The 56,195-nt window shown below is 69.1% G+C and carries 53 protein-coding genes (1 of these 53 only partly in view); 25 read left to right on the forward strand and 28 right to left on the reverse strand.

Annotated elements, in window-relative coordinates; genetic code table 11:
• Window positions 1-248 precede the first annotated feature (248 nt).
• From ACIGO6_RS20935 to ACIGO6_RS20965, 7 genes are all read left to right on the forward strand, one after another.
• On the forward strand, window positions 249-722 hold the full coding sequence (locus ACIGO6_RS20935; RefSeq protein WP_399878361.1) for a hypothetical protein: 474 nt from the start codon (window positions 249-251) through the stop codon (window positions 720-722).
• Window positions 723-922: 200 nt separating this feature from the next.
• On the forward strand, window positions 923-1,012 hold the full coding sequence (gene kdpF, locus ACIGO6_RS20940; RefSeq protein WP_037922167.1) for a K(+)-transporting ATPase subunit F: 90 nt from the start codon (window positions 923-925) through the stop codon (window positions 1,010-1,012).
• Window positions 1,013-1,019: 7 nt separating this feature from the next.
• Complete coding sequence (gene kdpA / locus ACIGO6_RS20945) at window positions 1,020-2,684, forward strand: potassium-transporting ATPase subunit KdpA (protein ID WP_399878364.1); 1,665 nt, start codon at window positions 1,020-1,022, stop codon at window positions 2,682-2,684.
• An 89-nt stretch (window positions 2,685-2,773) separates the two neighbouring features.
• A complete protein-coding gene (gene kdpB, locus ACIGO6_RS20950) occupies window positions 2,774-4,870 on the forward strand; it encodes a potassium-transporting ATPase subunit KdpB (RefSeq protein WP_399878932.1) in 2,097 nt (698 codons plus the stop codon).
• Window positions 4,871-4,875: 5 nt separating this feature from the next.
• Entirely contained in the window at window positions 4,876-5,544 is a 669-nt protein-coding gene (locus tag ACIGO6_RS20955) for a potassium-transporting ATPase subunit C (protein ID WP_399878365.1), read from the forward strand.
• Between the two features lie 124 nt (window positions 5,545-5,668).
• The gene (locus ACIGO6_RS20960) at window positions 5,669-5,959 is read left to right on the forward strand and encodes a heavy-metal-associated domain-containing protein (protein ID WP_399878366.1); all 291 of its coding nucleotides are present in this window, start codon (window positions 5,669-5,671) and stop codon (window positions 5,957-5,959) included.
• Between the two features lie 125 nt (window positions 5,960-6,084).
• Window positions 6,085-6,495 (forward strand): four-helix bundle copper-binding protein, encoded by a 411-nt coding sequence (locus ACIGO6_RS20965; protein ID WP_399878368.1) that lies wholly within the window; start codon window positions 6,085-6,087, stop codon window positions 6,493-6,495.
• 69 nt (window positions 6,496-6,564) lie between these two features.
• Here ACIGO6_RS20965 and ACIGO6_RS20970 read toward each other — a convergent pair whose 3' ends face one another.
• From ACIGO6_RS20970 to ACIGO6_RS20985, 4 genes are all read right to left on the reverse strand, one after another.
• The gene (locus tag ACIGO6_RS20970) at window positions 6,565-7,068 is read right to left on the reverse strand and encodes a DUF4396 domain-containing protein (RefSeq protein WP_399878370.1); all 504 of its coding nucleotides are present in this window, start codon (window positions 7,066-7,068) and stop codon (window positions 6,565-6,567) included.
• 116 nt (window positions 7,069-7,184) lie between these two features.
• On the reverse strand, window positions 7,185-7,859 hold the full coding sequence (locus tag ACIGO6_RS20975) for a DUF305 domain-containing protein (protein ID WP_399878371.1): 675 nt from the start codon (window positions 7,857-7,859) through the stop codon (window positions 7,185-7,187).
• A gap of 124 nt (window positions 7,860-7,983) precedes the next feature.
• Window positions 7,984-8,385 carry a DUF6153 family protein gene (locus ACIGO6_RS20980; RefSeq protein ID WP_399878373.1) on the reverse strand — a complete coding sequence of 134 codons (402 nt, stop codon included), beginning with the start codon at window positions 8,383-8,385 and terminating at the stop codon, window positions 7,984-7,986.
• A 227-nt stretch (window positions 8,386-8,612) separates the two neighbouring features.
• On the reverse strand, window positions 8,613-9,212 hold the full coding sequence (locus ACIGO6_RS20985) for a TetR/AcrR family transcriptional regulator (protein WP_399878375.1): 600 nt from the start codon (window positions 9,210-9,212) through the stop codon (window positions 8,613-8,615).
• 116 nt (window positions 9,213-9,328) lie between these two features.
• On the opposite strand from ACIGO6_RS20985, the gene ACIGO6_RS20990 reads away from it, so the two are divergent.
• A complete protein-coding gene (locus tag ACIGO6_RS20990; protein WP_399878377.1) occupies window positions 9,329-10,150 on the forward strand; it encodes an SDR family NAD(P)-dependent oxidoreductase in 822 nt (273 codons plus the stop codon).
• A 285-nt stretch (window positions 10,151-10,435) separates the two neighbouring features.
• On the opposite strand, the gene ACIGO6_RS20995 is transcribed toward ACIGO6_RS20990, so the two are convergent.
• The 3 genes from ACIGO6_RS20995 to ACIGO6_RS21005 all read right to left on the reverse strand — a co-directional run bounded on the left by ACIGO6_RS20995 (window position 10,436) and on the right by ACIGO6_RS21005 (window position 13,218).
• Window positions 10,436-11,050, reverse strand: a complete 615-nt coding sequence (locus ACIGO6_RS20995; protein WP_399878379.1) for an FMN reductase — start codon at window positions 11,048-11,050, stop codon at window positions 10,436-10,438.
• Window positions 11,047-12,147 (reverse strand): LLM class flavin-dependent oxidoreductase, encoded by a 1,101-nt coding sequence (locus tag ACIGO6_RS21000; protein ID WP_399878380.1) that lies wholly within the window; start codon window positions 12,145-12,147, stop codon window positions 11,047-11,049. Before ACIGO6_RS21000 ends, ACIGO6_RS20995 begins: the two co-directional genes overlap by 4 nt.
• Before the next feature lie 492 nt (window positions 12,148-12,639).
• Window positions 12,640-13,218: a Dps family protein gene (locus ACIGO6_RS21005; protein ID WP_399878382.1), complete on the reverse strand. Its 579-nt coding sequence runs from the start codon at window positions 13,216-13,218 to the stop codon at window positions 12,640-12,642.
• A gap of 287 nt (window positions 13,219-13,505) precedes the next feature.
• On the opposite strand from ACIGO6_RS21005, the gene ACIGO6_RS21010 reads away from it, so the two are divergent.
• Window positions 13,506-14,873, forward strand: coding sequence for a dihydrolipoyl dehydrogenase family protein (locus ACIGO6_RS21010; RefSeq protein WP_399878383.1), 1,368 nt, complete (start codon window positions 13,506-13,508; stop codon window positions 14,871-14,873).
• A 50-nt stretch (window positions 14,874-14,923) separates the two neighbouring features.
• Window positions 14,924-16,051 (forward strand): low temperature requirement protein A, encoded by a 1,128-nt coding sequence (locus tag ACIGO6_RS21015; protein ID WP_399878385.1) that lies wholly within the window; start codon window positions 14,924-14,926, stop codon window positions 16,049-16,051.
• A gap of 212 nt (window positions 16,052-16,263) precedes the next feature.
• Here ACIGO6_RS21015 and ACIGO6_RS21020 read toward each other — a convergent pair whose 3' ends face one another.
• Window positions 16,264-16,668 carry a RidA family protein gene (locus ACIGO6_RS21020; protein ID WP_399878387.1) on the reverse strand — a complete coding sequence of 135 codons (405 nt, stop codon included), beginning with the start codon at window positions 16,666-16,668 and terminating at the stop codon, window positions 16,264-16,266.
• A 465-nt stretch (window positions 16,669-17,133) separates the two neighbouring features.
• On the opposite strand from ACIGO6_RS21020, the gene ACIGO6_RS21025 reads away from it, so the two are divergent.
• The 5 genes from ACIGO6_RS21025 to ACIGO6_RS21045 all read left to right on the forward strand — a co-directional run bounded on the left by ACIGO6_RS21025 (window position 17,134) and on the right by ACIGO6_RS21045 (window position 22,915).
• Window positions 17,134-19,011, forward strand: coding sequence for an amidohydrolase (locus tag ACIGO6_RS21025; protein WP_399878934.1), 1,878 nt, complete (start codon window positions 17,134-17,136; stop codon window positions 19,009-19,011).
• Window positions 19,012-19,142: 131 nt separating this feature from the next.
• Entirely contained in the window at window positions 19,143-19,805 is a 663-nt protein-coding gene (locus ACIGO6_RS21030) for a hydrolase (RefSeq protein ID WP_399878389.1), read from the forward strand.
• Window positions 19,806-19,860: 55 nt separating this feature from the next.
• Window positions 19,861-20,385: a DoxX family protein gene (locus ACIGO6_RS21035; protein ID WP_399878391.1), complete on the forward strand. Its 525-nt coding sequence runs from the start codon at window positions 19,861-19,863 to the stop codon at window positions 20,383-20,385.
• Entirely contained in the window at window positions 20,366-21,103 is a 738-nt protein-coding gene (locus ACIGO6_RS21040) for a YoaK family protein (RefSeq protein WP_399878393.1), read from the forward strand. The genes ACIGO6_RS21035 and ACIGO6_RS21040 overlap by 20 nt, the downstream gene beginning before the upstream one ends.
• A 15-nt stretch (window positions 21,104-21,118) precedes the next feature.
• Window positions 21,119-22,915, forward strand: a complete 1,797-nt coding sequence (locus ACIGO6_RS21045) for an MFS transporter (RefSeq protein ID WP_399878395.1) — start codon at window positions 21,119-21,121, stop codon at window positions 22,913-22,915.
• Here ACIGO6_RS21045 and ACIGO6_RS21050 read toward each other — a convergent pair.
• From ACIGO6_RS21050 to ACIGO6_RS21080, 7 genes are all read right to left on the reverse strand, one after another.
• Complete coding sequence (locus ACIGO6_RS21050; RefSeq protein ID WP_399878936.1) at window positions 22,802-23,164, reverse strand: SsgA family sporulation/cell division regulator; 363 nt, start codon at window positions 23,162-23,164, stop codon at window positions 22,802-22,804. The genes ACIGO6_RS21045 and ACIGO6_RS21050 overlap by 114 nt on opposite strands.
• 96 nt (window positions 23,165-23,260) lie before the next feature.
• Window positions 23,261-24,277 (reverse strand): helix-turn-helix domain-containing protein, encoded by a 1,017-nt coding sequence (locus ACIGO6_RS21055; RefSeq protein ID WP_399878397.1) that lies wholly within the window; start codon window positions 24,275-24,277, stop codon window positions 23,261-23,263.
• A gap of 113 nt (window positions 24,278-24,390) precedes the next feature.
• Window positions 24,391-25,206: a carbohydrate ABC transporter permease gene (locus ACIGO6_RS21060; RefSeq protein WP_399878399.1), complete on the reverse strand. Its 816-nt coding sequence runs from the start codon at window positions 25,204-25,206 to the stop codon at window positions 24,391-24,393.
• A gap of 12 nt (window positions 25,207-25,218) precedes the next feature.
• Entirely contained in the window at window positions 25,219-26,073 is an 855-nt protein-coding gene (locus ACIGO6_RS21065; protein ID WP_399878937.1) for a carbohydrate ABC transporter permease, read from the reverse strand.
• Between the two features lie 31 nt (window positions 26,074-26,104).
• Window positions 26,105-27,358: an extracellular solute-binding protein gene (locus tag ACIGO6_RS21070; protein WP_399878401.1), complete on the reverse strand. Its 1,254-nt coding sequence runs from the start codon at window positions 27,356-27,358 to the stop codon at window positions 26,105-26,107.
• Between the two features lie 179 nt (window positions 27,359-27,537).
• A complete protein-coding gene (locus tag ACIGO6_RS21075) occupies window positions 27,538-28,275 on the reverse strand; it encodes an alpha/beta fold hydrolase (RefSeq protein ID WP_399878403.1) in 738 nt (245 codons plus the stop codon).
• Between the two features lie 88 nt (window positions 28,276-28,363).
• Window positions 28,364-31,108: a helix-turn-helix transcriptional regulator gene (locus ACIGO6_RS21080; protein WP_399878405.1), complete on the reverse strand. Its 2,745-nt coding sequence runs from the start codon at window positions 31,106-31,108 to the stop codon at window positions 28,364-28,366.
• A 461-nt stretch (window positions 31,109-31,569) separates the two neighbouring features.
• Here ACIGO6_RS21080 and ACIGO6_RS21085 point away from each other — a divergent pair, with 461 nt between their 5' ends.
• From ACIGO6_RS21085 to ACIGO6_RS21100, 4 genes are all read left to right on the forward strand, one after another.
• Window positions 31,570-32,412: an alpha/beta fold hydrolase gene (locus ACIGO6_RS21085; protein ID WP_399878407.1), complete on the forward strand. Its 843-nt coding sequence runs from the start codon at window positions 31,570-31,572 to the stop codon at window positions 32,410-32,412.
• 829 nt (window positions 32,413-33,241) lie between these two features.
• Window positions 33,242-34,642, forward strand: a complete 1,401-nt coding sequence (locus ACIGO6_RS21090) for a UvrD-helicase domain-containing protein (RefSeq protein WP_073725500.1) — start codon at window positions 33,242-33,244, stop codon at window positions 34,640-34,642.
• The gene (locus ACIGO6_RS21095) at window positions 34,639-35,337 is read left to right on the forward strand and encodes a DarT ssDNA thymidine ADP-ribosyltransferase family protein (protein WP_073725498.1); all 699 of its coding nucleotides are present in this window, start codon (window positions 34,639-34,641) and stop codon (window positions 35,335-35,337) included. Before ACIGO6_RS21090 ends, ACIGO6_RS21095 begins: the two co-directional genes overlap by 4 nt.
• A gap of 4 nt (window positions 35,338-35,341) precedes the next feature.
• The gene (locus tag ACIGO6_RS21100; RefSeq protein ID WP_399878409.1) at window positions 35,342-37,108 is read left to right on the forward strand and encodes an ADP-ribosylglycohydrolase family protein; all 1,767 of its coding nucleotides are present in this window, start codon (window positions 35,342-35,344) and stop codon (window positions 37,106-37,108) included.
• Window positions 37,109-37,142: 34 nt separating this feature from the next.
• Here the strand turns inward: ACIGO6_RS21100 and ACIGO6_RS21105 are convergent, their stop codons facing one another.
• The 7 genes from ACIGO6_RS21105 to ACIGO6_RS21135 all read right to left on the reverse strand — a co-directional run bounded on the left by ACIGO6_RS21105 (window position 37,143) and on the right by ACIGO6_RS21135 (window position 43,455).
• On the reverse strand, window positions 37,143-38,186 hold the full coding sequence (locus ACIGO6_RS21105) for a serine hydrolase domain-containing protein (RefSeq protein WP_399878411.1): 1,044 nt from the start codon (window positions 38,184-38,186) through the stop codon (window positions 37,143-37,145).
• 93 nt (window positions 38,187-38,279) lie between these two features.
• On the reverse strand, window positions 38,280-39,368 hold the full coding sequence (locus tag ACIGO6_RS21110) for a glycosyltransferase family 4 protein (protein ID WP_399878939.1): 1,089 nt from the start codon (window positions 39,366-39,368) through the stop codon (window positions 38,280-38,282).
• A 23-nt stretch (window positions 39,369-39,391) separates the two neighbouring features.
• A complete protein-coding gene (locus ACIGO6_RS21115; RefSeq protein WP_121701931.1) occupies window positions 39,392-39,928 on the reverse strand; it encodes a dCTP deaminase domain-containing protein in 537 nt (178 codons plus the stop codon).
• Window positions 39,925-40,464: a dCTP deaminase gene (gene dcd / locus ACIGO6_RS21120; protein ID WP_364907737.1), complete on the reverse strand. Its 540-nt coding sequence runs from the start codon at window positions 40,462-40,464 to the stop codon at window positions 39,925-39,927. Before dcd ends, ACIGO6_RS21115 begins: the two co-directional genes overlap by 4 nt.
• On the reverse strand, window positions 40,464-41,702 hold the full coding sequence (locus tag ACIGO6_RS21125; protein ID WP_399878414.1) for a metallophosphoesterase: 1,239 nt from the start codon (window positions 41,700-41,702) through the stop codon (window positions 40,464-40,466). Before ACIGO6_RS21125 ends, dcd begins: the two co-directional genes overlap by 1 nt.
• On the reverse strand, window positions 41,699-43,015 hold the full coding sequence (locus ACIGO6_RS21130) for a UDP-N-acetylglucosamine 1-carboxyvinyltransferase (RefSeq protein ID WP_399878416.1): 1,317 nt from the start codon (window positions 43,013-43,015) through the stop codon (window positions 41,699-41,701). The genes ACIGO6_RS21125 and ACIGO6_RS21130 overlap by 4 nt, the downstream gene beginning before the upstream one ends.
• Window positions 43,015-43,455, reverse strand: coding sequence for an ATP-binding protein (locus tag ACIGO6_RS21135; protein WP_399878418.1), 441 nt, complete (start codon window positions 43,453-43,455; stop codon window positions 43,015-43,017). The genes ACIGO6_RS21130 and ACIGO6_RS21135 overlap by 1 nt, the downstream gene beginning before the upstream one ends.
• A gap of 176 nt (window positions 43,456-43,631) precedes the next feature.
• On the opposite strand from ACIGO6_RS21135, the gene ACIGO6_RS21140 reads away from it, so the two are divergent.
• Complete coding sequence (locus tag ACIGO6_RS21140; RefSeq protein ID WP_399878420.1) at window positions 43,632-44,903, forward strand: helix-turn-helix domain-containing protein; 1,272 nt, start codon at window positions 43,632-43,634, stop codon at window positions 44,901-44,903.
• On the forward strand, window positions 44,900-45,445 hold the full coding sequence (locus ACIGO6_RS21145) for a flavoprotein (protein WP_399878422.1): 546 nt from the start codon (window positions 44,900-44,902) through the stop codon (window positions 45,443-45,445). Before ACIGO6_RS21140 ends, ACIGO6_RS21145 begins: the two co-directional genes overlap by 4 nt.
• Here ACIGO6_RS21145 and ACIGO6_RS21150 read toward each other — a convergent pair whose 3' ends face one another.
• The 5 genes from ACIGO6_RS21150 to ACIGO6_RS21170 form a co-directional block, all read right to left on the reverse strand.
• Window positions 45,446-47,158: a relaxase/mobilization nuclease domain-containing protein gene (locus tag ACIGO6_RS21150; protein WP_399878424.1), complete on the reverse strand. Its 1,713-nt coding sequence runs from the start codon at window positions 47,156-47,158 to the stop codon at window positions 45,446-45,448. It lies immediately after the preceding gene.
• The gene (mobC, locus tag ACIGO6_RS21155) at window positions 47,155-47,673 is read right to left on the reverse strand and encodes a plasmid mobilization relaxosome protein MobC (protein ID WP_399878426.1); all 519 of its coding nucleotides are present in this window, start codon (window positions 47,671-47,673) and stop codon (window positions 47,155-47,157) included. The genes ACIGO6_RS21150 and mobC overlap by 4 nt, the downstream gene beginning before the upstream one ends.
• 236 nt (window positions 47,674-47,909) lie before the next feature.
• The gene (locus tag ACIGO6_RS21160) at window positions 47,910-48,716 is read right to left on the reverse strand and encodes a DUF2637 domain-containing protein (RefSeq protein WP_399878940.1); all 807 of its coding nucleotides are present in this window, start codon (window positions 48,714-48,716) and stop codon (window positions 47,910-47,912) included.
• A gap of 207 nt (window positions 48,717-48,923) precedes the next feature.
• Complete coding sequence (locus tag ACIGO6_RS21165; protein ID WP_399878428.1) at window positions 48,924-50,180, reverse strand: DUF3631 domain-containing protein; 1,257 nt, start codon at window positions 50,178-50,180, stop codon at window positions 48,924-48,926.
• Window positions 50,181-50,326: 146 nt separating this feature from the next.
• The gene (locus ACIGO6_RS21170) at window positions 50,327-50,563 is read right to left on the reverse strand and encodes a helix-turn-helix transcriptional regulator (RefSeq protein ID WP_399878429.1); all 237 of its coding nucleotides are present in this window, start codon (window positions 50,561-50,563) and stop codon (window positions 50,327-50,329) included.
• Window positions 50,564-51,012: 449 nt separating this feature from the next.
• Here ACIGO6_RS21170 and ACIGO6_RS21175 point away from each other — a divergent pair, with 449 nt between their 5' ends.
• Both ACIGO6_RS21175 and ACIGO6_RS21180 read left to right on the forward strand, forming a co-directional pair.
• Window positions 51,013-51,267, forward strand: coding sequence for a helix-turn-helix domain-containing protein (locus ACIGO6_RS21175; protein ID WP_399878430.1), 255 nt, complete (start codon window positions 51,013-51,015; stop codon window positions 51,265-51,267).
• 1 nt (window position 51,268) lies between these two features.
• Window positions 51,269-52,594 (forward strand): tyrosine-type recombinase/integrase, encoded by a 1,326-nt coding sequence (locus tag ACIGO6_RS21180; protein ID WP_399878941.1) that lies wholly within the window; start codon window positions 51,269-51,271, stop codon window positions 52,592-52,594.
• A 177-nt stretch (window positions 52,595-52,771) separates the two neighbouring features.
• Here the strand turns inward: ACIGO6_RS21180 and ACIGO6_RS21185 are convergent, their stop codons facing one another.
• Window positions 52,772-54,313 (reverse strand): IclR family transcriptional regulator, encoded by a 1,542-nt coding sequence (locus tag ACIGO6_RS21185; RefSeq protein WP_399878432.1) that lies wholly within the window; start codon window positions 54,311-54,313, stop codon window positions 52,772-52,774.
• A 317-nt stretch (window positions 54,314-54,630) separates the two neighbouring features.
• Between ACIGO6_RS21185 and ACIGO6_RS21190 the strand changes: the two genes are divergently transcribed.
• Both ACIGO6_RS21190 and ACIGO6_RS21195 read left to right on the forward strand, forming a co-directional pair.
• Window positions 54,631-55,926 carry an MFS transporter gene (locus ACIGO6_RS21190; RefSeq protein ID WP_257101738.1) on the forward strand — a complete coding sequence of 432 codons (1,296 nt, stop codon included), beginning with the start codon at window positions 54,631-54,633 and terminating at the stop codon, window positions 55,924-55,926.
• A 33-nt stretch (window positions 55,927-55,959) separates the two neighbouring features.
• On the forward strand, window positions 55,960-56,195 hold the 5' portion of the coding sequence (locus ACIGO6_RS21195; RefSeq protein ID WP_399878434.1) for a hydroxyacid dehydrogenase. The gene runs 754 nt beyond the window's last position; only the first 236 of its 990 coding nucleotides appear in the window; the start codon lies at window positions 55,960-55,962; its stop codon lies beyond the right edge, outside the window.

Here is a 56,195-nt window from a genome sequence, read left to right on the forward strand (position 1 = left end):
GCCCCCACCGGCCTGACCCCCGCGGCCGTGGAACACCTCTTCGACCCGCCCCCCCCCCCCCCCCCCCCCCCCCCCCCACCCCCCCCCCCCCCCCCCCGGGGGGCCGGGGCGCCCCCCCCCCCCCCCCCCCCCCCCCGCCCCGTTTGCGTTGGCTCGGGGATGGCGCCAAAAAGGCTTAGTAATGGCGCCATCGATGTGCCATGATGGCGCCATCAGTGACACGGTGCGTGGGCAAGGGGGGTCGGACCATGGGGACAGCGCAGAGCCGGCAGAAGGCGGCACCCACCGCCTTCGCCGCGTTCGCCCGCTTCGTACTCTGCGGCGGCGGGGTGGGGCTGGCCTCCAGCTTCGCCGTGGCGGGCCTCGCCTCCTGGGTCCCCTGGGCCCTGGCCAACGCCCTGATCACCGTGGGCTCCACGCTGCTCGCCACCGAACTGCACGCCCGCTTCACCTTCGGCGCGGGCGGGCGCGCGACCTGGCGCCAGCACACGCAGTCGGCAGGATCCGCGGCGGCCGCCTACGCGGTGACCTGCGGGGCGATGGTCGTCCTGCACCAGCTGGTGGCGGCGCCCGGTGCGCTGCTCGAGCAGGCCGTCTACCTGTCCGCCTCCGCACTCGCCGGGGTCGCGCGGTTCGCGGTGCTGCGCCTGGTCGTCTTCGCGCGGCAGTGCCGTACCGAGCCCCTCATGGCGCGGGCGTCGCTGGTGGGTCAGCTCTCGTAAGGGAAGCGTCAAAGGCGTTCGGATCGCCGTCAGGAAGCCATCAACGGAGGTCGAATCCGGCCACGGAGGGGCTTTCCTCGTCGTGTCAGATCCTTGTCCGCACCTCACTAGGAGCTCGCGATGGCCGACGTGGCCTTCGTCGTCATCACGATCGCGGTGTTCGCGCTCGTGGCTCTCGCCGCCAAGGGGGTGACGAAGCTGTGACCGCGGAGAACATCGTCGGCCTGATCGTGGCCGTCGCCCTGCTGGGCTACCTCGTCCTCGCCCTCATCCACCCGGAGAGGTTCTGAGCACGTCATGAGCCCCGTCCTCGCCGGCGTGCTCCAGCTGCTCGCGCTCATGGCCGCGCTGGCGTTCGCCCACATACCCCTCGGCACCTACATGGCCCGGGTCTACTCCTCCCCCAAGCACCTGCGGGTCGAGAGGTGGATCTACCGGGCCATCGGTGCCGACCCGGACACACAGATGCGCTGGACCGCGTACCTGCGCGGCGTGCTCGCCTTCTCCGCCGTCGGCGTCCTCTTCCTCTACCTGCTCCAGCGGCTCCAGGGCGTGCTGCCCGGCTCGCTGGGCTTCGTCTCCATCGACCCGGACCAGGCGTTCAACACCGCCGCGTCCTTCGTGGCCAACACCAACTGGCAGTCGTACTACGGCGAGCAGGCCATGGGTCATGTGGTGCAGACCGCCGGTCTGGCCGTACAGAACTTCGTCTCCGCGGCGGTCGGCATCGCGGTCGCCGTCGCCCTGGTACGCGGGTTCGCCCGGTCCCGCACCGGCGAGCTGGGCAACTTCTGGGCCGACCTGGTCCGTGGTGTCGTCCGCGTCCTGGTGCCGATCGCGGCGGTCGGCGCGGTGGTCCTGGTGGCCTGCGGAGTGATCCAGAACTTCTCGGGCATCCATGAGGTCGGCCAGTTCATGGGGGACTCGCAGCAGTGGAACGGCGGGGCGGTCGCCTCGCAGGAGGCCATCAAGGAGCTGGGCACCAACGGCGGCGGGTACTTCAACGCCAACTCCGCCCATCCCTTCGAGAACCCGACGCCGTTCACCAACCTCTTCGAGATCTTCCTGATCCTGCTGATCCCCTTCTCCCTGACCCGGACCTTCGGCCTCATGGTCGGCTCGGTCCGCCAGGGCTACGCGATCCTCGCCACCATGGCCGGCATCTGGGTCGGCTTCACCGCCCTGATGATGTGGACCGAGTTCGCCCACCACGGACCGGCCCTGGAGATCGCGGGCGGGGCGATGGAGGGCAAGGAGCTCCGCTTCGGGGTCGGCGGCTCGTCGATCTTCGCGGTGGCGACCACGCTGACCTCCACCGGCGCGGTGGACTCCTTCCACTCCTCCTTCACCGGGCTCGGCGGCGGCATCACCATGCTCGGCATGATGCTGGGCGAGATCGCGCCCGGCGGTACCGGTTCCGGTCTCTACGGCATGCTGATCATGGCGGTCATCGCGGTGTTCATCGCCGGCCTGATGGTCGGCCGCACCCCGGAGTACCTCGGCAAGAAGATCGGCACCCGGGAGATCAAGTTCGCCGCCTGCTACATCCTGATCACCCCGGCGCTGGTCCTGGTCTTCACCGCCGCGGCGATGGCCCTGCCCACCCCGGCCGACTCGATGACCAACACCGGGGCGCACGGCTTCTCCGAGATCCTCTACGCCTACACGTCCGCGTCGAACAACAACGGCTCGGCCTTCGCCGGTCTGAACGCCGACACCCAGTGGTTCAACACCACACTGGGCCTGGCGATGCTCCTCGGTCGCTTCCTGCCGATGGTGTTCGTCCTGGCGCTCGCGGGCTCGCTGGCCGAGCAGAAGCCGGTCCCCGCCTCCGCGGGCACCCTGCGCACCGAGAAGCCGCTGTTCACCGGCCTGCTGGTGGGCGCCGTCCTCGTCATCACCGGCCTGACCTACTTCCCGGCGCTCGCCCTGGGCCCGCTCGCGGAAGGCCTGGCGGCATGACGTACGACACGCGGCCCACCCACGCGCAGCCCACCCCCACGCAAGCCGCCGGCACGCAGCCCATCCCCACCCACCAGCACGAGGACGCGATGTCCACAGCCACTCCACCTCAGACCCGGGCGCCGCACGGCGACACGCCCACCGGGCACCGGCCGGACCAGGGCCGGGTCGGCGCGGGCCTGTTCGACCCCGGGCAACTGGTCACGTCGCTGCCCGACGCCTTCCGCAAGCTCGACCCGCGGGTCATGGTCAAGTCACCGGTCATGTTCGTCGTCCTCGTCGGCTCCGTCCTGACCACCGTCTTCTCCTTCAAGGACCCCGGCGACTGGTTCGGCTGGACGATCAGCGGCTGGCTCTGGCTGACCGTGCTCTTCGCCAACCTGGCGGAGGCGGTCGCCGAGGGCCGCGGCAAGGCCCAGGCCGACACCCTGCGCAAGGCCAAGACCGACACCGTCGCGCGCAAGGCCGACGGAACCGTGGTCCCCGGCACCGAGCTGACCATCGGTGACCTGGTGGTCTGCGAGGCCGGGGACGTCATCCCCGGCGACGGGGACGTCGTCGAGGGCGTCGCCTCGGTCGACGAGTCGGCGATCACCGGGGAGTCGGCGCCCGTCATCCGCGAGTCCGGCGGCGACCGGTCCGCGGTCACCGGAGGCACGAAGGTGCTCTCCGACCGCATCGTCGTCAGGATCACGACGAAGCCGGGCGAGACCTTCATCGACCGGATGATCAACCTGGTCGAGGGCGCGGCCCGGCAGAAGACGCCCAACGAGGTCGCGCTGAACATCCTGCTGGCCTCGCTGACCGTCGTCTTCCTGCTGGCCTGCGCCACGCTGCCGCCGCTCGCCGACTACGCGGGCACCCACCTGACGATGGTGGTGCTGGTGGCGCTGCTGGTCTGCCTGATCCCGACCACCATCGGCGCCCTGCTCTCCGCCATCGGCATCGCGGGCATGGACCGCCTGGTGCAGCGCAACGTGCTGGCCATGTCGGGCCGCGCCGTCGAGGCCGCCGGTGACGTCTCCACGCTGCTGCTGGACAAGACGGGCACGATCACGCTGGGCAACCGGCAGGCCGCCGGCTTCGTGCCGGTGCGCGGCACCACCGAGGCGCAGCTGGCGGACGCCGCCCAGCTCTCCTCGCTGGCCGACGAGACGCCCGAGGGCCGCTCCGTCGTCGTCCTCGCGAAGGAGGAGTACGGGCTGCGGGAGCGACAGCAGGGCGAGCTGGCCGGCGCACAGTGGATCGAGTTCACCGCCCAGACCCGCATGTCCGGTGTGGACGTGGACGGCCGCAAGGTGCGCAAGGGCGCGGCGGGTTCGGTCCTCGCCTGGGTCCGGGAGCGGGGCGGCACGGTGGCCGCGGACGCGGAGGCGACCGTCCACCGCATCTCCGAGGCGGGCGGCACCCCGCTGCTGGTGGCGGTCGAGGACGAGCGCGGTGCCCGGGTCCTGGGCGTCATCCACCTCAAGGACGTCGTCAAGGAGGGGATGCGCGAGCGGTTCGAGGAGCTGCGGCGCATGGGCATCAGGACGGTCATGATCACGGGCGACAACCCGCTGACGGCCAAGGCGATCGCCGACGAGGCCGGCGTCGACGACTTCCTCGCGGAGGCGACGCCCGAGGACAAGATGGCGCTCATCAAACGGGAGCAGGCCGGCGGCAAGCTCGTAGCGATGACCGGCGACGGCACCAACGACGCGCCCGCGCTCGCGCAGGCCGACGTCGGCGTGGCGATGAACACCGGCACGTCGGCCGCCAAGGAGGCCGGCAACATGGTCGACCTCGACTCCAACCCGACCAAGCTGATCGAGATCGTCGAGATCGGCAAGCAACTCCTCATCACCCGCGGCGCCTTGACGACGTTCTCCATCGCCAACGACGTCGCCAAGTACTTCGCGATCATCCCGGCGCTGTTCGCGGCGGTCTACCCGGGCCTGGACAAGCTCAACATCATGGGCCTGTCCTCGCCCGACTCCGCGATCCTGTCCGCGGTGATCTTCAACGCCCTGATCATCGTCGTGCTGGTGCCGCTCGCCCTGAAGGGCGTGCAGTACCGGCCGGTGAGCGCCGACCGGATGCTCCGCCGCAACCTCGCCGTCTACGGTCTGGGCGGGCTGATCGCCCCGTTCGTCGGCATCAAGATCATCGACCTGCTCGTCTCGCTCGTCCCCGGGATCGGCTGAAGGACATGAACACCTCCGTAACCAACACCGCCCGGCTCCTCGGGGCGGGCCTGCGCGCCCTCCTCGTCCTGACCGTGGTCACCGGCATCGTCTACCCCCTCGTGATCACCGGCATCGCCCAGGGACTCTTCCCCGGCAAGGCGAACGGCTCGGAGATCAAGGCGGACGGCAGGGTCGTCGGCTCGTCCCTGATCGGTCAGTCGTACAACCTGCCGCTGAAGAAGGGCCAGGAGACCCCGGAGCCGGACCTGAAGTGGTTCCAGGGCCGCCCGCAGAACGGCCTCGGCACCAACAGCGTCAACACGCAGTACGAACTCATCCTGTCCGGCGCCACCAACCGCTCCGCCGACAACGCGGAGCTCGTCCAGTGGGTGAAGGACGCCAAGGCGGCCGTCGTCAAGGACAACTCCGTGGCCGGCTACACCGTCGACCCCTCCGACGTGCCCGCCGACGCGGTCACCTCCTCCGGCTCCGGCCTGGACCCGGCCATCTCCCCCCAGTACGCCGACCTCCAGGTCCACCGGGTCGCCGAGAGGAACGGCCTGCCCGTCGCCCGGGTCCAGCGGCTCGTCGACGAGCACACCGAGAGCCGCACCCTCGGCTTCATCGGCGAACCCCGGGTGAACGTGCTCCCGCTCAACATCGCCCTCAGGGAACTCGTGGCCGAGCGCTGACGGGGCTGTGCCGACGAGGTGGGGGCCGGTCGGTGATGTTTGCCAACGATACCCACGGGGGGTATATCTAGAGGTGCCAGAGGTACCCCCTGGGGGTACCTGACCGTCTTCCTGGGAGGAACCCATGTCCTGCTGCACCCCTGACGGCAGCTGCTCCACCGGCACCGGCACCGCCACGACCACGGCCGTGCCCACGGCGGGCGCCACCACGGTCTACGACGTCGCCGGGATGACCTGCGGGCACTGCAAGGCCACGCTGACCACGGAGATCGGCGCCCTGGACGGTGTGCTGGCGGTCGACGTCGACCTCGAGGCCGGCCAGGTCTCCGTCACCACGGCGCACGAGCCCGACGACGCGCTGCTGGCCAAGGTCGTCGACGACGCCGGTTACGAGCTCACCGGCCGCGCCGCCTGAAGCAGCCGACCTCGTAGTGGGGCCGACGGCGCCCGTTTGCGGTGTGCGGCGCGGTGATACCCGGCCAGCACCGAGGCAGCGGGCGCTGTCGGGCACCCTGCCGGCAGAAGAAGAGGAGCGGCCCCATGAGCACGACCGTCAACGACATGCTCCGTACGTACCCCGCCGACCTGGGCGGTGTGGACCGGGATGCCATGGCCAGGTGCATCGAGGAGTGCATCGCCTGTGCGCAGGCGTGTACCGCGTGCGCGGACGCCTGTCTGTCGGAGGGCATGGTCGGTGATCTGACCAAGTGCATCCGCACCGACATGGACTGCGCCGACGTCTGCGAGGCCACCGCGTCGGTCCTGTCCCGGCACACCGGCTACGACGCCAACATCACCCGGGCCGTTCTGCAGGCGTGCGCCACCGTCTGCAGGGCGTGCGCCGACGAGTGCGCCGCCCATGCGGACATGCACGAGCACTGCCGGGTCTGCGCCGAGGCGTGCCGACGCTGCGAGCAGGCGTGCAACGAACTGCTCGCCGCACTGGGCTGAGGCGCGGCAGCACGAGGCCGGGCGGCCCCCGGACTTCCTGGGGGCCGCCCGGCCTCTTACTGATTCGGGTCAGTGATAGGCGTGGACGACGGCGTGGCCCTTGCCGCGGCCGATCATCCACTTGTTGACCGGCGTGGTGATCACGAAGGCCACGGCGAAGCCGCCGAGCAGCGCGTACCAGAACAGCCCGTCGGACAGGTGCGCGTCCATCGCTCCCGGCGTCAGCGCGATGATGCCGTTGTCGACCAGCTCCATCACCGCGATGGAGACGGTGTCGGCGGCCAGCGCGACCTTGATCGCCACCTTCAGGGACACTCCGGCGCGCACCACCGCGAAGAGGGTGAAGGAGTAGCCGAAGACGAAGGCGAGGCTGATCGCGAGCACCATGGTCGGCACGTTGCCCCACATCAGGGCGGTGCCGATGACCATGCCGAGGATCTCGCCGATGGCGCACCCGGTGAGGCAGTGCAGCGTGGCCTTCATCGCCATCGCCCAGGTCGTGCCGTGCGCGGTCGTGCTGTGCGCGTGGCCTCCGTGGTCGCCGTGACCGCCGTGATGCGCGCTGTGGTCCATGACCTTCCTCCCCATGCGACGTCCCGCAAGGACCCTGACGGCCCCACCGCCAGAACCATATACCCCAGGGGGGTATTCCACGCCCGGTATCTCGGATGAACCGACGCGGGATGCGGTCAGCCCTTGCCGAGCAGCTGCTTCATCTGCTCGATCTCCGTGCTCTGCGAGGTGATGATCTCTGCGGCCATCGTGGTGGCCGGACCGTAGGCGCCGTCGGCCTGCTCGGTCTTCGCCATCTCGACCGCGCCCTCGTGATGCTTGATCATCAACTCCATGAAGGCGGTGTCGAACGCCTGGCCCGAGCTCTTCTCGAGCGCGGCCATCTCCGCGCCCGTCATCATGCCGCCCATGTCGTGCGTCGAGTGGTCCATCGCACCCTCGGCGGGCACGTCCTCGCCCCAGGAGGTCAGCCATCCGGAGAGCGTCTCGATCTCCGGGCCCTGGGCCTTCCTGATGTCCGCGGCGAGCTTCTTCACCTCGGCCGACTTCGCCCGGCCGGGCGCGAGGTCGGCCATCTCGATGGCCTGGCGGTGGTGGGGGATCATCCCCTTCGCGAAGGCCACGTCGGCGACATTGTGCTGCCCCTGCGAGACCGATGCCGAGGCCGAGGCCGATGCCGAGGCCGAAGCGGAAGCGGGCGAGGAGGCGGTGGCGCTGTGGCCGCCGTGTCCGGCCGAGCTGTCGCCGCCGTCGCTGTCGCCGTCCCCGCCACAGGCGGCCAGGACGAGCGCTGCCGCACCCGCGGCGACAACGGCGGCACTACGGCGGACGAGTGAACGCTTGCGGATCATGTTGGTGCAACTCCTTGAAACGCGCCGTTCGCGGCGCGCGAGGGAAACGGATGTCAGGGCGCGCGGAAGCACGGCACCACCCGCCACCGGAGACACCGGGCACAGGGATGCCGAGCAGGCCGCTCTATATCCGCAGAAGTTGCAGCTCGGAAAGGTCGGGCGGGGCCCGGCCGTCATGAGGCCGATCCAAGAACGCCGCAGTGGGCGCCGAGGTCGCAGACGCGTCCACCAGGACGCCGATCAGCGCGGGCGGCGTGTACGCCGACCCGATCCCGGCAGCCGCACACGTCCCGTCGGCGTGATCGAGATGACCCGATCCACCGTCCGTGTGCGCACACCCCCCGCCCGCGTGCGGAACGCCGTCCGGCGGGTCCGTCACCATCGCGTGTCCGACACCCGACTGCGGCGCCGGCACCCCTCCGGGCGCGAGGCCGTGCATGCCCAGCACACCGGCCAGCACCGTCAGCGCCAGCAGCACGAGCAACCGCCCGCCCGGGCGGCTGCTTGATCGGATGCTCCTGGCCACGCGCCCATCGTACGGACCCACCGCGGGCCGGCACGCTCGCCGGCCGTCCCGGCCCGCGCCTGCGTGCACGGCCTCGGCCGGGCAGGGCTCAGGGGCACACCAGGCAAGAGGACTGGGATCCCAGGGCATGACCGTGCGTTCCAGCCCGTCGGGACCGGGTCACGCCCGGGAGCCGCAGCCACGGTCTTCCGTCCTGCTCCGGGACGCTTCGTCCCCTCCGCTCCTGGTCAGGGACCGAAAGCCCGGAGTGTCGCGTCGACGAGCGAATCCGCATACGCGGTCGTCAGCGGACCGCTACGGTGCAGCCACCTCAGGAAGAGCGGCGCGTAGAGCATCTCGAGGGCCAGGTCGAGGTCGGCGTCGGGGGCGAGCTGGCCCGCCTTCTGGGCGCTGACGAGGCGTGCCTTCTTCGCCTCGTCCAGCGGCCCGGCCAGCTTCTCGCGGTACTCGGCCGCCAGTGCGGCGTCGTTGGCGATTTCGGTGTTGAGAGCGCGGATCAGCTTGTCGAAGGACGGGTCGGCGAACTCCTCGACCGTGGCGCGCATGACGAGCCCCAGGTCGGCTCTGAGGTCGCCGGTGTCCGGCAGCGTGACCGACTGCCCGTCCGCATCCTCGCTCAGAGCCAGAAGGGCGGCGACGACGACCGCGCTTTTCGACGGCCACCGCCGGTAGATCGTCTGCTTGCCGACGCCGGCGCGGGCGGCGATGGCCTCGACGGTGACCTTCTCGTACGTCTCTTCGGTGACCAGGGCGCGGGCCGCCGCGAGGATCGCCTGCCGGGACCGTTCCTTGCGCCGGGAGTGGTCCGGCCCTTTCTCCTGGGACATGCGTCCAGCCTACTCACAAAAGGAAACGAGACGAACCGTATTGCAATGATCGCCTCGATGTCCTACGCTCAAAACGAACCGAGACGGCTCGTTTTACTTACCTGGGGTGACGCATCATGACGGACGCAAGGGTCTGGCTCATCACCGGCGCATCCCGCGGCCTGGGACGTGCTTTCACCGAGGCCGCCCTGGCAGGCGGCGACCGCGTGGTGGCTGCCGCCCGCAACGTCGGGCCCCTGGATGAACTGGCCAAGGAGTACCCCGACCACCTGGTCCCGCTCCCCTTGGACGTCGCCGACCGCCGGGTGGTGTTCGACGCGGTGGAGCAGGCGGTGGCCGCCTTCGGCAGGCTGGACGTCGTCGTCAACAATGCGGGCGCGATGCTCTACGGCATGGTGGAGGAGGCCACGGAGGAGCAGGTCCGGGCACATATGGACGTGAACTTCTTCGGCGCCGTGTGGGTGGCTCAGGCGGTCCTTCCGCACCTGCGCGCCCAGGGCGGCGGGCGGCTTCTCCAGGTCACCTCGATGGGCAGCGGCGGCGGCATGGCCACCGTCGGCTACTACGGTGCGGGCAAGGCCGCACTGGACTCCGTGAGCGAGGCACTCGCGATGGAGGTCGAAGGGTTCGGCATCAAGGTCACCATCGTGCAGATGGGCGGCTACAACACCGGCTTGTTCACGGCCGGCACCACGAACACCGAACCCCTGGCGCAGTATCAGCCCCTGCGCACCGAGATGGAGGCGATGTGGGGCGATGCCGTCGCCCCGGAGCCGGACACCGCCGCCCCGGTCATCATGAAGCTGGCCGCACTGCCGGATCCGCCCCGGCGGCTGATTGTCGGCAGTCAGTCCTTCGATCATGTCTTGGAGATGGACCGAGCCCAAGCGGATCTGTACCGGTCCTGGGAGCACCTGAGCCGTATCGCTCCAGGGTGATCGGGTTCGCCGGCCGAGTCGCCGGCCTCGCCCGGGAGGTGGCACACCGGTCATCTGCGAGGAAAAAACACCCTGTGCGACTGCTGTCACACCTGAGGAAACGCGACCTCGGGCCGATCGGCCGAGGGTCCCCTGTAGCGCCCGGTCGTCGGCGTCATCGACCGCCCGCCTGGAAACGTTCAGGGCGTTCGCACTACGGAGCTTGGTGAGGAGGGCCCCGGGCAGTCGGGCCATACTCAGGCTTCGGCACGACTGCCTGTTTCGGGTGTGGCAGTGGGAGCGTGCTCAGTCGAAGCGAAGATCGGACAACTGCTTGCCCACCAGAGTGGCGTCGTCGTTGGGGAGGGGATCGGTCGCTCTGGTGATGAGAACTGAGGCCATCTCCCGGCCCGCCCTGCGTACGCGGGCGGACAGACCTTCCGTATGCGCGCCGCTGCCGGATCCCCAGTCCTCCGACGCCGCGTATACACCGGTGGGGAGGACCACGGCTTTCAGATAGGAGAGGAGGGGACGCATGGCATGGTCCAGAACCAGAGAGTGCCGGGGCGTACCACCGGTCGCACCTATGAGGACCGGCTTGCTTGCGAGGGCAACTGGGTCGATCAGGTCGAAGAAGGACTTGAACAGTCCGCTGTAGGACGCTGAAAACACTGGCGTCACAGTCACGAGACCATGGGCGTTGGTCACCGCCCCGATCGCGGCGGCCAGCGGCGGTGGGGGAAACCCGGTGACGAGGTTGTTGGCGATGGCGCCAGACAGGAGGCGCAGTTCGATGACCTCCACCTCCGTCTCGTGGCCTTGAGCAGCGACCTCGTCGCGGACCGCCTCTGTAAGACGGTCGGCCAGCAAGCGGGTGGATGAGGGGGTGCTCAATCCCGCGGACACAGCGACCAGCTTCATGCGGCGGTCGCCTCCTTGGAGGCTGCTTCTGCGGTGGCCAGCAGGGAGGCGTGGGTGGGGGCGTCCGGCACGTTCGCCGGGCGGTTCTTGGCGAACTCCTCGCGCAGCACCGGCACGACCTCCTCGCCGAGCAGGTCGAGCTGCTCCAGGACGGTCTTCAGCGGCAGTCCGGCGTGGTCCATCAGGAAGAGCTGGCGCTGGTAGTCACCGGCGTAGTCGCGGAAGGCGAGGGTCTTCTCGATCACCTGCTGCGGCGAGCCGACCGTCAGCGGGGTCTGCTCGGTGAAGTCCTCCAGCGACGGCCCGTGCCCGTAGACCGGCGCGACGTCGAAGTACGGGCGGAACTCGCGCACCGCGTCCTGGCTGTTCCTCCGCATGAACACCTGGCCGCCGAGCCCGACGATCGCCTGCTCGGGGGTGCCGTGCCCGTAGTGGGCGTAGCGGTTGCGGTACAGCTCGACCATGCGCTTGGTGTGGTCGGCGGGCCAGAAGATGTTGTTGTGGAAGAAGCCGTCGCCGTAGTACGCGGCCTGCTCGGCGATCTCCGGGGAGCGGATCGAGCCGTGCCAGACGAACGGCGCGACGCCGTCCAGCGGGCGGGGCGTGGAGGTGAAGCCCTGGAGGGGGGTGCGGAACTTGCCCTCCCAGTTCACGACGTCCTCGCGCCACAGGCGGTGCAGCAGGGCGTAGTTCTCCACGGCGAGGTTGATGCCCTCGCGGATGTCCTTGCCGAACCAGGGGTAGACCGGGCCGGTGTTGCCGCGCCCCATCATCAGGTCCACCCGGCCGTCGGCCAGGTGCTGGAGCATCGCGAAGTCCTCGGCGATCTTCACCGGGTCGTTCGTGGTGATCAGGGTCGTGGAGGTGGACAGCACCAGCCGCTCCGTGCGCGCCGCGACGTAGCCGAGCATCGTGGTCGGCGACGACGGCACGAACGGCGGGTTGTGGTGCTCGCCGGTCGCGAAGACGTCGAGCCCGACCTCCTCCGCCTTCAGCGCGATGGCGACCATGGCCTTGATGCGCTCACGCTCGGTCGGCGTACGTCCCGTGGTCGGGTCCGGGGTGACGTCACCGACGGTGAAAATACCGAACTGCACTGGTCCTCCAGTCTTCCTACTGATCGGGTACTTTCCGAACGTATGAGACCCCAGAGCCTGCGAGATGCCTCTACGTGCACAGGAAGTGGCCTCGCAGTGCTCTTGCTCGGGCTTCGACCTCCGATCCGTGGGGTCGACAACGAGGAGGCGCCTGCGACCGCCAGTCGACGTGCCGCTCGCCCACGCCCGCGCGCTGGCCCACTCGCGCGAGGCCGGCGGCCTCCCGGGCCGATCCGGCGGCGCGGAGTGTCGCGCGAGAGGTGGAGACGCATGCTCTTGTCAGCGCTAGGGGGCGACACGGTGCGTGATGCGCCAGAACCGGGAAGTGTCCAGTTCTGGGGCACGGGCCTCGTTGCACGGTGGGTCCCACTGTGTGGCCACCGCGTCGTAGCAGTGACCGCCCGCGCTTGCCAGAGCAGGCAGGCGGACGGTTGCGCGTCGTATGGGATGCGCTGGATCCCCCTCCGGTGATCCGAAACCGCGGCTGGCTGGTCAGGTACGGACCAGGGGTGTGTCGACCAAGTGCTCGGCCAGGAACCACGCCTGTCGCTCACCGGTCCTGATCACTTGGGAGACCAGCAGATCGTTGGTGCCGTCGTCGCCGTTTCCGGCCGCCCGGGCTGCGGCGTCATGGGCGTCCACAAGGATCGTCTCGTGTGCCTCCAGCAAACGGGAGAGCATGGCGGGCACCTCCTCCGCCCCGTTCGGCGGCCTCGGGATCGACGTGATCTCAGCGACGTGTCGGGAATCTCCCACCGCGACACCGCCCAGCGACTGGACCCGCTCGGCGAGGGCGTCGATGATCTCCAGCTGTTCCCCCGCGTGCTGGTCCAGGACCAGGTGCAACTGGTAGAAGGTGGCCCCCCGCATCAGCCAGTGGTGCTTCTTGTAGAGGCCGTGGAGGATCTGCGTGTCGGCGAGGACCTTGTTCAGACGTTGGCAGGAGTACATCCGCGTCTGGTACGAGAGGGCGACCGGGAACTGCTTGACGGTCCCGAACTCCTGGATCACCTCCCCCTTCTGATGCAGCCAAGGCTGACTTCCATGGTGGGCGGACGAGTTGATGGTCATGCGCGTCTCCCGCGTGTGGTGCTGCATGTACCTCGGGGACGTTAGGTTCCTGGTCCGGTGCCGCCTTGACCGGCAGCGCACGCGGTGGTGACCGACGGCGCACTGCCGGTGCCGCCTTGACCGGCAGCGCACGCGGTGGTGACCGACGGCGCACTGTGCCCTGCCCCGGTGCCGGCCTTTCACTCTCGGGCAAGTACGCGTGCGTCGGCGGACTCGGCCCGTCTTCCGGCCGCTCTAGCGTCGGCCGAAGAGCCCGTGCCCTGTGAGCCGGCGGAACGAGGAGAGGTATGAGCGGGAACGAGCAGGCCGACGTTGTGGTCGTCGGACTGGGACCGGGCGGCGAATACGTCGCCGGCACGCTGGCCGAAGCAGGGCTGGACGTGGTGGGCGTCGAGGCGGAACTCGTGGGCGGCGAGTGTCCGTACTGGGCGTGCGTGCCGAGCAAGATGATGATCCGGGCCGGGGACGTGCTTGCCGAGGCAGGCCGGGCGCCCGTCCTGGCCGGAGCGGCCGCTGTGACTCCGGACTGGACGATCGTGGCGGGACGGATCCGCGACGAGGCCACTGACGACTGGAAGGACGATACCGCCGCGGACCGCTTCACGGCGAAGGGCGGAAGACTTGTCCGGGGAACTGGGCGGCTCGCCGGGCCAGGCCGGGTGACGGTGGAGGGCCGCACCTTCGAGGCCCGGTGCGGTGTGGTGCTCGCCACCGGCACCCGGCCCCGCATCCCTCCGGTGCCTGGCCTGGAGCGGACGCCGTACTGGACCAGCCGCGACGCCATGGCCGCCGGGGAACTGCCGGCATCCCTGGTCGTACTGGGCGGCGGTGCCATCGGCGCCGAGCTCGCCCAGGTCTTCGCCCGTTTCACCAGCGATGTCACGGTGATCGAGGAGCGGGACCGGCTGCTGCCGCAGGAAGAACCGGATGCGGGGGAGTTGGTGGCGCGGGCGCTTCGTGCCGACGGTGTCACCGTTCTCACGGGTGTGCGAGTACGGGAGGTGAGCCATGAGGGCACCGGGTTCACCGTGTGCCTCGACGGCGATGGAAGGCTGTTGAGGGCAGAACGGGTCCTGGTCGCCACCGGACGGTACGCCGACCTGGCCGCCCTGGGGGTCGACACGGTGGGGCTCGATCCGGAGGCGGGAGCGGTCCCCACGGACGGACGGATGCGCGCCGGGACGAGGCTGTGGGCGGTCGGCGACATCACCGGCCGGGGCTCCTTCACTCATGTGTCGATGTACCAAGCCGAGATCGCCGTACGGGACATCCTCGGTCAGCCCGGTCCCGACGCCGACTACCGGGCTTTGCCCCGAGTCACCTTCACCGATCCGGAGATCGGGGCCGTGGGGCTGACGGAGCGGCAGGCCCGGGACCGAGGGCTGCGGATCCGCACCAGCGTGGTGCCTCTGTCCTCCTCCACACGTGGCTGGATCCACGGGCCGGGCAACGAGGGGTTCGTCAAACTCGTCGAGGACGCCGACCGGGAGGTGCTGATCGGCGCCACCTCGGCGGGACCGGTGGGCGGCGAGGTGCTCTACGGGCTCAACGTAGCCGTCCACGCGGAGGTACCGGTCGACCGGCTACGGCACATGCTCTACCCGTACCCCACGTTCCATCGGACGGTCGGGGCGGCTCTGGGAGCTCTCCGCTGAACCGCCGACTCGCCTCGCTGACACCGCGGGACACCAGGCGGTGGCGCACGATGGCCGGCCGCGATTCCGGTGAGCCGCACCGGACCTCCACCCCTCTGGAGCTCTTCTTCGACCTGTGCTTCGTCGTCGCGGTGGCGCAGGCGTCCGGGAGCCTGCACGCAGCCCTGGAGACCGGCGATCCCGTCACCGGCGTGCTGCGCTTCGCGCTGGTGTTCTTCACCATCTGGTGGGCGTGGATGAACTTCACCTGGTTCGCTTCCGCCTACGACCCGGACGACGTTCCGTACCGTCTCTCGGTGCTCCTGCAGATAACGGGATCACTCGTGCTCGCAGCAGGCGTGGACCGCGCCTTCGAGGCCGGTGATCTGACCGTCATCACCGTCGGGTACGTCGTACTGCGCACGGCTCTGGCCGCACTCTGGCTGCGTGCCGCGCTGGCCGACCCCGTTCGACGCAGGACCGCGCTGCGTTTCGCCTCCGGTGTGGCTCTGTGCCAACTCGGCTGGGTGGGGCTGCTTCTCGTCCCGACGAGCCTGATGCTTCCGGGCATAGTGGTGATGATCCTGGCCGAGTTGTCCGTTCCCGTGTGGGCCCAGTCCGCCGGAATGACCCCCTGGCACCCGGGCCACATCGCGGAGCGTTACGGGCTGTTCACGCTCATCGTGCTGGGTGAATCCGTGGCGGCGGCCACCGTCGCCGTCCGCGGTGCCTTCAACCGGCACCACGGCACCGGTCCGCTCTGGACGCTGGCGGCGGGCGGCCTGCTCATGGCCTTCGCCATGTGGTGGTTGTACTTCGCCCGCCCCGCGCACGCCCTGCTCGCGACAACCCACCAGGACCACCGCAGGAGGTTTCCCTGGGCCTACGGCCACTACCTCGTGTTCGCCTCGGCGACTGCGGAGGGCGCCGGCCTTGCCTCCTATGCCGACCACGTCACACGCCACACCACGGCCACGTCGGCCGCCGCTGGTGCCGCGATCACCGTCCCGGCGGCCGTGTTCCTGCTGACGGTCTGGGCGGTGCAACTGCGACCGCACCAGAAGAGCCCGGCCGAACGCCTTCTGTTCCCTGTGGCAGCGGTCGGGGTCCTGGCGGCTTCCTGGACCGCCGCCCCCGCGCTCGTCTCCGGGCTGCTCCTGGCGGCCGCGGCCGTGGTGGCCGGGGCGCGGCGCCGCTGATCCACTCCCTTCCGCTGGATGGTCTGTGCCGATGGACACTGAGGGCCGCGCGGAACCAACAGAGCCCCTTCGGCCGTCGGCGTGCTGAGTGACATCACCACGCCGACGACGTAAGGGGCCCTGCCTCGTCACCGCCCCCGATGCCCCGCCCACTTCGTCCGCCGGCACAGGATGCAAGTGCCTCACTGAAGGAGGCGGAGCGGCTTTTCCACCTATGGCTTCACATCGAGACGCACGAGCGCGCCGATCTCGACGAGTTGCTCCGGCAGTGCCAAGTCGGCAACACCCATGACCGTGCTGGTGGGCCGGTGCTTCCCGAAGTATTCGGCGTGGAGGCGTGCCGTCGTGTCGAAGTTCTCGCGCAGGTTTCTCACCAGAACCGTGGTCTCTACTATCTGGCTACGCTCGGCCCCGAACTGCCTCAGCACCAGATCCAGATTCTCCAGCGTGGTCCGGACCTGCAGTTCGAAGTCGTCGGCCCCCACGAAATTGCCGTGACGGTCGTGAGACAGCTGCCCCGACACGTAAACCGTGTCACCGACCTGAGTGGCCTGGCTGTACCCGTACAACGATTCCCACGGCATGTCGAACCCGAATGCCTTCACTTGAGGGCGCATGGATCAATCCCTTGAAACAGTTTGTGGGCCGTCAGTTGCAGACAGGCCCCTTACGCGCAGAGGCTACGGGTTCGTGTGAACGATGCTTGTCTGGCAGTGCCGTCGATGTGTTCTCCGCGTGTGCAGAATTGGCTGCGGTGGGTCCCTTCGGTGCCCGTGCGACGAGCGGAATCGTCGTGTCGGCGGCGGGATGCTCTGCCCCGTCACCGCGTCCGCTGACCAATCGACTTCACCCGCCGGCACAGGATGAAGGCTCGGTGCACTCTGGGAACGCATCCCGTGCACTACTGGAAAAAACGGTTCCTGGGGTGCGGCCTAGGTTTGCGGTGCAGGAAACAAAGTGACGACCGAATGCACGCGCAGGCAGATTGTTCCCCGTCCGCTGATCGTGGCGTGCGTTGAAGTCGGTGCGGACGGCATCGGCGTTTCCCGTTCTGTAAGAAGGAGGACGAAAAGGTGTCTACGATGCCGGTCGGTGGGCTTACTCACCGCGCCACCGACAACGCCGCAGACCTGGTCGTTCGCAACGCCAAAATCCACACCGGAGATGCGATCCGTCCGCAGGCCGAGGCGATCGCCATTCGCGACGGCGTCATCACCGTGGTCGGTGACGACAACGACGTCGCCCCGCACGTCGGTCCAGATACGACAGTGGTCGACGCGCTCGGCCGCCGGATGATTCCGGGTCTGAACGACGCGCACTTGCATGTCATTCGTGGCGGTCTCAATTACGTACTCGAACTGCGCTGGGACGGCGTCCGCACGCTTCGCCAGGGGCTGGCGATGCTGCGACAGCAGGCGGCACGCACACCCAAGGGCCAGTGGGTACGGGTCGTGGGCGGATGGTCCGCCGAGCAGTTCGCCGAACGGCGGCTGCCGACCGTCACCGAGCTGAACGCCGCCGCACCCGACACCCCGGTCTTCGTCCTGCACCTGTACCAGGCCGCGGTACTCAACCGGGCAGCCGTCAAGGCCGCCGGCCTCACTCGGGAGACGCCCGATCCCAAAGGCGGTCAGATCGTACGGGGGCGGGACGGCGAGCCGACGGGCATGCTGCTGGCGGCTCCCAGCGCGCTCGTCCTCTACTCGACTCTTGCGAAGGCCCCGATGCTGGAGGGGGAGGACAGGAAGACCTCCACTCGGCACTTCCTGCGGGAGCTGAACAGGTTCGGCCTGACATCGGCGATCGACGCGGCCGGAGGGTTCCAGAACTTCCCGGACAACTACAGCACGGTCGTCGAACTGGCGAAGGCGGGGCAACTGTCCTTGCGCATCGCCTATCACCTGTTCCCGCAGACCGCCGGCCAGGAGATCGATGACCTCAGGCGCTGGATCGAAGTGGCCCGGCCCGAGGACGGAGACGAATGGCTTCGTCTCAACGGAGCGGGCGAGAATCTGACGTGGGCGGCGGCGGACTTCGAGAACTTCGCCGAGCCGCGGCCGGAACTGGGCGACTACGAGACGGAGTTCGAGAAGGCCGTACGTCTCCTGATGGAGCACGGTTGGGGTTTCCGTCTGCACGCCACGTATGACGAGACCATTCGCCGGGACCTCGCGGTTTTCGAGAAGATAGCGGCGGACGGACTTTTTCCGGCGGGCAACCGATGGCTGTTCGACCATGCGGAAACCGTCTCCGCGGACAGCCTGGACCGCATCGCCGCCCTCGGCGGCGCCATGTCCGTGCAGAACCGCCTTTCCTTCCAGGGTGAGGCGTTCCTCAGCCGCTACGGCCCTGGAGCTGCTGCGGACGCCCCGCCGCTGCGGGCCATGCTGGAGCGTGGACTGACCGTCGGGGCCGGCACCGACGCCACCCGGGTCTCCACCTACAACCCGTGGATCGCCCTGCACTGGCTGGTCACCGGCCGCACCGCGGGCGACCTGGTCCTGCGTCCACCGCACAACCGGGTCGACCGCCGGACCGCGCTGGCGATGTTCACCGAGGCGGGCGCCTCACTGACCGGGGAGGAAGGGGTCAAGGGCGTCCTGCGCAGCGGTTTCCTCGCCGATCTGGCGGTCCTTTCCGAGGACTACTTCACCGTCCCCGAACAGGACATCGCGCACATCGAGTCCCTGCTGACGGTAGTCGGTGGCCGGATCGTCCACGCGGCCGCCGAGTACGAGGGCCTCGAGGAGGAACTGCCACCGGTCAGCCCCGCATGGAGCCCGGTGGCTCACTTCGGCGGCTACCAGGCCACGCCCGCCACGGGATTGTCGGGCGCTCGCCAGGCGGAACTGCTGGGCCAGGCCGTCACCGAGTCCGAGCAGCACCGCCAGTGGCGGGCCCGGCGCACTCTCGACCCCCAGCCGTCGAGCACGCTCTTCGACCCCTGCTTCTCCCTCTGATCTCCCGGGAACCGCCGGTCACGAGCCGTCCCTCCCGGGTGTTCCACCGCATCGCGGCACACCGCGCACGGCGCGGCCGTACTCACCCGCGGACACCTGTCCGCGTCCATCCCCTCAGGAAAGGCTTTCCCATGGTCAACGTCTCCGAGGTCACCGCGGCCCCCAGCCCCGACCTGCTCACCCCGGACAACTGTGCCGTTCTGTTCGTCGATCACCAGCCGCAGATGTTCTTCGGCACCGGCAGCGGCGACCGCACCGCGATCATCAACGCGACCGTCGGGCTGGCGAAGGCCGCCAAGGTGTTCGACGTACCGGTCGTGCTGAGCACCGTGGCCGCCGAGTCCTTCTCCGGACCGCTCCTGCCGCAGCTGGCCGGGGTCTTCCCCGAGCAGGAGATCGTCGACCGGACCACGATGAACGCCTGGGAGGACGCCGCCTTCGTCGACGCGGTCAAGGCCACCGGCCGCAAGAAGCTCGTCATTGCCGGGCTGTGGACCGAGGTCTGTGTCGTCCTGCCCGCCCTCTCCGCCCTGGCTCAGGGCTACGAGGTCTACGTGGTCACCGACGCGTCCGGCGGCGTCAGCCCGCAGGCCCACGAGCACGCCGTCCAGCGCATGCTCCAGGCCGGCGTGGTCCCGGTCACCTGGGTCCAGGTACTGCTCGAACTGCAGCGTGACTGGGCGCGCGGCGAGACCTACATGTCGGTCATGGACGTCGTGAAGGAGCACGCCGGTACCTACGGCCTCGGCGTCGTCTACGCGCAGGCCGTCATCGGAGCCCACGCCGCCGGCTGAACCGCTCACACACGCCGCGGTCACGGAGACCGAGTCAGGAACAGGCAGGGAAACCATGGATGCTGGACTGCTGGTCCTCCGGCTGGTGACGGGATTGCTCCTCGCCGGTCACGGAGTCCAGAAGGTGAGCTTCCGGCTGGGAGGCAACGGCCTCGCAGGCGGAGCCGAGGAATTCCGCCGCGACGGGTTCCGCGGTGGCCGGATCACCGCGGTCGTCGCGGGCGCCAGTCAGATCGGCGCCGGCCTGTTCCTGGCCGCCGGCCTGCTCACCCCGCCGGCCGCGATGGCGGCCATGGGAGTGATGACGGTCGCGGGCACCGTCAAGCGGCACAAGGGCCTGTGGGTGCAGAACGACGGATACGAATACCCAACGGTCCTCGTCGCCGTCTTCGCGGCGCTGGCCCTCACCGGGCCCGGCCGGTGGTCGCTCGACCGGGCGCTGGACCTCGACCCCTGGCCGCTGTGGGTCGTCCTTTGCGCGCTCCTGGCCGGCCCGGTCAGTGGACTGCTCACGCGCGCCGTGCTGCACCGCCCGGCCACCGATACGGAAAGGAAGCACAGTGCGCAGGCTGCTGAATGACATGGTCCGTACGCTCGCGCCGCCCAGGCAGGACCGCCACGGCCCGCTGCCTCCCCTGATGCTCACGCTGACGCTGGTGACCGGCCTGGTCGACGCGGTGAGCTATCTGGCGCTCGGGCATGTCTTCGTCGCCAACATGACGGGCAACGTGGTGTTCCTGGGGTTCGCCCTGGTCGGCGCCGCGGACCTGTCCGCGGTCGCCTCCGTCGTGGCGTTGGCGGCCTTCCTCACCGGAGCGCACGCCGGCGGCCGACTCGCCGACCGGTTCGCGACCCACCGAGGAAAACTGCTGAAGGCGGCCACAGCCGTACAGACGGTGCTGGTCGCTGTCACCGTGGCCGCCGCGGCGGTCACCGACGGGCAGGTCACCACGGTCGTCCGGTACACACTGATCGTCTTTCTCGGACTCGCCATGGGCCTGCAGAACGCCGCGGCCCGGCGACTCGGAGTCCCCGACCTCACCACGACCGTGCTGACCCTGACGCTGACGGGCCTGGCCGCGGACTCCGGCCGGGCCGGCGGTGAGGGACCGCGGCCCGGCCGCCGGATCCTGTCGGTGCTGATCATGTTCCTCGGCGCCTACGCGGGCGCACAGCTGGTGCTGCACGACCACCTCGTGCTCACCCTCGCCCTGATCCTCCTGCTCCTCGCCCTCACGACCATGGTCACGCACCGTCTCTCGGCCGCCGAACCGGCCTGGATCCGGTCGCCGTCCTGAGCCGTGGGTGCCCCGGTGTCAACGAAGACGCGTCGATGGCGGGCTTCGGCCTGGTCCCCGCTCACAGCGCGCGTCTTCCGCGCCCTGTGGATCGCACAGCTCGTCTCCAACGTCGGCAGCTGGATGCAGACGGTGGGCGCGCAATGGCTGCTGATCGGGCACAGTGCCGAACTGGTGACGCTCGTCCAGACCGCGTCCAGCCTGCCCGTCATGCTGCTGGCCCTGCCCTCGGGCGCGCTGGCCGACCGTTACGACCGCCGCAGAGTGCTGCTGGCCGCTCAGATCGCCATGCTCGCCGTCTCCTCCGGGCTGGCCGTCCTCGCGTTCGCAGGGAAGCTCACGCCCGGGATCCTGCTCGGCCTCACCTTCCTGATGGGGTGCGGAACCGCCCTGATGGGTCCGGCCTGGCAGGCGATCCAGCCGGAGCTGGTGGAGCGGGACAAGCTGGGCGAGGCCGCCGCGCTCGGCGCCGTGAACATGAACCTGGCCCGTGCGCTCGGGCCGGCCCTCGGCGGGGCGGTCGTCGCGGCGGCGGGTGCCGGCTGGGTCTTCGCCTTCAACGCGGTGTCCTACCTGGGTATCGCCGCCGCACTCCTGTTCTGGAGGCGGCCGCGGCCTCAGGCACCCACGGCCGGGAACGAGAGCGTCCTGACGGCCCTGGGCGTCGGCCGCCGGTACGTGTGCAACGCGCCCGGGGTCCGCCGGATCCTGCTCCGCACGGTGCTGTTCATACCCGGCGGCGCCGCGCTGTGGTCGCTGCTCCCCCTGGTCGCGAGCCGCTCCCTGGAACTGGGCTCGGGCGGGTACGGTCTGTTGCTCGGCGCGGTCGGTGTCGGCGCCGTGGGTGGTGCCTTCGTCCTGCCGGCCGTGCGACGCACCCTCGGTGCGAGCGGCACACTCGCCGCCGGTGCCGTCGTGTTCGCGGCGGTGCTGGTCGTCCTGGCGACGGTGCCGGTTCCCTGGCTGACGGTGGTCGTGCTGCTTCCCGCCGGGCTGGCCTGGATCGGCGTGCTGTCCACCCTCAACGCGGATCTCCAAGCGAGGCTGCCCGGCTGGGTGCGGGCACGAGGGCTGGCGGTGTACCTCCTGGTCTTCCAGGGCGGGCAGGCCTTGGCGGCGCCCGTGTGGGGCGCGCTGGCCGCCGGCGCGGGACTGACCGTCTCCCTCCTGACAGCCGCCGCGTCGCTCCTGGCCTGCGCGGTGAGCACCCGCCGCTGGCCGCTGAACGCGGACGCGGTCGACCCGACGCCGTCCGACCACTGGCCCGCCCCGCCGCTGGTGTTCGTGCCGGGCCCGACCGATGGCCCGGTGCTGGTCTCGGTGTCCTACCGGGTCGGCTCCGAGAGCAGGTCCGCGTTCACCGACCACATGGCCTACGTGGCTCGTTCGCGTCGGCGCACGGGAGCCTACGCCTGGGGGCTCTATCAGGACGGTAACGATCCGGGAAGGTTCATCGAGAACTACCTGGTCGCCTCGTGGTCCGAGCACCTCGCCCAGCACCACGACCGGCTCACGGCCACCGACCGCGGGCACGAGGAACTTGCCCGTCGCCTGTTGGTGCCGGGTACCGCACCCGAGGTGACGCATGCGTTCGACGTCACCGCCGGGCCCGTGGTGCGCGACGTGACGCGGCCGGCCGACGGGGCCCGCACATCGGCTGACGTCCACCCGGCAACCCGGCGGGCTGTGCCGCGCGGGTCAGTCCCATCGGCCGGTGAGCGCGTCCAGGGTTCGGTCCAAGTCGATGTGGAAGCTCTCCGTTCCAGGCGGTACGAGAGAGACGGACCGCCGCAGGAACGCGGTGACCGGTGACTCAGCCACGTCTATCACCGCCACGCCGGCCGGGGACCTCAGGACGATCCGCATGAACCGCGGATGGCGACCGTGCCGGGGGATCACGAGCACGTCCCCGATGCCGACGGGGCGACGCAGGCCCTCGATGAGCAACGAGCGGGCGAACACCCAGTCCACGGGGTCGGCTGCCGGCGCGCCGAAGGAGAGGCGGACGGCGTACGGGTCATCCGGATCGTAGAGCAGCACCGCGGGTAGCGGGGCCGACATCCCGCCCGGGACGCTGACGTGCACCGTCGTCCTGTGGGCGACTGACGGTTTCCGCGGATCGTTCACTTGCTTTCCCCCGGAGGAGCGGCGGGTTTCTCAGGCATCCGTGAGCTGTGCGGAGGAGATGCGCTGCGGCGTCAGTTGTTGAGTCGCCCGCCACTCACGGGGTGCCATGCCGTAAGCGGTCCGGAACACCCGGCTGAAGTGCGCGGCGCTGGTGAAGCCCCACCGGTGTGCCACCGCGGCGATCCCGGCGTTCCTGTGCAGCGTCAGGTCGCGTCGGCATGTCTCCAGGCGACGGCGCTGAATCCACCGGCCGACTGTGGCGTCCTCACTCTCGAACAGCTTGTGCAGGTAACGCAGGGATATGTGGTGGGCCTCGGCGATGGCCTGCGGGGTCAGATCGGGATCCGCGAGGTGCCGGTCGATGAACGCCTGGATCCGCAGCAGCAGTGCCCGGTTCCCACGGGGCGTGTCCTCGGTCGCTCGGCCGAGGAGGTCGTCGGCCAGCACGTCGAGCAGATCCACCACGTTGCGTGCCATCAGTTCGCCGGTGCGCGGCGCACAGTTTCCGGCGCCGTCCACGAGCCCGGCCAGGAAGGGCGCGAGCAGACCGCCGAGAGACGTGTCGGGGCCGAGTGGACGGGCGGTCACTTGGGCCAGGTCGGACTCGCTCAGACTCAGGACGTCTTTCGGCAGAACAAGGGACTTGGTCCGAAAGGGCTCGGGGAAGGACAACCGGAGGGGGCGTGCCACGTCGTGGACGAAGACGTCTCCGGCGGCCAGGAGCGCCACACGGCTGTCTTGTTCCAAGCGGCCGGACCCGCTGTCCAGCAACGTGACCACGATGTACCCACTCCGGCTGTCCCTCGCGACGAGTCGGTGCGCCCGCACGGCGGTCAGGGCGTCGCCGACCACGGTGACGGCCTGGAGGCGCCCGAGCGGTGTGGCACTGACCGTGCCGGTGCCCGCGTCGTCCGGGGCGGTCAGGTCCACGACGCCGAGCATCCGGGACAAGGTCGCGCGCCAGTACGCACGCCGGTCTGGGGCGGAGAGCGAGTCGGGGGTGCGGCGATCGTGGAGAGTGCTGGGTTCCTGGACGTCTGGGGCCACTGTTCTCTGTCCTTCGGCCGGTGTGTGCCTTCCTCACCACCGTGTCAGCGGGACCGGACCGGCACATCGCGTGAACCCGCTAGATCAGGTCCCCGCTCTGAAGCGACGGGGTGTCACCTGACGGCTCCCTCGGTGGTGCCGGCGGCGATGTGGCGCTGGGCGACGACCAGCAGCAGGGCGGCGGGGGCGGAGGCCAGGACCGCGGTGGCCATGGCGGCGTTCCACTGGTCCGTGTGGGCACCGAGGTACTGGTAGACGCCGAGAGTGATCGGCTGAACGGACTGCGTGGTGGTCAGGGTGAGGGCGAAGAGGAAGTCGCTCCAGGCGAAGAGGAAGGTGAAGACCGCAGCGGTGATCAACGCGTTGACGCTCACCGGCAGCACCACGGAGCGGAAGACGCGCAGCGGGCCGGCGCCGTCCACGCGAGCGGCGTCGATGATCTCTTCGGGGATGGTCCGCATGAACGAGTACAGGATGACGATGGCGAGAGGGGTGCCGGCGGTGGAGTCGGCGAGGATCAGACCGAGGTGGGAGTTCAGCAGACCGAGGTCGGTGTAGGCGCTGTAGAGCGCGTTCGCCACGACGATGCCCGGAACCATCTGCGTGATCAGGACCCCCAGCAGCATGAGGTCGGTACCGCGCAGGGAGAACCGTGCCAGCGCGTGGGCCGCCGGCGCGGCGAGCCCGAGGCTGAGCACCACGCTGCCGAGGGACACGATGATGCTGGTGAGGAGAGCGCGCCCCTGAGCGCGCAGTGCGACGACGTATCCGCTGAAGTCGGGCGGGAGGGGGAACCAGCCTCCTCGCAGCGTGTTCCCGTTCGCCTGGAGGGAGGCGTTCACCACCCAGTAGACCGGGAACAGCATCAGCGCGAGCAGGACGATCCCGACCAGGGTGGACAGGAGACCGCGGCGCGGGACCCGCTTCATGGGCGCTCCGTCTCACACGTTCCGGGCGCGGCGGTCGACGCGCAGGTGGACGAGGGCGAAGAGGAGCGAGAGCGCGATGAGCACGTTGCCCAGCACGGCACCGCGCCCGAAATCGAACTGCTGGAAGGAGAGCTCGTACGCGCGGGTGGCGACGGTCTCCGTGGCGTCCGCCGGGCCCCCTCCCGTGACCACGAGGATGATGTCCAGCACCTTGACCGTGTAGACCACGTCCAGCACGAGCACGACGCTCACCACAGGTCGCAGCAGTGGCCAGGTCACGTGGCGGAAGGACCTGACCGGTCCGGCACCGTCCAGCTTCGCTGCCTCGAACAGGTGCCCGGGGAGGCTCTGCAGGCCGCTGTGGAGGATCACCGTGTTGAACGGGATGCCGACCCAGACGCTGACGACGATCACCGACACCAGGGCGTGTGAGGTGCTGGTGAGCCAGGGGACACCGGACGCGGAGAGGTGAAGACCGCGCAGCAGTGCGTTGACGGCACCCGTCTCGGGGTCGAGCATTCGCCTCCAGGTCGTACCGGTGACGACCAGGGGCATGAGCCAGGGCAGCAGCAGAAGTCCACGCAGGATGCCACCCAGCGGGAAGCGGCGCTGAAAGAACAGCGCGAGGAACAGGCCGATGCCGAACTGCCCGAGGACCGAGGCCGCGGTGAACAGGACGGTGTTCGCCAGGGCTTCGGAGAACAGCTCGGACGAAAGGATCCTCGAGTAGTTCAGCAGCCCGACGAACGGGGCGGCGCCCGTGTAGAACGTGGTGGTCGTGTACTGCTGAAAGCTCATCACGACGTTCTTGACGAGCGGGTAGCCGAAGAAGAGCAGCAGATAGGCCGCGGCGGGCAGGACGAACATCCACCGGGCGAGACGCCCGGGGCCGGACAGGTCAGTCACCGGTCGCGATCTGCTGGGCGTGTCTCAGGGCCTGCTCCGGTGTCTGCTCCCCTGTCAGCGCGGACTGGATCGCGGTGTAGATCCCGGTCGCCGCCCTGGGCCACCTGACGCCGAGCTCCTCGGTGCGGGAGCGTGCTCGTTCCACACTCTCGACGAAGACGGCCGATGAGGGGTTCTGTTCGGCGTACCGGGCGGCGACCTCGGTGCGGGAGGGGACCGTGAAGTGCTGCTCGGCCAGAGCGAGCATGTTGGCGGAGTCGTTGAGGCAGGCGAGTACCTGGGCGGCCTTCTGCTGCCGGGCCTTGGAGGGGCCTTGCGGGACGGTCCACACCTCACCGCCCAGAGGGGTGATCAGGTTCTGCCCCGTTCGGGGCACAGGGACGGGGGCTACTCCCCAGTTCAGGTCCTTGTCCGCGTTCAGAGCGGGGATCCGCCACGGACCATTGATCATCATGGCCGTCCGCCCGGCGGCGAACTGGTCGTGGACCTCGGCCTGAGTCCAGTTCAGCACCGACTTCGACATGGACCCGCTCGACACCAGATCGACCCACAGTTGAAGCGCCTGCGTGGCCTGTGGGGTGTCCAGCTGTCTCTCGTGCCCGCCGTTGGACCACAGGAAGGGCAGGAACTGCCAGCTGCTTTCGAAGGTGGCGCTCGCGTCGACCGCCATGCCATATCTTCCCGAGCGGGTCAGCGCGGCCGCCGCCCTCTTCAGGTCGTCCCAAGTTCTCGGCACGGTGACACCGGCTTCGGCGAGCATGTCCTTGTTGTAGAAGAGGGCGACTGTGCTGACATAGGGAGCCAGCCCGTACACCTCTCCCTCGTACGTACCCGCTGACAGGATGCCCTCGGAGATGCCGGAGGTGTCGATGCCGTACGGCTCCAGCGGGGTCAGCGCGCCGGTCTGGGCGATCTGCTGGAGGTCGGCGTTGTCCAGCATCAACAGGTCGGGAAGGGTCCGCGAAGAGGCTTGCCGCAGCACTCTGGGAACGAGTGAGGCCGGTGGGACGCTCGTGTGCTCCACCTTGACGCCGGCCGCCTTGCCGCAGGTCACCAGCATGTCGTTCCATTGGGCGTGTTCGGACGTGTCGGTGTAGTAGTCGAGCACGGTGATGGAGGTGACCTCGCCCCCGGCGGACTCGATGCCGGACCCGTCGACGCATCCGGTGATGGCCGAAGTGAGCGCGAGAATGGCGGCCAAGTGGGTGGAGACGCGCCATGCCCGCCGTCCGGCCGGTGAGATCATGCTGGTGCCCTTACCGAGTGACTGTTCGGGGCTCAGGCCGTATCGCGGAGGCGAAGCTCCAAGGGCCGTCGGGATCGCCCGGACCGGTGATTGTGTTCGAATGCATCCTAAATGGTCTCGGACGGCTCACTACGCGGGTGTTCCCGAGGCGGGGTTCGTGCGGTTGGTCGTCGGGGTCGTCAGAGACACCGGCTCTGCTCGGCGGCTTCGAGGATCATCGCCACCACGGCGTCGGGCTGAGACAGAAGCACGGCGTGCGATCCGTCCAGCACGTGCTCGGCTGCTGCCATGCGCTGGGCCATGAAGCGCTGGGCGGTGGGGTTGAGTATCCGGTCGGCGGCCGCGATCGCGTACCAGGACGGTGTGGAGGTCCAGGCGGGCCTGCCCGACCTGCCGGTCAGTGCGTCGCAGGCGATCGGGCGTTGGGTGACGGCCAGTTCCTCTGTGACGAGGGGCGGGAGGTCGGCCGCGTACGCCTGGGGGAACAGGTCCTCGCGAAGGTGGATGCCGCGTTCCGGGCGACCGGACGTGCGCGCGGGGAGGTCCGCGGTGACGATCGCACCGGCCTCCGGCGCGGGGGCGAAGCGGTTCACGACGTCCAGGACGCACTCGCCCGTGTCCAGACCGAAGGCTGCGACGTAGCACAGGGCCACGACGTTGTCGGTGTCGGTGGCGGCCTGTGTGATGACCGCGCCGCCGTAGTCGTGGCCGACCAGCACGACGGGGACGTCGATGCCCTGGACCACGCTTCTGATCCAGGCGGCGTCCTGTGCCAGATCGCGCAGAGGGTTCGCCGGGGCGAGTACCGTCCGTCCGTCATCGTGAAGGAGGGCTATGACCTCCGCCCACGACGACGCGTCCGTGAACGCACCGTGCACGAGCACGATGGTCGGCGATGGGCGGCTGGGTCGGTGCATGCCGGTGACCTCCGACGGGCTGGGGGGATCCCTCAACCAAGCGTGTCCGGTCACGGCGTCGCATCGCGTGAACGTACCAACCCTCTCGTCAGTCCCCGGGCAGGGCCGTGACCAGATTGGCGAGCTGCACCCGGGAGTTGATCGACAGCTTGCGGAACACGGACGTCAGGTGGGTGTTGACCGTGTGCGGGGAGATGACGAGCAGGTCGGCGGCCGACCGGTTGGTGTGGCCCTGGGCCACGAGCCGCGCGATCTTCCTCTCCGACGCGGTGAGGGCCTCCCACCCCTGCACGGGGCGCTGGACGGCCGCCGGCTTGCGACTGCCGACCCCGGCCTTCTCCAGGTCGCGCTGCACCAGCGTCGCCGCGGCGCGAGCGCCCGTCGCGGCGAGGGTGTCGCGGGCGTGGGTCAGCGCGGGCACGGCCCGGTGTGTCCGGCCCGCCGCCAGGAAGGTGCGTCCGAGATCCGCTGCCGCAGCGGCCCTGACGAGAGGGCGGGGGCCTGAGTCGAGCACTTCCACGGCGCGCTGGAGCGCGGTGAGATCGTTCTCCACGAGTCCACGGGCGTGCGCCGCGACACCCGTGGCGGTCGGCACGGAGGGGTTGCGTTCGGCGTGGGCCGCGGCCTGTGCGGCCAGTTCCCCGGCCAGCTCCTCGTCGGCACCGTTCAGGGCCATACGTATCGCGGGGCCCGCCCAGTCGCGCAGGACACGCCAGCGCATGAAGGGGCCTACCCGTTCCACTTGGCGAATCCTGTCGACGCAAAGGCCGGTGTCCCCGTCGGCGTCGGCGTGAAGCGCTTCGAGGAAGCGCACCGCGGCCGTGTTGCCCGGATTGGGTTTGGCCTCCAGCCCCTCCCGTGCCGCGGCCAGATGCAGCCGCGCTGCATCCCGGTCGCCGCACAGCAGGGCGATCCAGGAGCGGATCACCCGGCCGTTCACCTGTTGGACCGGTGCGTTGACCTCGTTCTCCAGGTGCTCCATGGTCGCGAAGGCGGCGTCGGCGTCGTCGAGTCGGCCCAGACCCAGATCGTGCTGGCCCTGGGCCCAGGACAGCATCGCCTGACGCGTCGTGCCGGCCTCCGTCGCCTGCAGGAGCAGCCGTCCACCGGCGTCGAAGTCGTCCACGTGCAGGTGCGCGATGATCTCTTCGGGCAGGAAGGCGGAGTCGAGGGCGCTCAGTGCGGCGAAGCGGTCCAGCGCGAGCGCGTTCTCCCCGGCGTTCTGAGCGATCTCGCCCAGCCCGGAAAGGGCCAGGGTGTGCGCGTCCCGGTCACCGGCCTGGACCGCGGCCCGCAGCGCGGCCTCACCGGCCTCGCGCGCGGCCACCAGATCGTGGTCCCGGGACAGAGCCAGGGTTCGCAGGGCGGTCAGTCTCGCGGTGATCCGAGGGACGGCACCTGCCGTGGCGAGGGCCGCTTCGGCCCTTCGCCGCAGTTCCGCTGCGCGGTCCATGTTCCACAGCGCTCCGCCGAGGCCGGCCTGGAGCCGGCTGAACTCCTCCAGGGGCGGTCTCTCCGCCAGCAGCCGGTCTCCCGTCGACACGGCTTCGCCGTTCCGGCCGGCCCGAGTCAGGAAGAGGATCGTCTGCTCTCCCACGGCGTACCTGAGGGGCCGGGCGGGCGGCACCAGCTCCAACGCGTGCGTCATCAGGTCGGCCGCGAGCCCTGGTGTGACCGGCAGCACGTCCTCGGCCGCGCGCCGCAGGAGCGACACGGCTTCCTCGTCTCCGGGAGCCGCCCCCCTGAGGATGTGCGACACCGCGTCGACCGGGGGACGTCCCGCGGCGACAAGACCCCGGGCGGCCTCCCTGTGGAGGGCTTTCCGGGCCGAGGGTGATATGCCGACGTACACCGCCTGACGCAGCAGGTCGTGCCGGAAGACCAGGTGATCACCGTCATCGTCCAGAATGCCGGCGCCCACGGCCTCCTCGAGGGCGTTGATCAGGGCGGCGGCCGGTCGGCCACAGAGGGCGGCGGCGTCGTGGAAGCCGAACCTGCGTCCCAGTACGGCGCCCATCTGAAGGAAGCGGAGCGTGTCGGCCTGCAGGGACCTGAGTCTGCCGCGCACCCCCACCACGAGTCCGCGGGGGACTAGGTCGTCCGAGGGTTCGGCGTCGCGCAGAGCTGCGAGCATCTCGACTGCCAGGAACGGGTTCCCGCCCGCGCCGTCGAGCAGGTCCCGTACCCGCTCGTCAGCCGCCGTACCGAGGGTGTCGCCGGCCAGTTGGGCGATCGCGGCGCCGGACAGGGGGCCCAGGGCCAGGGTGGTCACCGGGAGGCTGCCACGCGCAGCCTCGACGATCTCCTCAGCCGGGCCCGCGGGCTCCCGGCGCCCGGCCAGCAGCCACAGCACCGGCGAGGTGCGCAGGCGTACCGGAAGCTGCCGCAGTGCGAAGCGGCTCAGCGGATCGGCCCACTGCACGTCGTCCAGGCCGATCAGGACCGGCACGTTGCCCGCCCGGGCTTCGATCGCCTCCGCCAGGCGTTCCAGCAGCCAGATCCGCTGGTCGTGGTTGCGGGCGATATCGGCGAACGTATCGGCGGACAGCAGCGGTCGATCACCGTGCAGGACAGACGCGGCCAAGGACGAGAGCGGCACGATGTGGTGCAGTTCGTCGGCCTTGCCGACGCCGACGGAGTACCCCGACTGCCGGGCCATGGAGACGGCTGCCGCGAGCAGCGTCGTCTTGCCGATACCCGGCTCGCCCCGGATGAGGGCCAGTCCGCTGCTTCCCGTGCGGGCCACGGAGGCGACCAGTGCCTCGATCTGGCCCAGTTCCTGCTCTCGGCCGCGTAGACCGCTGCGGGACAGCGGACCGCCCGCCCCTGCCATGGATGACCCTTTCCGTCCGCGCTCTTGCGTCGAGACCGCTACCTGGCGCAGCGGGTGTGCGTGGATCCCGTAGCCGGTGACGAGCGCGGTCCGACTACGGCGCGTTGGTGAGCCCTTGCCTGTCCGTGCACTGTAACTGGTCCCTGCGTGCACTGTGGGGCGCCTGCCCAGGTCAGGGCGCTGCCGCAGGGTGACACGAAGGTAGTCCGGACGATGCCGGCAGAGCCACGGGGTCGTCGTTCACCGCCTCGGCGGGCTTTCGGCGCCGCTCGGCGGTCCAGCGGCGGAGGACGAGGTGTGGCGTACAGGGACATCCCGGCACATCCGCCTTGCGGCGCTCCCCGGCAAGAAGTGATGCGCTCACGGACAACGCGAGGGAGGAGGCTGTCCTAGCGTCGTTCTGTCCTGTTCCGGCCGCGCATCCGACCGCGCACCAGACACATCGAACGAAGGAAGCGACCTTGCCTTACATCACCGTGGGTCAGGAGAACTCCACCACCATCGACCTGTATTACGAGGACCACGGCTCCGGCCAGCCGGTCGTCCTCATCCACGGGTTCCCGCTCGACGGACACTCCTGGGAACGGCAGAGCGCGGTGCTGCTGGAGGCGGGCTACCGCGTGATCACGTACGACCGCCGCGGGTTCGGGCAGTCGAGCCAGCCGACGACCGGATACGACTACGACACCTTCGCGGCCGACCTGAACACCGTGCTGGAGACCCTCGATCTCCGGGACGCCGTCCTGGTCGGTTTCTCCATGGGCACCGGTGAAGTCGCGCGGTACGTGTCCACCTTCGGCTCCGCCCGGGTCGCCAAGGTCGCTTTCCTGGCCTCGCTGGAGCCCTGCCTGCTGAAGACCGACGACAACCCCGAGGGGGCCGCTCCGCAGGAGTTCTTCGACGGCGTCGTCGCGGCCGTCAAGGCCGACCGCTACGCGTACTACACGGACTTCTACAAGGACTTCTACAACCTGGACGAGAACCTCGGCTCCAGGATCAGCGAGGAGACCGTGCGCAACAGCTGGAACGTCGCGGCGGGTGGCGGCTTCTACGCCGCGGCCGCCGCGCCTTCCACCTGGTACACCGACTTCCGCGCCGACATCCCGGCCATCGACGTGCCGGCGCTGATCCTGCACGGCACGGGCGACCGCATCCTGCCGGTCGAGGCCACGGGGCGGCCGTTCCACAAGGCGCTGCCGTCCGCCGAGTACGTGGAGATCGAGGGCGCCCCGCACGGACTGCTGTGGACCCACGCGGAAGAGGTCAATGCCGCGCTCCTCGCCTTCCTCAGCAAGCGACCTTGAACGCAGGCCGCTCGGCGGCCTGCGGACCGCGGCCGTCCGTTCGGGATCACCGAGACAGGTGAACCCGACGGGCGGCCGTGCGTTTGCCACCCCTACGGTGGGGTGACCCGCCCGCCTGGAGCAGGCGATCCCGGCCACGGGACGCGGCCGGACCGTCCGGCGAGTGCGAGGGCGGAGGGACGATCGGGGCGGTGATGGCCGCCACGGCAGTCGCCAACCATGAGTCGGCGACCAGAGTCATCCACCTGCCAGGTCACATCAGTGACACAGTGAAAACCGATGTGCCCTCAATGTGCCCCGGCCTCCTGACGGCCCCTGCCCGGCACGAGAAGGGGCGAGGCCCGAAGACCCCGCCCCACACGTACGAAACCCCGGCTCAGGGCCACACCAGGCAATACGGCTGATGCCCCGCCTCATGCAGCCGGTGGCTGAAGTCCTGCCATTCGTGCAGCGATTGAACGCGGCGGGGCGTTGACCTGGGTATTTTCGATAAAATCCGCGTTGACCTGCGGAAAGTCGTCCCGGTAGTTCTCGCGGGTTAACGCCGTTTCCTGGGCTCATGTGCCCTGGATGTGCCCTCGAAAGTGATCGGCTGGCCACGGGGCAGGTGCCGTGGTGTGGCTTGCGGGGCGGCAGTCCGCGGTCGTCAGCAGCCCGCGCGAGGGCTGGACGAAGCTATGCACCACCCCCCGGGCCAAGCTGCCTAATCGCCGAGGGCGCGAGCTCCAGCGGAGAGTGCTGCGGCTTCGTCGGTTGGTGGAGGCCCAGTTGAGGGACCGGTCCGTGGATCATCTGTACCAAGTGGCCATGGACGCGTCATAATGGCGCGATGGGGCTTTCGTTACCTGACCCGAAGGGTCACCAGCGGGACGTCGTCTTCCTGAACGAACGCGGTCACTGCGTCGTTCTGGGCACGGCGGGCAGCGGCAAGACGACGATGGCGGTCCATCGGGCTCATTATCTGGCCACGGCCCCGGGTATCGGAGGCCGCACGCTGTTGGTCACTTTCAACAAGGCTCTCGTAACCTACCTCAGGGGTATGAGCGCCGCGTCCACGAACCTGCAGATCGAGACCTACCACACCTTCGCGCGTGGCTATCTCGCGCATCGCACCAAAGCGCCGGTGCGCATATGCAAGTCCAAGAAGCAAATGGTTGAGCGGGCACTGGGGGAGGCTCGTGAGCGCCACCCCTCCCGGGCCGTGATTCACCGTCCGCTCGATTTCTTCCTGGATGAGCTGCATTGGATGGTCGGGCACGGCATAGTCGACCAGCAGACGTATGTGGAAGGCCGTGCTCGTCGGGTTGGGCGGGGCAGGCCACTTCAGCAACCCGATCGTGAAGTCGTCTTCGAGGTCTACCAACGGTACGTACAGTTGCGTGCCGAAGCCGGGTACGAGTACGACTTCGACAACATGGCGTCGACGGTCCTGGGTGCCCTGAAGGTTGATCCCACCAAGCGGCTTTACCGGCATGTCGTCGTCGATGAGGGCCAGGATTTTACACCCGAGATGATTCGAAGCCTGGCAGCGGCCATTCCTAGCGACGGATCACTGACTTTCTTCGGCGATTACGCGCAGCAGATCTACGGGAGCCGGATGTCCTGGCGTGCCCTGGGCCTTCATGTGTCAAATGTCGTGGAGTTCGCCCACAACTATCGCAACAGCCGTCAGGTCGCCCAACTCGCCCAGTCCCTTTCGGATATGCCGCACTTCAAGGATGACGTCGATCTGGTCCAGCCGACCGGTGCGGCGGCCGACGGCCCGAAACCCACCATCCTGGAGACCGCGGGCAAGGAAGAACAGCTCGTTCAGGCGGCGAGCAACGCCCTGGCGCTGGGCGCGGACCGCCAGGTCGCCATTCTTATGCGCACCCGGGTCCACGAGGACAAACTCAGATCTCTCCTCGACCGAGGTCGTGTCCCCATTCACCGCCTGCACCGTGAGCTTGCGCGGTGGACGGACGAGCCGGGGGTGTTTTACGGGACCTACTCTGCGGCGAAGGGCTTCGAGTTCGACTCGGTGATCCTCCCATTCTGTGATGCGGACGAATTGCCGAAACCGAGTGAGGTGGAGGCTCACGGCCTCGACGAGGCAAAGGCGCGCGAGGCCCGGCAGTTGTACGTAGCCATCACCCGGGCTCGTACAGACCTCATCATGCTGCACTCAAGCAAGCTGACCGGTCTGCTGCCGCAGGAGATGTCTGACCTGTACGTGCGGGTGAGCTTGTGAGTGACGTCCTTGAGCAGGCCCGGGCCCGCGGTATCACCCGTCTGTGCCATCTCACCAAGTCGGCCAACCTGTCCCATATCCTCGAAACCCGGCAGATACGTCCCGTGGCCACTCTGCAGACAGCTGCGGACGCCTTTCGGCCTGCCGATACCCAGCGCCTGGACGGCGCACTGGAGTTCACCTTCCTGAGCGTGGAGTATCCGAACACCTGGTACCTGGCCCAGGCAGCGAGCCGGGACCGCCATTTTCAGGACTGGGTGGTTCTCACGCTGGACGTCGACCTGCTCGCCACTTCCGGCGCACGCTTCTGTCCCTACAACTCCGCACGAGACAGGAGCGCCGGCGCCCGGCTGGGTGCCGACGGCTTCAATGCCATGTTCGCGCCCACGGTGACCGGCAAGGTGACTCTGCGGCGAGAAAGTGGGCACCCGTCTTGGTGGCCTACGGACGACCAGGCAGAGATACAGATACCCGGGATCATCCCACTGTCCGCCGTACGTTCTGTCATCGTCCGGGACGAGAAGCAGGCAGAGCTGGAGCACTTCAGACATGCCCAGTTCGGGATGGCGGTTCTGCTGCCACCTCTGGTTGTCGCTCCCATGCTCTTCGACAAGTACGTCCTGAGCCGCTCGGTGCGCTCCGGCAATCGGCCACCGGAGAGCCCGTACATCCCCCGAACAACTCTGGCAGAGTGAACACGTGAACGCTGAGCTTCACCCATGGACCGACAGAGCCTGCGGCATGCTGCTAGGAGCAGCCGTCGGGGACGCCATGGGCTGGCCCTACGAGCGGCGGGACCGGACTCGCTCACTTCCGCCACTCAGCCAGGTCGCGGGTCGGTTTTTCGCCTGGCAGCGAACGGCAAGCAGCCGTTTCCGCCCGATCCTTGAGGACATCGGACCAGGCGAGTACAGCGACGACACACAGATGCTCATCGCCGTGGCTCGTGCTCGCCTCACCGCAGGAGACGACTGGCTTACCTGGTTGCAACGAGTCGAGTGGCCCTTCCTCCTCGATTACGAACGTGGTGCCGGGGCCAGCGTCAAGCGTGCCTGCCGCGCCTGGGAGAAGCATGAATCGGCCTGGGGCAAGAGGGCCGACGACCAGGAAAAGTACTTCAGTAGCGGGGCAAACGGCGCGGCCATGCGCATCGCGCCGCACGTCATAGTCCACCACGAGGGTACCTTCGGCGACCTGGCGCACGACGTGGTCCGCGACGCCGCGACGACACACGGGCACCCGCGAGCCCTGCTGGGTGCCTTGGTGCATGCCTATGCCCTGTGGACCAGTTTGCGGCAACCTGCGCCATTGGCTTACGGCTGGCTCGTCGAAGCAACACTGGACGGTCTGAAGGACTGGCGGGAACCGGTGTGGCAGGGGCTGGACAGAAACTGGTTGGATGCCGCTGCGAAGGCGTTCCCCGGCGGCTACGAACAAGGCTGGGATGACGCCGTGCGGGAGGTGGAGGATCTCCTCACCAGCGCACGGTCCTCACTGAACAGCGGCGCGCTGAGTGCGCCCTCCGCCTTTCTCGAGCAACACGGCCTCACTCGGCCGAAGACGCGTGGGTCGGGGACGTTGTGCGCGGTGGCAGCCATTTACCTCGCGGCCCGTTCGGCCGCTAGCCCGGAGCGTGGCATCGGTGTCCCCGCGCGCCAGGAGGGCGCGGACACGGACACACTGGCATCTATGGCCGCCAGCCTGCTCGGCGCAGGTCTGGGCCAGGAATGGCTGGGCTCGTTCGGGCGAACTGTTCAGGATGCGGCCCTGCTCGTCACGCTGGCCGAGAATCTGCTCACTCCTGTCTCTCCGATCCTGTCCCTGCCTTCTCGCGCCGCGGCTGGCGAAGCTCGGTCGCGGTTCATCGAGAAGCTCGACAAGGCCGACAGCCGAGCTGATCTGCTGCTCCCGGACCGGCGCCAAGCACGCGTGGTCGCAGCTGGCACCCTGACGTCCGGCAAGTGGACGGCGCGACGTACACATATCGTCACCACGGACGGTCAGAACCTTTTCTTTATCCGCGGGATCCAGCGGGCGGAAGCGCAATCGGAAGGTGTCGAGGAAGCCCCTCGTACCGATGCGGAGCCGGCTGACGAGCATCGATCGGTCTGGCCACCGAACCAGGTCCGGCTCCAAGGTGCCTATCTGCCCGTCGCCGACATCGGACGCGTGACGGCGGCCATGTCCGCCCTCGGTTTGAGCGCGCACCGCCGCGGAAGCGACTGGGTCTCTTATGAGAATCTCGTGATCAAGCAGGCACACACCAGCAAAGTCGCTACGGGCGTTCCAGGCGTCCAACTTCGGGTTGCCATCGACGATGTCCAAGCGGCTTGGGAGCGTCTGCGCAGGCTGGGGTTCGACGGAGCAGTGCAACGTGAGGGCGGCGCCCTCTGGGCACGGATCGACCCGTACCTGATCGTCGCCGTCAACAACGCCGAGCCGCCCGCTCGCCCAACCCTGCAGTAGACCCGGCCGGGACGCGATGGGTTGCTTTGCCACGTCAGTTTAAGGCGAGCCCACGGAAGGTGTTGCGAACCTCGGTCAACGGGCCACGTTCCCTTGTGTAGTAGAGCTTGTTGGTCAGGAGTACCGCCCAGCGGCACTTGGTGGGGGAAATCCACATGCCTGTGCCGGTGAAGCCGTAGTGGACCCAGACGCCTTCGTCGGCGGTCGTGCCGGGAGCGGGGTGCCAGAACAGGCCGCGAGCAGGTTGGAGCCGGCTCGTCTGGATTGTCAGGGAGCGGGTGATCCATTCGCTCCCGAAACCAGCCCGGAACTGGGAAGCGGCAGGGGCGAGCATGTACCGGAGGAAGGCGGCGAGGTCGTCGAGGACGGTGAAGGCGCCGGCGATGCCGCAGACGCCACCCAGAAGGCGGGCAGAGAAGTCGTGGGCGACTCCCTTGAGGTGGGTGTCGGTGTCCTGGTCGAGTTCGGTGGGTGCGCAGCGGGCGGCGAGGTCGGCGGGCAGGGGGCCGAAGCGGGTGCCGGTCATGCCCAGCGGATGCCAGGTGCGGGCGGTGGCCAGCTGGTCCAAGGGGCTGCCGGAGAGGTGTTCGGCGAGGTAGCCGAGGATGAGGGCGGCTCGGTCGGTGTACTCGACGGCTTCGCCGGGTGCCCGGTGGAGTGCCTCGTGCAGTACTCCGCGGCGGATGTCGTCCGGGTTGGTGCCGTAGAGGTTCTTCAGCTGGGCTCGCAGTGGTACGCCGGCGGTGTGCGTCAGCAGATGCCGGGCGGTGACGGCTCCGAGTGGGTGCCCGGTGACCTCCTGCCAGAAGCTGCCGAGCGGCTGGTCGAGGTCGAGGGTTCCGTCCTCGTACAGGGCGCCGACGGAGGACCAGACAGCCAGGATCTTGGTGAGGCTGGCGGCGTCGAAGACGGTGTCGGTGCGCATCGGCACGTCCGGCTCGTCGGGGTCGAGGACGCCGGTGGTGCCCTGGGCGAGGGTGCCGGTGGCGTCGCCGAGGGCCCATACGGCGCCCGGGTACACCTTGTCGCGGACGCCCTCGTCCAACAGGGCTTCGATGCGGTCACTGTCGTACGTCATGGTCTCCCTTTTCGCCGGGGCGTCGCGCGGTCAGCGTAGTGACGTTCACAAGGTGGGTCGGGCAGCGACGTGTCGTGCCGCCCGGGAATCACGTCAGGTGAGCTGGCGGCCGAGGTCATTCAGGGACCGTGCGGTCGCCGAGAGAGGATGGCGGGCCGCGTTCGCGTAGCCCGCCTGTCGCAGGGCGGTCAGCAGCCCAGGCGTCTTCCTCAGTCGCTCGAGGTCGCGCGCCAGAGCGGCGGAGTGGGTGAAGTCCGTGGCCATGCCAGATGTGGCGAGCGCTTCGCTGAGGCCGGGTACGGGCTGGTAGAGGACGGGCAGTCCGCACGCTTGGGCTTCCAGCGCGACCAGTCCCATGGCCTCCAGGGTGGTGGACGGCACGACCAGCACATCGTGTTGGGTGAAGGCTTTCCACAGCTGTGGGCGGCGCAGCCAGCCGAGGTAGCGGACTCGTACGCCGGCGCGTTGCAGCAGCGGGGCCAGTGCGTGGAACTGGGCTCTGGGCGCGGCGACGCTCAGCTCGACACCGGGGACGGGAGCCAAACTCTTGATCAGGGTCTCGCCACCCTTTTCGGTGGTCAGGCGTCCTGCGTACAGGAGCCGCAGGTGGCTGCTGGAGGTGCGTGCAGGCCGGGCGGGTGGGGCGGTGAGCAGGTGGTCGGGGATGCCCCAGGGGATGTGGGTGATCTTGCGGCGTTCGATCTGCGGGGCGAGCTTGAGGAGGCGGTCGGCCATTGCGTTGGTCGGGACCACGATGGCGTCGGCGGCCCTGGCTGTTTCGCGCAGCACCTGGAGCTGGTCTCGGTGGGTCTCGGCGAAGAGCAGGTCCGTGCCGTGGACGAGGGCGATCCGGGGATGCGCGGGCAGAGCACGGATGAGAGCAGGAGTGGCGCCGAATGCGAGGTGCTGCAAGTGGAGGACGCTGATCTGTGTGGGATCGAGTATGGCTGTGAGCGCTCTGCGCAGGGTGGCGACGTAGCGGTTGAAGGCCGTTCCTTCCAGGCATTTGCCTGCTACGGGGAGCACGCTGAGTCCGGCGGGTGGCCGGGGAGCGTGACCAGGTGTTGCGAGCATGAAGGCGCGTGCCGGGATGAGGGGTTGTCGGCCGGTGTAGAGGTCGATGAAGAGCTCGACGCTGCCGCCGGGGCTCCCGACGGGGAGGTCCAGGAAGGTGGCAGCCATCGGGCCGGTGGCCGAGCGAGCGTTCACCGCGTGCCTCCGTCGATCTCCTCGTAGAGGCGCGAGACGTCGATGCCTTCCGTGGACGCGTACTTGGCGGGCTGATGCTGGTAGCTGGCCGGGGCGCCGAAGGCAGTGAGGAAGACGAGCTTGCCGAAGGTCATGCCTGGATACACGCGCACCGGTCGCGTGGCGCGGATCTCCAGCGTCCAGCGGATCGCATGGCCCTGGTGTCCGAGCGGAGCCGAGACGTGAACCCAGATGCCCAGGGACCCGGTGGTGCGGTCGCCGTTCAGTAGCTGCGCGTACGTCTCCGAACCGGTCCGCTCCAGCGTGATGCCGAGGTAGAGCAGGTCAGGGCGCAGTACGAGGCCGGTGTCGGGGATGGGCTGCTCGGTGAAGGCGGTGGGGGTCGCGGCGTCGAGGTCGCCGTCGCAGACGCGGATCGTGTCCCCGAGCCGCCAGTCGTAAGCGTTGGGGGAGAGGCGGCTGGGTTCGTACGGGTCGATGGTGATCTCGTCCGCCTGGACGGCGGCGGCGATGGCAGGGCCGGTGAGGATCACGATGCCACCGCCCGGAGTCGGGCGAGGTCTCGCCAGTAGGCGGAGGGCTGCGGTCCTGCGGCGGCCTGGTACTTGCCGCGGTAGAGGTCGATGTCGCCGGTGGAGACGAAGAACATGATCTGCCCGATCTTCATGCCCTCGTATACGCGCAGCGGTCGGATCGGGGTGAGCATGAGCGTCCACTGGCCGTGGAAGCCGATGTCGCCGATGGGGGCGGTGATCTCGACGAACAGGCCGAGACGTCCGACGGAGGAGCGACCGAACAGCAGTGGCACGAAGGTGTCGGAGCCGACCTCTTCGAGGGTGTGGCCGAGGTAGAGCTCGCCTGGCTGAAGGATGTGCCCGTCCGAGCCGATGCTGGTTTCGCTTGTGGGGTTGGGCCGGTGCGCGTCCAGGACCGTGCTTGTGTAGGTGATCAGGGTGGGGCCCAGACGCACGTTGTAGCTGTTGGGGTTGACCTGGTCGGCGGCGAACGGGGTGATGCGGAGGCGGCCGTCGTGAGCGGCAGCGGTGATCTCCGGGCCGGTGAGGATCATTAGCTGCTTCCTTCCGCGGTGACAGGAGCGGTGATGATGAGGACGTGCTGGACGGTCTGGTCCAGGCGCAGGCCGGCCTCGTGTGTGCGTCCGCCGAGGTAGGTGTCGGCGAGGTAGTCGGTGGTCAGCACGGTGGTGATGGCGTCCGGCAGGGGATCGGGGGCCGTGACGAGCGGGCCGGTCTGGGCGGTCAGACCTGACAGCAGGCCACGGAGGCCGCTGCGTGCCGGCTCAGGTACGTGGGCGTGCACCAGCTGGTTGGCGAACGGCTCGATGGAGAGCAGGTCGCCCTGGGTGAGTGTGTCGCCGAGCGGGACGGCACGTAGTGCCGTCTCGTTGAGGATGACCGCGTCTGCCCCGAGTGCCGTACGCAGGCGGGCGGTGAGCTCCACGAGCAGGCTGCGCCGGTCGAGGGGCTGGTGGCGGTACGCCGGACTGATCGGGCCGAGGACGGCGGCCAGCTGCTGCTTGACGTTTTCGATGAGGGAGAACAGATCCGCAAGCTCCATGGGAAAGCGGCTCGGGGCCCGATTCGGGAAGGATGTAGTGCCGGCACCCCATCCCGTGCCTACGGGTGTCGCGATCGCATAGCCGTCGGCGAGTTCCCGACCCTTGGCTACCAGGGTGCCGTCGACTCGGACCGGTCCGTACTGATCGCTGTGGCAGTGCCCGGCGAAGACCACGTCGAGGAACGGACAGGCCGCCGCGAGTTTCCGGTCCTCGTCGAAGCCGGAATGGCTGAGCAGGACCCGGCTGTCCACCTCGTGGTGGGCGAGAATCACCTCGCGCAGGGACTGCAGGGGATCGGTGACGCATTGGCCGACTCGCTGGGCAGCCGGGATCGAGTGGAAGGCTTGCCGGCCGATCACAGCGGTTACGCCGACGCGCCGTCCATCGATGTCGGCGATGTACAGGCGGCGGAACAGAGCGTCGCCGGTGTTGGCATCCACGGCATTGGCGCAGACAGTGCGCCGGTGAAGGTCGGGTTCGAAGTAGTGGGGCCAGCCGTGGTTGCCGGGGGCCAGCACGTCGTACAGCCTGAGCAGGATCCCCCGCTCGATCGTGCCGCGGGCGAGGCGGTAGTACCCGCTGCCTTCGAAGAAGTCGCCGCAGTCCACGATGAGGGAAGTCGGCCGCAGCGAGTGGAGGTGGGTCAGGAACGGCGCGGCGTTGTCGAAGGCGGAGTGGACGTCCGTTGTGGCAACGATCTGGCGTAGGTTGCGCCCGTCGGTGGTCATAGGGTGACCTCGCAGATGTCGGCGCCCAGGGTGTGGAGCTTGCCGGGCAGGTCGGCGTGGCCGCGGCGGAGCTGGTCGAGACCGCCAAGGGTGGTGACGCCCTGGGCGGTGAGGCCGGCGACCATGAGGGCGGATCCGGTTCGGATGTCGGTGGCCTCCACGCCCGTCCCGGTCAGTCGTTGAGGACCGGTAAAGCGGCACTCGGTGGGGGAGATCTCCTGGATGTCCGCCCCGAGGCGGGCCAACTGCGGCAGAAGATTGCCGTGGCGACCTGGGTTGATGGCGTCGGCGAACAGATGGGTACCGGGTAGGCCGAGGGCCAGTGCCATGAGTGGTGGTTCGAAGTCGGCGTCCAAGCCGCCCGGGCTGAGCGAGGCGGTGGCCCGTAAGGGGCGGCTGGCCAAGCGGCCGTCCTGGGCGTTCACGGTGAGAGTGTCCGCCTCGCTGACGGTGGAGATGCCCAGTCGGTGCAGGGCGGCCACGAGGGGGCTCAGGTCGTTGGCTCGCGCGCCTCGGATGCGCGCGCTTCCGCCGGTGGTGGCGACTGCACAGGCGAGTGTCCCTGCCTCCACCTTGTCTCCCGGCACTACCCATGCGGCGTCGCTCGGTGCCGAGGGGGGCGGCGAGAGGGCGAGCAGGCGCTCGCCGGCCCGGGTTTCCCATCCCGCCGTCTGCAGGGCCTCCAGCACGTACAGCACTTCCGGCGAGAGATTGGGCTCGCCCAGCCGCAGAGGCCGGCCGGTGGTGACGGCTCGAAGCAGGGCGGTCACGGTCGCCCCGCGCGAGCGGAACGGCAGCACCAGGGACACGGTGCCATAGCGACGTCTGGCGGCCTCGACGCGATATCCGGAGTCATCCAAGACACTCCGGTCGCCGAATGCCTCGTACACCTTGAAGTGCAGATCCATCCCGCGTGCGCCGATCCGGCAGCCTCCCGGCCACGGCAGCCGTGCCTCTCCGTGCCGGGCGAGTAGGGCCGGCACCAGGTAGTACGAGGCACGGATACGCGCGGCCTGGGGCAGGTGGGGGCGCACGGGCTGGTTTTCAGTCGGCAGAATCACCGCCGCAGTCGGCTTCCCGACCGGCTGCGCTACGTGCCAGCCCGACTCTTGGAGCAGTGCGAGCATGGTCTGCACGTCCGTGTTGGCAGGGATGTTGTTCAGCCTCACCGGACAGCCGAGGGCAGCCGCGGCGGCCACCAGCGGGAGCGCCGCGTTCTTGGAGCCGTCGACAGTCACAGTGCCGGTGAGCGGTGGGCCCGGACGAACGGCGATCACCTCGGCGGCCGTGCCGGGGACGTGAGTGGTTGTCATCAGCAACTCCTCTGTACAACAAGGGGGGACACGATCGGATGGTCCGGATTGGTGGGCAGTGCGATCTCGGCCCAGCAGCACTTCCCGACCGCCGTCGGCTCGACGCCGTATCGATCCGCGAGCGCGGCTACGAGGAACAGACCTCGGCCGCTCTCGCTACACGGATCCGGGAGACCCGGCCGGGGCAGCTCCGGGCAGTCGTCGCAGACTTCGATCCGCAGTGACTGCTCGTCGAGACGGACGGACAGGGAGACCGGGCCGGCTTCGGCATGCCGGACCGCGTTGGTGACGAACTCACTGATCACGAGCTCGGCGGTGTGCACCACCTCGTTGCCCAGCACCGTGTCCCAGCCCTCTATCGCGTCCACGGCCCGGTGCCGGGCGGCGGTGACCGCGGTCGGTGTGGCGGATACGGAGAGTGCGAACTGGTGCGCTTTCACGAGCTGCCTCCAGGGTCGGTGCGGCTGCTCCAGGCAACCGCTCCGGAGGCAAGCGTGACCATGCCGTGTGCCGGGGCCGCATCACTTATGCAGGAGCTGCATCGCGGCCAATCGATGCTCGGTTACGCTCGGTTGAGCAGGCAGGATCGGCGACGGCAGAAGGGGCCGTGGCGCAGATGGCCGACGCACAGAGTGAAGCCGGACGGATCGGCGAAGTCATCCGTCAGGCACGCGTATTACAGCGGCGCTCGCAGAAGGACGTTGCCACCGCACTGGGCTACCACCAGTCGAAGGTGAGCCGCCTGGAGAACGGCAGGGGCACGGAGGACGTGCGCGTGCTGCGCGAGATCGCGAAGGTACTGGACATCCCACCGCAACGCCTCGGCCTCGCCGCTGCCCCCGACGCCAGCCCCAGCGATCCCGGAACCGAGGACATGCACCGCCGCACCTTCCTTGCCGCGAGCGTCGCCGCGCTCGCGGCAACGCCGACGCCAACCATGGCGCACCACGACCTGATCCAGGTCCTGCTGCCGGGACCGAGCCCCGCCGCCACCGGTGACTCCTCCGGTATCGACGAGCTGCGGGAGCGAGCGCGGACCGTGCGCCGGCTGTTCTGCACGTGCGACTACGCGAAACTGGAGCAGGCCCTGCCGGGCCTGATCGCCGACCTGCGCCAGGTCGCTGGCGGCTCCTCCGGTTCGGCGGAGGCGTCCGGGTTGCTCGCGACCGCCTACCAGACGTCGGTGAGCCTGTTGCTGAAGCGAGCCGACCAGGGCAACGCCTGGCTCGCGGCCGGCCGGGCCATGGCCGAGGCGGAAAGGTCCGGGGACCCTGTCGTCCTCGCCGCCAGCGTCCGCGTTCACGCTCACGTGCTCGTACGGGAGAAGCACACAGCCCAAGCCGTGAACATGGTGCGCCACACCGTCGACCAGCTCAGCGGCTCCTACGACCAACGCTCGCCCCGATACCTGGCAGCGGTCGGCCTGCTGCTGCTCCGCGGAGCTACCGCCGCCAGCAGAAACGGCGACCGAGACACCACCCAGGACTTCCTCACCGAGGCCAAAGAGGTGGCCCGCTACGTCGCATTCGACAGGCCGGACGCCTGGGCGAACTTCAGCCCGACCAACGTAGCCCTGCACGAGATCAGCGCAGCTGTCTCATTCGGCGACGCCGGAATCGCCCTCCAAACCGCTCGGCCTCTCATGCGGCGGCACATCCCCGTCCCCGAGCGACGGGCCGCGCTCTGGGTGGAGGCCGCCCGCGCCTACAGTCAGCAGGGCAGACTCGCCGACGGCTACCAGGCCCTGCGCATCGCCGAGAGCTGCGCGGCACAGGACGTCCGACGCCCGGCCGTACGCGAATTGGTCGCCGACATGGCAGCCCGTGACCGTCGCCGGGCGCTGCCCGAGCTCCACCACTTCAGCCGCCAACTGGGAGTGCCCGCGTGATTGACCAGCACAACAAGCCGTTCCTCCAGATCGTGGTCTGCGCGGCCGGGGTCGCCGCCGACGTCGGCCGGCTGATCACGGCAGCACAGGAACGGCACTGGGACGTCGGCGTCGTAGCCACCCCGCAAGGAGTCGGCTTCCTTGATGCCGAGGCGGTCGAGGCCCGGACCGGCCGCCCCATCCGCTCGGCTTGGCGGTCACCGGGTGAGCCACGCCCGAGCCGGCCTGCGGATGCGCTCGCGGTCGCCCCGGCCACCTTCAACACGATCAACAAGTGGGCCGCCGGGATCTCGGACAATCTCGCGCTGGGCATCCTGTGCGAGGCGCCCGCCATGGGTGTACCGGTCGCCGTACTGCCGTACCTGAACTCCGCCCAGGCCGCCCACCCTGCATACCGACGGAGTCTGGACCTGCTGCGCGAGATGGGTGTCCTGGTCGGCTCCTACGAGCCTCACCGGCCGAAGGCGGGCGGCGGGGCCGACCGCTACCGCTGGGAGGAAGTGCTGGAGCTGCTTGCCCCGAGGCTGTCCGCGCGGTCGTGATCAGCGCCGATGCGCTCGCGGTTGCGGGAGCGAGACGGTGGTTGCCTCGTGGGCCGGAGTGCTGGGTGTCCCATCGGGCCGTGCTGCGCTGTGGGCCTGTGCTGCACGGGCGCGTGCGTTGGGCGTCGGCCGTGCGCTGACGCGTTGAATACGCCACGCCAGGGTCCTTGCGGGGGAGCGGGCGTCATCCAGGGCACGTTGGTCGGCGGCCTGCCTGAGAAGTCGTTCCGGGTCGTGCCCGAGTGCTTCCGCTTCAGCGAGTGCGGCAGTGAGGGCAGCGATCGCGGGATCTGCGAGGACCTGCTCCGAGTGCGCGGGTACGGCCCGACGGATGTGGTGGACGTGCCGGTCCACCTTCGGTTGCGGCGGTCGGTGCCGGACGAGGGCGGTCAGGGGTGCTGCTGCCTGGTCGTATGCGGCTTGGAGGTGGAGCAGAGTCTGCTGGGCGGCGGCGACCTGCTGGTCGTGGTGGCGGAGCTGGTGCCAGCGGGTGGCCGCGATGGTGACGAGGATTGCGGCGTCGAGGAACATCGCCAGAGCCGTACCGTCCCCCGGTGCGGGCTCGCGGAGCATCGCCCGTATGGCGCTTCGCAGGGCGCGGGCGTGGTGGTGTTCGGCCTGAATGCGGGAACGCGTGGCGCGCTCGAAGGCGGAAGCGGCTTCGCGGAGCTGGGCGCGGATGGGCGCGGGGGCGAGGAGGGGCAGGGCGTCAAGGGCTTCACCGAAGGCGGCGAGGTGGGCCTGCGAGGCTCCATCGTCGTGACCGCTGAGGTGGTGGGGGATGTGCTCGGTGGCGGCGATGGCCTGGTGCCAGGGGTTGGGAGAGCGAGGAGAGCGCTTGCTCGGCTGGTTGGTGAGCTGCGGGTCGGTGGCCTCCAGGCGTGCTCGGATCCTGGGGAGGGACAGGTCCGGGGCGAGTGTGGAGCCGGAGTACCAGATGGGTTCCTTGCCGGCGGTGAGGTTGTCTTCGCTGGCGACCTTGTAGCCGCGTACGTCGCCGGAAGGGAAATACACGGCTTCGACCAACACACCTTCGGTGCGGCTGAGCAGGCGGATGAACTCCTCGGTGCTGGTGGAGGCGGCCACGGCAGTGCGGACGATGGTGCGCAGGCGTTCACGAGCCGACTTGTCCCGGCCTTGGCGGTGTGCCTTTTCCTGCTCGGCGCGAGTGGAGCGTCTGGCGGCGGTGCGGTCTCCGCGGACGACTTGAAGGAGTCCGTACTCCTTCTCGATGGCGGCGAGTTCGCGGTCGGCGGTGAGGTAGTCGTTCCAGTGGCGTGCGGTGCTCAGGTCGCCGCGGACCTTGGTGGCGGCGATGTGAATGTGGTCGGGGGCGTGACGGACGGCGACCCAGCGGCAGCCGTCCGGGTCGTCTTGTGGCGCGATGCCGGTGGCGGCCACGACGCGGCGGGCTATGTCGGCCCATTCCTCGTCGCTGAGGCGGCGGTCGGTTATGGCGGCGCGGAGGGAGCAGTGCCAGACGTGCCGCTCGGGTGCGCGGCCGAGTCGGCGGGCTTGCTTGACGCGGAGGTCGAGGTCAGCCACGAGAAGCCGCTTTGTGGCGGTGAAGTCGTCCATACGGCCGGGGTCGGGGGCGAAGCCGTCCCAGGAGGCGACGAGGTGGGGGTCGGTGTGGTCTTTGGCCTTCTTGGTGTCGAACAGGTAGCGGATCAGGCCGGCCGTGTCCTTTCCCCTGCTGATCTTGGCGATCACCGGGCGGCCTTGTTGATGACGGCCTGGTTCGCAGCTGCGGCGATCTCGCTGATGGCTGCTCGGACCGCGCTCAGGGTGCGCTCGGTCTGGGCGAGGACGGTGGTGTCCCCAGGGTGTGGATGGTCGCCGGAGTTGAGTTTCCGGGCGATCTGGTTGGCATTGTTGCCGATCTTGGCGATCTGCTCGCGCAGTGCGGTCAGCTCGTCGATGTAGTCGTCCAGCGGGGTGCGCTGGCCCGGTAGGGCGAGGTCGCCGTGGATGTGGGCCATGACGACGGCGCCGACGTAGTGGGCGCCGGCGATGTTGAGAGACCGGGCCTTGGCGAGGATGGCGCTCTTCTCTTCGATGCTGTAGCGCACGTCGACGCGTTCTTTGCGCTGGGTGTCTTTGCGCTTGCGGCGGCGGGCGATGCGGTGCAGGGCGGCGGCTTCGGCGGCACGAGGGAGGACGACGGGGGTGGCCTGGACGCGTTGTCCTTCCTCGGGTGCCCCCTGGCGCCCGTGGGTCTCCGCCACCCCCGGGGCGGAACTCCCGTTGGACCGCCCCTTGGACGGTCCAACGGCATACCTTGCTGGCTGGGTGACGCTTGTGGTCGTCTCCCGCTGTCCGGAGGGCAGCTCACGTCGGGCTTCGCGCATCGGGGCAGTCCTTACTAGGAGTCGGCGGACGGGATGTGCCAGGGGCGGTCGGCTCCGCCCTCTGTCCACTCGCTGAGCAGCGCGATGACGGGCGGTACCGACCGGTCAGCGCGCTAGGAGACGCGCTCGGGCGTACGGTCGAGTTCGGCCTGCAGGCGGCGTGTGATCTCGGTGAGGCGGTCCTTGCCGACGGGGTGGCCCTGGGCTCGGATCGCCGCTTCGACGTGGCGGCGGGAGATACGTCCTTGGCGGCCCAGGGGCGCGGCGCGGCCGAGAGCCAGGAGCGTTTCCGTGGAAACGCTGGGCTGCCGACCCTTGATCGGGCTGTGGGGCTGACGCGCCTCCGCCACTTCGGCCGGAGGGTCCGCCACGTCCGCGATGTCCTTCGCCACAACTTCAGGCCGTGCTTGTGCCGCGCCCTTCGAGGCATCGGCCGTGTCGCTGTTCGGAGCGGGCCGCAGCACGTTCTCGACGTGAGTGTGGCGCTGAGCACTGACCGGTTCAGTGGAGTGCCGTCGAGTGGGGTGGCGGCGTATGACGAGATCCAGGTGGACGGCTCCGGCGAGCGCAAGCGGGGCGATGGCCGACAGTGCGCCGACGGTGACGTCGTCCAGGTGGAGCCTGGCGGCGTCGCTCTCCTGGTTGAGACGGACGGCGTGCAGGGCGTTCGCCCAGATGCTCGTGATGGTGGCGATGCCGACGAGGGCCCAGACGTAGAGGCGAGAGCGCCAGGGGGCGGCACGCAGGATGAGCAGGGCCGCGACGCCGATGGCGATGAACCCGTCGATCACGAGCGGGAAGGCGTACGTCAGCACTCCGCGGATGTGGATGGCCACTGCCATCTGCCGCAGGGCGTCGTACGAGAGGGCGAAGCCGATCGTGCCGACCAGAGCGACCCCCAGGCGGATCGCGGCGGTCATCATCGGTACTGGGGTCGCGGTGGTGCGTACAGGCAAGCGAGTGCTCCAAGCGGGGAGGGATGGTGGGCGAAGAGGTGGCGGACCCGTCGCACCCGTCGCACGGCTGGTCAGAGCAGGTACGGGTGATCGTCGTGGTACGAGACGACTCGTCGCAGCGACGACACCCGTCACGGGGGTGACCTGCGATGTGACGGGTGCGACGAGTCTTTACGGGTGCGGGCCCGGGCCTGTCGGGGCGCTCTCGTCACCGTTCTCAGGAACGGACGCCTCCGGGCAGTACCGCGCCCAGGCGTCGGTGAAGCGGAGGCGTGCGAAGCCCTTGGCCTGCCTGCCGCCCTCGAAGCGGAGGGTGGCGGCCTTGATGTCGAAGTCCTTCAGGAGGAGCCCAAGATGGCGTGGGCTGAGGCCGGTGGTGCCGTACTCGGCCCATGGAGCCTCTTGGTCCTTGAGAAGCTCCTCCAGCAGGTCCCGGGTGCGCATGATGTCCGGGTCGCCGCAGCGGGCGAAGGCGCGCCGGATGTCCTGCAGGAGGCGCGTCTTGAGATTGGACTCGTCGTCCTTGTCCGTCTCTGCGGCGCACATGGCCGCGCAGGCAGCACGTGCGTCCTCGGGCCAGGTGCCGCCGGCCAGCTCCGCGACGATCACGAGCGGTTCCCAGGTGTCCGCCGCACGGTCCTGCACCGGCATCCGCGGTACCAGGTCCACGGCGGTGTCCATGAGCGGACGGAGCCACGCCTCCAAGCGGTCCCGCAGAGCGTGCAGGACTGGGATGTCGCGGCGGGAGCGGAACTGTTCGACGCGCTCGCCGTCCTTGCGGCGTTGCATGCGGATCACCACCGCCCGGTCCATGACCGTGTCCGGCAGGGCGCCGATGCCGGCGAGCGCGGCCATGGCGAAGGTGGGGAACTTCCGCGTCTTGTGCTCGGGGCCGGAGATCCGCAGGGCGGGCCGGTTGCGCTGGTGGCCGGCGTTGAGCAGGCCGCGCAGTTCCTCGTTCTTCTCGGCGGCCTTGATGCTGCCGAAGATGGTGTCGGCCTCGTCCACCAGCAGAGTGGGCGGGTCGTCACCGATGGCACGGAAGACGACAGCCGGGCTGGTGTTCACGGTGATCAGCGGGTCGTGCGCCGTCTCCGTGATCACGTCCAGCAGGCGGGACTTGCCGCACCGCTTCGCCGGCCCGACCACCGCCAGGCGCGGTGCGTGCTGCAGTGCGGGCTGGATGTGCGTGGCCGCCACCCACAGCGTGACGGCGGTCAGCGCCTCGCCACTTGGCAGGATCACGTACCGGGCGATCGCTGCGCGCAGCTCGTCCAGCAGGCCGGCCCCTTCGTTGGAGCTATCCGTCTGATCACGCTCGCTGGATGAGGGATCGGACGCCGGGCCCTGGCCGGGGATGGCCACGGGTGGCCAAGACGGGGTGACGGCGGGTGCGGTGGGGGCTGGAGAGGTCGTGGATTCGTCCACAGGCGTTCCTTCCTGGTGAGTTCGGACGGGCAAGGTCCGGACTCACCGAGACAGATCGTTTTCTGGCAAGGGGCGATGTGGGAAGGGGCCGCGCGGCTCCCGGCGGTGGCTCGCCGAGAGCCGCTTCGCTTTCCCGTGTGGTGGTCTCAGACGGCGAGGTCGTACGCGGCCTGGGCATTGAGCCAGGTGTCCACCTCGACCCAGCGGTAGCGCAGGTGGCGACCGACCTTGTGCGCGTTCGGGCCGATGCCCCGGTACTTCCACTGGTAGAGCGTCTTGACCGGCACCCCGAGGTACTCGGCGACTTCCGCCGGGGTGGCGAGGGGGCCGCGTCGGTTGGCGTCGGCAGTGGTGTGGTCAGGGCGGGGGGAAAGGCTCGGCATAGGGCTCCTTTTTCGGTTTCGGACAACTGCGTGGACAACACAGCCACACCCTGGGCGGAGAAGTCCAGAGTTGGTTCTAGAAGGCTCCAGAAGTTCCCGTTGGTGAGCGCGGGAGGCAATACCGTAAGGGCGAATTGGCGGTTGACCAAAAAGTCGGCGCCAGGGTGATGTGCTGTTCGTAAGGCCAGGTGGTGGCCCATCGTCGAGAGGTGCGGTCAGCTACACTGCGCTCGCTTTCCGGTGAGCGGAATCGGCGGCGCAGCCTCCCCGGTGCCGCGTGTCGTGCATTAACCGGCGCAATTGTTGATCCGGCCGGGTGCGACTTCTGTAGGGTTTAAGAATCAACTCTTGCCAAAGGATTCGGCTGCAAGTTACAGCTACCTGTTATGGCAACTCGACCTCTCGAAATAGGCCCCGCCGGCTTGCATACCGCCCGCGCTATCGAGCGCATGCGGCTGGCGCTCGGCCTCACCCAGCATCAACTGGCTGCCCACTGCACCGCGATGGGCCGCCCGATGACCAACACCGCGCTCAGCCGCACCGAGCGCGCCCATCGACGTTGCAACATCGACGACCTCGTCGTGATCGCCGAAGCCCTCGGTGTTCGTGCTACGGCTCTGCTGCCTGCCGGGGTCTGCCCCGCTCACCCTCGCCACACCGAAGCAGACCTCTGCTGCCGTGCCCAGGGGGTCCTCCTTGGCTGACGTGTACGACCGCTGGCACAAGTCCCGTCCCAAGCCGGACGAGACCCAGTGCAGCGAGCACAAGAGCCGCACCCGGCGGATGGTCCCGACCTCCGATCACGGGATCGGTAAGCGCTGGCAGGTCCGGTACCGGGACCTGGACAGCCACCAGCGCAAGGAGAACTTCCACACGAGGGCCGAAGCCGACAAGCGGGCGGCCGAGGTCGACGTCGAGATCCGGAGCGGCAGCTACGTCGTTCCTGCCGAGACGAAGCAGACGCTCGGCGCCTACGCCCAGAAGTGGCTCGACGCGAACTCGGTAGGCCCGACCACGGCCCTCCGCTACGAGGCCACCGTCCGCAACCACATCGTCGCCCACCTCGGCCGGCGCGAGCTGCGGTCCCTGAACAAGCCCTCGGTCGTTCAGGGCTGGATTCGCACACTGCAGGACGGCGGCTTCGAAGTGTCGACGATCGAGGGCATCTTCGACATCCTCTCCAGCATCCTCGGCATGGCTGTGGAGGACGGGCTGCTGCCGAAGAACCCTTGCAAGTCGAAGTCGGTCAAGCTGCCGACCGCGACCAAGAAGAAGATCGTCCCTTGGTCCCTGGAGCGTGTGCGTGCCGTCATCGCCGGGCTGCCCGAGCGCTTCCAGGCAGCCGGCAAGCTCGCCTTCGGGTGCGGCCTACGTCAAGGGGAGGTCTTCGGCTTCGCCGTCGAGGACATCGACTGCAGAGGCGGCTGGATCCACGTCAACCGCCAGGTGCGGCTCGTCGGCACGAAGCCGGTTTTCGCCCTGCCCAAGGGCAACCGGATCCGGTCAGTGCCGCTGTCGGCGCAGCTGGCCACTGCCCTCAAGGGCCACATGAGGCGATTCCCGCCCACGGCGGTCACGCTGCCCTGGGCGAAGCCCGACGGCGAGCCCAAGACCTTCCGGCTGCTTTTCGTCGACGAGAAGGGCCGAGCGTACAACCGCAGCGTCTTCAACATGGGCGCTTGGAAGCGAGCCCTGGTCGCCGCCGGCGTGATCCCTCCCCGCGAGCGCGGGGCGAGGTACCTCCAGGCGGCTCCTGAGGACGGCATGCACGCCCTCCGTCACGCGTATGCCTCCGTGCTCTTGGACGCGGGGGAGAGCATCAAGGCGCTCTCCGAGTACCTCGGCCACTCGGACCCGGGCTTCACGCTCCGGACGTACACGCACCTGCTGCCCTCCAGCGAGAGCCGGACCCGCAAGGCGATCGACGATGCCTTCACAGACGCGGAGGGCAGCGGCGACCCGCCCACCACCGCGGACACATCAGTGACCTCGGCCGAACCGATGTGTCCACAATGCGCCCTGGTGGCCTGACGGCCCGGCACATGACCGGGGTGGGACCGAAATCTCCTCGCGCCTTCCCTGTAGCCGCCCCTGGCCCAACGCGGTGCCGCTGGCCTGGAGCTGACCCTGCACTACATCGACGTCGCCGCCACCGCCCACTGCCCGTGCAGTGGCTTCGGCGGGGCACAGTAACGGGCGTGGCAACGGTTATACCGACAGCAGCTGTGTGATCGACAGGGCGGCGGCGGAAAGTTGGGTTCTCACGGCGTCGACGTCGATCTCATCGGCCCGGTGGCGCGGGATGGTGGCCGTGATGGAGCCGGCCACAGTGTGCTGGGCGAAGTACGGCACGGCGATGCCGTAGCCGTCCGGGATGCGTTCACCGTCGCCGACGGCCCAGCCGCGGTCGCGTACCTGGGCCAAGTCCTTCCTGATCGTGGTGCGACGCAGTGGCGTGCGGTCGGTGTATGTGACCAGCGGAAGGTCGGAGAGGGTGTCGTCGGGCAGGAAGGCGAGGATGGCTTTGCCCGCGGCGCCCGCGGCGAGAGGGACATCCGATCCAGTAGGCAGGTCATAGTGGATCGGTTTGCTTCCCGGTACTACGGCGGTCATGCGTGCCGTCCGGGTGGCCGGGTCGTACTCGGCCAGGCCGATGGTCTCTCCGGTCTGCTGTGCCAGGTCCCGCAGCGCTGGGAAGACGATCAGGGTGATGGAGTGGAGCGGACCGAGTGCGGCTGCCCAGCGCAGTAGCAGCGGCCCGGCCACGGCGTGCTCCTCGTGGGTGGTGGCGAGCCCCGTGGCGAGTGCGGTGTCGAGGAGCCGGGCGGCGGTCGCAGGGTTCCCTTGCAGTACGCGAGCCAGCGCCCGTCCACCCAGCGGCAGAGGTTGTGAAGCGGTGAGCGCGGAGAGCAGACGCTCGATGCGAACGGTGGCCGAACCGCCGTCCTCGGCGGGACTCGGGCTGGTGGGGGTCGCTCGGCCGTGTTCGGGTGCCGGCCGGGGCGGTGGTGAGGTCAGGCTGCCGACCTTGCGGGCGGTTTGGCGGACGAGGGGGGCGAAGCGTTCAAGGTCGGCGTGACGGGTCTCGTGCCGTGGGCGGGTGGCGGAAATCGCTCCCAGCAGGCCCGCCGCGTGGAACGGGGCGGCGACTCCGGCGGCCAGGGCGACGTGTTGTCCGATGCTGATGGTCACGCCGTCCTCGCGCGCCTGGTGCAGGAGTCGCTCCAGTTCGGCGGGGTCGGTGACGGTATCCGGCGTGTGCGCGACCAGATCGAGGCGGGCGAGGACGTCGGGGCCGAGTTCGGTGAGCATGGAACGGCCGGCCGCGCCGGCGTGCAGGGGGATCACGGCGCCGGGGTCGAGCCGGTAGCGGACGGGACCGTCCGGAATCGCGGACAGGGCGACGAAGCCCTCCGTGCGAACGGGGTCGTACAAGGACAGCAGGATGGTGGCGTCGCAGGCCCGGGCGAGTTCCTCGGCCAGTGGACGAGCCTGGCCGAGCAGCGGGTGCGAGCGGTGGAGCCGGTCCGCGAGGACGCGTAGCCGGGGTCCGCAGACGTAGGTGGCGTTCACTGTCTGCGTCGCCAGGTCGCGCTCGGTGAGCGCGTGGAGGGTCCGGTGGACCGTGCTGCGGCTGAGGCCGAGGTCTTCGGCAAGTTCGCGCACGCCCCAGGGCAGCTCCGGTGGCCGACGGGTGAGGGCGTCGAGGGTGACGACGATCCGGTCGTTGACGGCCGATCCGCTGCTCACAGCGACCACCGCCAGGCGTGACTCGTCGACTCGCTCCACAGCGACGCGAGCATGTGCGGACGCTCCATCCTCCGCCTTCCCCCTGCCGTTTCTCACCTGGTCGGCCACTGTACGTGGCGCCTTTCGACGCGGGCGCCCCGCTGCTGTCGCCGGTCGCTCGCGGTGGCTGTCGGTGCCGTCCGCGTTTCGAGCGGGACGCGTCCGAGGGTTGACAGCAGGCGAAGACCGGCCAGACACTCACCGAACAGTTTACAGGACGCTGTCCCATTTTTTGCACAGCGAGGTGCGAGATGTCAGTCCCCACGGACACTGCAGAGGTGACCCCCGTCACCGACGAACGCCGCCGCAAAGCGAAGAAGGCCACCGCCGTGGCCGCCTTCGGCACGTTCATCGAGTACTACGACTTCAGCGTCTACGGCTATGTCGCCGCGACCCTGTCGATCGTCTTCTTCCCCAGCGACAACCCGACCGTCGGCCTGCTCAACACTTTCCTGGTCTTCGGCTCGGCCTTCGCCGTCCGCCCGCTGGGCGCCTTGTTCTTCGGTCGACTCGGCGACCGCGCCGGCCGCCGGGTCAGCCTGGTCGCAAGCATCGGCCTGATGAGCCTGGCCGCCGCCCTGACCGGACTGCTGCCCGGTTACGCCACCATCGGCGTCGCCGCGCCGATCCTGTTGATCGTCCTGCGCATGCTGCAGGGCTTCTCCACCGGCGGCGAGATCGGCGGCGCGGCCAGCTACATCCGGGAATGGGCGCCCAAGGAGCGGCGCTCGCTGTACATCTCGTTCATCCCCGGCGTCGCGGTGTTCGGCAAGGCGTGCGCGGCGGGCATGGCGGCGCTGGCCGCCTCGTTCGTGCCGGAAGAGTCGATGGAGGCATGGGGCTGGCGCCTGCCGTTCCTTCTCGCGGTCCCGCTGGGCCTGCTGTGTCTGTACCTGCGGCTGAAGATCGAGGACACCCCCGAGTTCCGCGATGCCGAGCCCGCTGACCGCAGTGACCGCAAGCCGCTGAAGGAACTGACGGCCGGATACCGCGGCCCACTGGCCAAGGTCATGGCGATCTCCACGGTGCAAAACGTCGGTACATACGTCGGCACTGTCTTCGTCGCCTCGTACCTGAGCACCGTCCTGGACTTCAGCGAGAGCCAGGCCGCGACCATCGTGCTGCTCGCCGTTCTCACGGCCGCCGTGTTCATCCCCCTGTGCGGCCAGCTCGGCTCACGACTGGGCGGCAAGCGCGTCCTGATCGTCTCCTACGTCGCCTACATCGCCGTCACGATCCCCTCGTTCTGGCTCATGGGCCGCGGCTCGGTGGGCCTGGCCATCGTCGGCCTGATTCTCGGCATGGTCCCGTACGCCCTCTGCCAGGCCGGCACCTACGCGGTCATGCCGGAGTTCTTCCCCGTCCAGGTCCGTAACACCGGTGTCGCCTTCGGCCACAGCATCGGCGCTGTCATCGGCGGCGGAGCCGGACCCTACGTCAGTACCTGGCTCATCGACTCCACCGGCAGCACCTTCGTGCCCGCCTACATCCTCGTCTTCTTCGGCCTGTTCGGCCTCGGTATCGCTCTCGGCGCGGTACGCCGCAGCGCCTCTGACGACCACCTCTACGCCTGACCCGCACGACCCGACCGAACGGACCAGACACGCATGCCGTCGTTCTACGTCTCCGACGCCATCCACCCCCAGGTGCTGGACACCCTGCACGAGATGGGCGAAGTCCACCTCGGCTACGGCCCCACGGCCACCCCCTACGCTGCCGTCCAGAGCAGCGTGGATGCGGTCATGCTGCGCGCCGAGCGGTTCACCGCCGACAAGATCCAGGCATCCCCCCACCTGAAGATCATCGCCCGGCACGGGGTGGGCACCGACAACGTCGACATCCA

Source organism: Streptomyces sp. NPDC053750, from assembly GCF_044544295.1.
Lineage (GTDB): Bacteria > Actinomycetota > Actinomycetes > Streptomycetales > Streptomycetaceae > Streptomyces.

What these genes read in the sequence shown, in the direction of transcription:
- ACIGO6_RS20935 (WP_399878361.1), top strand. Translation starts at nt 249, where the DNA reads ATGGGGACAGCGCAGAGCCGGCAGAAGGCGGCACCCACCGCCTTCGCC.
- kdpA (WP_399878364.1), top strand. Translation starts at nt 1,020, where the DNA reads ATGAGCCCCGTCCTCGCCGGCGTGCTCCAGCTGCTCGCGCTCATGGCC.
- kdpB (WP_399878932.1), top strand. Translation starts at nt 2,774, where the DNA reads ATGTCCACAGCCACTCCACCTCAGACCCGGGCGCCGCACGGCGACACG.
- ACIGO6_RS20955 (WP_399878365.1), top strand. Translation starts at nt 4,876, where the DNA reads ATGAACACCTCCGTAACCAACACCGCCCGGCTCCTCGGGGCGGGCCTG.
- ACIGO6_RS20960 (WP_399878366.1), top strand. Translation starts at nt 5,669, where the DNA reads ATGTCCTGCTGCACCCCTGACGGCAGCTGCTCCACCGGCACCGGCACC.
- ACIGO6_RS20965 (WP_399878368.1), top strand. Translation starts at nt 6,085, where the DNA reads ATGAGCACGACCGTCAACGACATGCTCCGTACGTACCCCGCCGACCTG.
- ACIGO6_RS20970 (WP_399878370.1), bottom strand. Translation starts at nt 7,068, where the DNA reads ATGGACCACAGCGCGCATCACGGCGGTCACGGCGACCACGGAGGCCAC.
- ACIGO6_RS20975 (WP_399878371.1), bottom strand. Translation starts at nt 7,859, where the DNA reads ATGATCCGCAAGCGTTCACTCGTCCGCCGTAGTGCCGCCGTTGTCGCC.
- ACIGO6_RS20985 (WP_399878375.1), bottom strand. Translation starts at nt 9,212, where the DNA reads ATGTCCCAGGAGAAAGGGCCGGACCACTCCCGGCGCAAGGAACGGTCC.
- ACIGO6_RS20990 (WP_399878377.1), top strand. Translation starts at nt 9,329, where the DNA reads ATGACGGACGCAAGGGTCTGGCTCATCACCGGCGCATCCCGCGGCCTG.
- ACIGO6_RS20995 (WP_399878379.1), bottom strand. Translation starts at nt 11,050, where the DNA reads ATGAAGCTGGTCGCTGTGTCCGCGGGATTGAGCACCCCCTCATCCACC.
- ACIGO6_RS21005 (WP_399878382.1), bottom strand. Translation starts at nt 13,218, where the DNA reads ATGACCATCAACTCGTCCGCCCACCATGGAAGTCAGCCTTGGCTGCAT.
- ACIGO6_RS21010 (WP_399878383.1), top strand. Translation starts at nt 13,506, where the DNA reads ATGAGCGGGAACGAGCAGGCCGACGTTGTGGTCGTCGGACTGGGACCG.
- ACIGO6_RS21015 (WP_399878385.1), top strand. Translation starts at nt 14,924, where the DNA reads ATGGCCGGCCGCGATTCCGGTGAGCCGCACCGGACCTCCACCCCTCTG.
- ACIGO6_RS21020 (WP_399878387.1), bottom strand. Translation starts at nt 16,668, where the DNA reads ATGCGCCCTCAAGTGAAGGCATTCGGGTTCGACATGCCGTGGGAATCG.
- ACIGO6_RS21025 (WP_399878934.1), top strand. Translation starts at nt 17,134, where the DNA reads ATGCCGGTCGGTGGGCTTACTCACCGCGCCACCGACAACGCCGCAGAC.
- ACIGO6_RS21030 (WP_399878389.1), top strand. Translation starts at nt 19,143, where the DNA reads ATGGTCAACGTCTCCGAGGTCACCGCGGCCCCCAGCCCCGACCTGCTC.
- ACIGO6_RS21035 (WP_399878391.1), top strand. Translation starts at nt 19,861, where the DNA reads ATGGATGCTGGACTGCTGGTCCTCCGGCTGGTGACGGGATTGCTCCTC.
- ACIGO6_RS21050 (WP_399878936.1), bottom strand. Translation starts at nt 23,164, where the DNA reads ATGTCGGCCCCGCTACCCGCGGTGCTGCTCTACGATCCGGATGACCCG.
- ACIGO6_RS21060 (WP_399878399.1), bottom strand. Translation starts at nt 25,206, where the DNA reads ATGAAGCGGGTCCCGCGCCGCGGTCTCCTGTCCACCCTGGTCGGGATC.
- ACIGO6_RS21065 (WP_399878937.1), bottom strand. Translation starts at nt 26,073, where the DNA reads ATGTTCGTCCTGCCCGCCGCGGCCTATCTGCTGCTCTTCTTCGGCTAC.
- ACIGO6_RS21070 (WP_399878401.1), bottom strand. Translation starts at nt 27,358, where the DNA reads ATGATCTCACCGGCCGGACGGCGGGCATGGCGCGTCTCCACCCACTTG.
- ACIGO6_RS21075 (WP_399878403.1), bottom strand. Translation starts at nt 28,275, where the DNA reads ATGCACCGACCCAGCCGCCCATCGCCGACCATCGTGCTCGTGCACGGT.
- ACIGO6_RS21080 (WP_399878405.1), bottom strand. Translation starts at nt 31,108, where the DNA reads ATGGCAGGGGCGGGCGGTCCGCTGTCCCGCAGCGGTCTACGCGGCCGA.
- ACIGO6_RS21090 (WP_073725500.1), top strand. Translation starts at nt 33,242, where the DNA reads ATGGGGCTTTCGTTACCTGACCCGAAGGGTCACCAGCGGGACGTCGTC.
- ACIGO6_RS21105 (WP_399878411.1), bottom strand. Translation starts at nt 38,186, where the DNA reads ATGACGTACGACAGTGACCGCATCGAAGCCCTGTTGGACGAGGGCGTC.
- ACIGO6_RS21110 (WP_399878939.1), bottom strand. Translation starts at nt 39,368, where the DNA reads ATGGCTGCCACCTTCCTGGACCTCCCCGTCGGGAGCCCCGGCGGCAGC.
- dcd (WP_364907737.1), bottom strand. Translation starts at nt 40,464, where the DNA reads ATGATCCTCACCGGCCCGGAGATCACCGCTGCCGCTCACGACGGCCGC.
- ACIGO6_RS21125 (WP_399878414.1), bottom strand. Translation starts at nt 41,702, where the DNA reads ATGACCACCGACGGGCGCAACCTACGCCAGATCGTTGCCACAACGGAC.
- ACIGO6_RS21130 (WP_399878416.1), bottom strand. Translation starts at nt 43,015, where the DNA reads ATGACAACCACTCACGTCCCCGGCACGGCCGCCGAGGTGATCGCCGTT.
- ACIGO6_RS21140 (WP_399878420.1), top strand. Translation starts at nt 43,632, where the DNA reads ATGGCCGACGCACAGAGTGAAGCCGGACGGATCGGCGAAGTCATCCGT.
- ACIGO6_RS21160 (WP_399878940.1), bottom strand. Translation starts at nt 48,716, where the DNA reads ATGACCGCCGCGATCCGCCTGGGGGTCGCTCTGGTCGGCACGATCGGC.
- ACIGO6_RS21170 (WP_399878429.1), bottom strand. Translation starts at nt 50,563, where the DNA reads ATGCCGAGCCTTTCCCCCCGCCCTGACCACACCACTGCCGACGCCAAC.
- ACIGO6_RS21175 (WP_399878430.1), top strand. Translation starts at nt 51,013, where the DNA reads ATGCGGCTGGCGCTCGGCCTCACCCAGCATCAACTGGCTGCCCACTGC.